Raw genomic sequence first — 57671 nt, forward strand, 5'->3', positions numbered from 1 at the left:
AATGACATATGAGTAGGCTCCTTGCAATGACAAATGGGTGTCATCGCGAGCGAAGCGTGGCGATCTCGGTGTTGTCATTGGGAACGCAGTGAAGCAATCTCGAGGTTACCTGCCATCGCAGATCGAGATTGCCGCGTCGCTGCGCTCCTCGCAATGACATATGAGTAGGCTCCTTGCAATGACAAATGGGTGTCATCGCGAGCGAAGCGTGGCGATCTCGGTGTTGTCATTGGGAACGCAGTGAAGCAATCTCGAGGTTACCTGCCATCGCAGATCGAGATTGCCGCGTCGCTGCGCTCCTCGCAATGACATATGAGTAGGCTCCTTGCAATGACAAATGGGTGTCATCGCGAGCGAAGCGTGGCGATCTCGGTGTTGTCATTGGGAACGCAGTGAAGCAATCTCGGGGTTACCTGCCATCGCAGATCGAGATTGCCGCGTCGCTGCGCTCCTCGCAATGACATATGAGTAGGCTCCTTGCAATGACATATGAATAGGCGCTAAACCTTACCTTGGTTATCCAGCTCTACCGCTTCGTGCATACGCGTGAGCAGATCTGGCACCGCGGCCTGAACACGGTTCCAGCTGGGGATAAAGGGTCGCTCACGTGGGTTATCCATAAAAAGATTGCCCGCTTCGAGCAGGTTACTGGCAAACAGCTCCACGGCCTGCTCTTCGCTGTGGCGATCAAGGCTTAGGCCGTTCATCGTCGCATCGTGGTCGTAGGCTTCGATCAAATCCAGCGCAAAGCGGTAGTAGGTAGCTTTAAGCGTGCGGAAGTCTTCGCTGCTAAAGGTAACCCCCTGGGTGGCTAGTTTGCGATAGAGCGCTTTTGAAATATCCAGGCTCATGCGGTTTAAGCCGCTATCAGGATCATCTTCGCTAACCGGCTGATGCTTGTGGTCGTAGGCATCGGCAATATCTACCTGGCAGAGCTGGCGCAGGGAGTAGTTGCGTTGTAACTCCGACAAAACGCCAATTTCCAGCCCCCAATCCGCAGGCATACGAATCCCCTCTAGCACTTCGCTGCGCATCGCAAACTCACCTGACAGTGGGTAGCGAAAGCTATCCAGGTAATCAAGGTAGGGCATCGGCCCACAGACAGTTTTAAGCGCCCGCAGCAGCGGTGTGACTAACAGCCGTGAGACGCGCCCATTCAGTTTGCCCTCGGCAATACGGGGGTAATAACCTTTGCAGAAGCTGTAATTGAAATTGGGGTGCGCCACCGGATACATCAAGCGCGCAAGCAGCCCACGCTCATAGGTCAAAATATCGCAGTCGTGAAGCCCTACCACCGTCGAGCGCCCTGACGACAGCATATAGCCTGCGCAATACCATACATTGCGCCCTTTCCCAGGCTCTAAAGCGCCTAAACCGTGCTCTTCCAGCTCCGCATCCAGGGCGCGCAGCCGTGGGCCATCGTTCCATAAGATGCGCGTGTGTTGCGGCAGGCGTGAGAAAAACTCCCGAGCATATAAAAATTGCTCGCGATCGGCTCTATCCAGGCCAATGACAATCTCGTTGAGATAAGGGACTTTAACCAGCTCATCGACGATCGCCGACAGCGCTGGCCCTTCCAGCTCCGAAAACAGCGACGGTAGAATCAGCCCCATTGGACGTCGTCGAGCAAACTGGCACAGCTCTTGTTCAAGCGCCTCCACCGAGCGCCGGGTAAGGTTGTGAAAGTCGGTAATAATTCCGTTTTGATGAAAGTCACTCATTCACTTACCTCCCTGGATTCATAGAACTGGGGTCAAAGTACTGGACTCAAATAACTGTACTCAAAGAACTGTACTCAAAGGACAGCGGCATCGCCCTTTTCCGCCGTCGCTAAACGGCGGTCATCTCGCCCCCACCAGTAGGCCACTCCCTCAGCCCAGCCGGTTGGCCCTGTGGCATCCGTGCGATAGAGCGAAGCGTTGCGGGGTTCTACGGCTAAGTCGTGACAACCTCGTATCACGACCGCTTGATCCACTGCTTCGAGCATTGTGATATCGTTTGGCCCATCTCCCAAACCCAATGAAAGAGGCATTCGCCCTCTTAATGCCGTGAAGCGTTTAACCAGCCACTCGACGGCATTGCCCTTATCGGCGGAGCGCCCCATTACATGCCAAAAGCGCCCACCTTGAGTAAGCTGTAAGCCATCCCCCTCTAAAGCGGCGCGAAACGTCTCAAGGGCCGCGGCCGAGTCTTCCCACAACAACGGTTCGCTACCTTCCCGCTGCCGAGCATCCCGGGCGCGAACTGCGTCGAGCCCGGTAAGCTCCATCACCTCAGCTACGCTCATCTCTCCCATGCGGGTAAAGCGAATATCCAAGCGTTCACGCCACACCTTTAATCGGGCACGTATAAAGCCAATATCCACACCAGGATGTTTGATAACGACACCATCACGGCCACTGCCTGGACGGTCTAAGCGTGCATGACACCAGCCAGGGGGGAGACCAATAACCGCACCATTTTCAGCAATAAATGGGGTTGCCGTGAGGCCCAGCGCTTCGCGCAGCGGTATCAGTTCGGCACGGGTTTTACTGGTCACCGGAACCACCGGCACCCCCATTTGCTTTAAGCGGGCAAGCCAGGGAGCAGCAGGGCTGAAGTCATAACTGTGATGGTCGAGCAGTGAGCCATCTAAATCGGTCAAGACAAGCCGCGGCTGCAGAGCCGGATCAACCGAAGGGGTTGACGCTGAAAGACGAGCGGGTTCAGGCATAGCACTACCTCTCTTCGGCCTTAACGCTTCGTTAAGACGTCATGTCTAGAACGCCTAAATAGCTATGGCCAGCTATTAACTACTATGACCAGCTATTAATTGCTACGTAAAGCATAGCAATTAATAAGCCAAAACAGAGAAGTGTCTATTCAACAGAGGGTTACGTGGCATTTGACGGGATAAATAAATCAGAGTACTTGCAAGCACCAAAAAGAGGCAGTTAAAACGCACCACAAAAGTGCATGAAGCAGATCGGTGCGCTTTGTACAGCCCCTTTCAGAATAAGCATTAGCGATAACTAAGATGATAAAAAGTAAAAAAAGCTTTACCGCACTTGGCAACGCTTAATAAATAGCTATACTGATATTGTACCCACTGGCAATCCTGTACACCCCCTCACCTGATGCCAGTGGACTGCAGTGAGCCAAGCCCTTTAATGCCCGCCTCCCCCGGCGGGCTTTTTTCTATGTCATTACCCCTCTTATGTCATCGCGAGCGAAGCGTGGCGATCATGTTGCCGTCATTGCAAACATAGAGAAGCAATCTCGGGGTTAGCTATCACTGACAAATCAGATTGCCGCGTCGCTGCGCTTCTCGCAATGACATTTTCCTTATAGCTGAGCAGCTATTTACTCCTCTATTAACTGCCCCTTACTCCACATGAATCACCACCTCAACCCGCCGATTACGTGCACGCCCTTCCGCGGTGGCGTTGCTCTCTAGCGGTTTTGTTGCTGCCAAGCCGACTGCGCGAAGGCGTTCAGCATCCACGCCCGCCGCTTCCAGCGCTTCCACAATGGCAATGGCACGAGCACTCGACAGCGCCCAGTTAGATGAGAACTCCTCGGTGCTAATGGTCTGGCTGTCCGAATGGCCCTCCACCCACACTTCGCCATCGTAGCGCTGAATAGTCTCGAGCAAACTGCTCACTAGTGACGACCCATCGTTGGTTAGCTCAGCCGTGGCAGAGGGAAACAGCAGTTGATCCTGTACACGCAGGCTAATCCCCTCAGCCACCCGCGATACTTCAACACCCTCCAGGTCGGGCAAATAGGTAGACTCTTCAACGCGTTCCGAAAGCGCCTGATTTAGCGCAGTCGCCCCCGCTACTGACTCATCGCTCACCGCTTGTACATTTGCCGGGGGGTGGTCGGTTAACACCACCATGTAGTCAGCTAAGGGCGATGTAAAATCATCGCTGCCCGCGGGCATCAGTAGTTTTGGTAAAGAAATAACCGGCTCAGCAGGCGGCAATGGTGCTGCCAAAAGCGGTGGAACACCGAAGCTGACTCGTCGAGGAAGATCGGCCAGCTTGGGCAGCCCTGCCACGCCAAGTGCCGCACTAATCGCCATGGGGTTCAATCCTGCACTGCTCCACCGGGCGACACTCTCACGCTCATGGCTTACCTGGGCCAATGCTTCAGGCAGGGGGACTCCCAAAGTAGGCGAGGATGTGCCCGCGTCCTCGCTCACACTATCCTTCTGGTTCAATTGAGGAATAACCGGCCCTGCAGCGGCGATAATGACCACGAACAGAGCCACCAACAAGGTCATGATATCGAGATAACTGATCATCCAACCGCTACCGCTATCACTTTCATGATAGGCCGACATCAGCGAATCATGGCGCGGACCGCCGCGGTGATCTTCAAGCATTGGCATTATCGCTCATTCAAGTTTTTAACCTCGTGGCCGATCTTGCTAGGTATGATGAATTAGATACGTCGAATTAGGCATGGCAAACTAAGCAAAGCACATAGTCTATCAAAAGCCGTTTTGTAGCGAAAAAGGAACCAGCAGGTGCGCACCCGTCCCCGATTATTTCCATTACCCTATTTCATACGTCCTGTTAGTTTGGGGCTGGCAAGCTTAATGCTTAGCGGCTGCTTTTATGCCAATACATCTCAAGCGCCGATCGCCACTACCTACCCCTATACCGAACAGCAACGTATGCAGGCAGCTCACCACTGGGATGTGCTGGCCCGCCATGAAGCTACCAGCATTTTACAACGCGAGCGCGTCCGCAATCGCGATTTACACATCAGCGAGTCAGATAGCGAAGCACTGCACGCCTACAGTGGCGGTGAATTTGGGCGTGGCTTTCGCGCACTGCTGACCAGCGAACTGGTGTCACGGGGCGCTAACCTTACCACCGCCCCCACTGCAAACAGCGCCAATATCACTATCGACGTCGAAGTTGTCGAGCACCGTGACCGCGGCTTTATACGCCCACCGGTTGGCGCTTTTACCGCACTCACCGCGGGCATTGCGGTAGCCACGATTCCGTTTAATCAGTGGAGCGAACCTGCGCTGGGATTAATCCCCGCCGGCATGCTTGCCGATACCACCAGCGGTAGTTGGACATACACCGGTGACGAAGAGATCATCGTGACCACGCAAATTATCGATGGCGAACGAATTCTCTACTCTTCGTCCAACATTTACTACATCAATGCCGGTGACCGTCGTCAATATGCCCCCCATCGCGTGCCTCAGGCACCTACCACACCCTCCGTTTCCCTTACTGATACGTGGTAATTTCATGCTGATGACACTTTTCACTACTTGGCGCGCTCGCTCTATCGGCCATGCTACCCGTGGGATGACCATGGGCATAACACTACTGTTACTGGCTGGTTGCAGCGCGCTGGGCAATGCTAACAATACGCCCGCCGAACCGGAACCCGATCTTTCTGAATTGGTTCATGCCGCTGCCGAGCAGATGGTTGCCAGCAATCCAGAGCTCACGCGCTATAGCCCCATGATTGCCGCCACTTTTGTGAGCATCGACAATCTAAGCCAGTCGTCCACACTGGGACGTATTAGCTCTGAAATTATGGCCTCCGCACTGGCCCGCCAGGGCATGCAGGTACGCGAAGTCAAAATGCGCGACAGCATGTTTATCGAAGAGAGCGTGGGGGAATTGATTCTATCACGGCAAGTTCAGCGCCTAACCGCTCAGCACAACGCCCGTTCAATTTTAATGGGCACCTATGCACAGGGCCAGGACTACGTCTATGTAAGTGCTCGGGTCGTGCGAGCAGGTGATGCCATGGTACTCGGCAGCGCCGATTTCCGCTTACCGCTCAATAACAACACCCGAAGCTTGTTAGAGGGCCAAGGGGGTTGGTGAGCACTCACGATTTTTGGCAAGCTCACGTTTATCTTGTAGTGGTGGGCGATTCAATCAACTTATACCCTTGGACAATGGCAAACGAATGGCAGGTATTGGCGGGCACTTAAACGATGGGTTGCAACTTCGACCCTCTAGAGATTCAGATCATCTTTTTCTTGAAGCGCTTTATCGAGATATCCGGCAAGACCTGCAACTAGCGCTGGCTGATCAAGACATGATTGAGGCGCTGCTTGAGATGCAGGTTAAGGCCCAAGCAATCGGTTATGGAACCGCCTACCCCAATGCCTTGTATTATATTGTCGAGAAACAGGGTGAGCGGATCGGCCGTGTCACCGTGGATTTCGGTGCCAACGAAGTGCATATTCTCGACCTCGCGCTGATCAAGGGGGCACGTAACAAGGGCTATGGGGCTGTTGTTCTTAGGGCAGTCCAGTCAGCAGGGGCTCAAGTTATGAGCCCCGTTTCCCTTTCCGTCGAACCATTTAATGTTTATGCCAAACAGCTTTACCAGCAGCTAGGGTTCCGCTTTGAAAGATTAATGGGGGCAGTAGAACGCTGGGTCTGGTATCCGCAAACGCCCTAGTCAACTATTAGTTAGTAAAAATATTAGTTAAAAACCAGTTGATACCAGGGCCGTGGGTCGCCCCCCATTGGGGGTAACACACGGTTAATGTAAACTCCTTCCAGCGTTGCTCCGTCGCCTAAGCGCAAGACCCCGGTGGCGCTGGTAAAATCAACCTCGTCTTGCTGCCCAGACAGAAGAACACCGAAAGGCTCCCGCGCTTCGCCTGCCCCCGGCACTTGGCAGTCGGGGCGGCTTGTGACTTGCTCGACCGTTAACTTCACCGAAAGCGCAGAGGTCGCCTCAAAGGTACACTCTTTTCCCTGTAGCGGCTGAAAATCCGCCGCCGTAATGGTGCCTAACATCGTGACTCCTACGATAAGAGGCCGAACCTCCAAACGTTCGGCCACCATCACTTGTTGCCCTACCTATTGGCGGGATGGATAGATACCCTGCAATGCAATACTGAAGTTCAGGGCGAGATAAGGGTTCATAACGTTAAACGGTTGGCTCCCTCCGCTAATGCCCGTTTGGCCATTGCCTAACTCAACCGTGCCAGAGGGGGTGCCACTATAGTAATTACGTACAGAGTCACTTAGGCCCACTTTACCGCTGGCTAGATAATCCCCTGTGGCAGGCGTAGCTTGATTGGCGTCATCCGGCGTAGTCATTGCCCCTGCGGCATGCGTATGTTGAGGCATTTCATTGATAGTCAGTGTGCGGTTTTCCGCTCCAGCCAGCTCGCCGATATCGACATTTCCCATACCCGCTCCCTGACCTTGCCCCCTGGGCATTCGCCCTCTCAGATCTGGCAGGCTAAAGGTGGTTTGACCGTTGCCGCCATAAACAACGCCAAGCAAAGAGAAGAGAGCCTGATTCTGCGCAATTGACAATTGGGCACCATTACATAATCCCCAGCCCACAGGTGCCCATGCAAAGCCTAACATTTTGATTTCCCCAAGAAACGGATCCATAAAGCACTCCTTTGTTACTGTTGTAATGAAGATGACTTTAATAAAGACATCGCTTAATGCTTACGGCAACTACTTGTCCACTAGCTATTAGGCCACTAACCGCTGACAAGCCTGCTACACGCTCTAGTACCATAGCCTCATTAAACCTAGCAGTAAAATCTTGCATACACTTAGGCCAGCGACCATAATCTTAGGGAAGGTCTGAATAACTGCCGATATTCATCAACGCTTACTTGAGCCTACAAAAAATCGAAAATTTAGACACTCTTCTCCCTTTCTTTGTGTATTTTTGCTCCTTTCCCGCTCATTGAGCGGGAAAGGAGCGCAATCGCCCTATTCCCATAGGTATTTCTCACTGATCAGCAGGTTGCTGAACGCCGCCAGCAAGTGCAGGCGCTGAGTGTTTTTGGCCAGTCCACGATAGCGAGCCTTGCCATAACCAAAAACTTGTTTGATGTACCGAAAGGGGTGCTCCACCTTGGCACGGATACTGGCTTTGATGTTTTCGACTTTCTGTCGCCTGGCATCTAGCTTCTTGCGGGTGCCAGGCCGTTTGGCAATATACCAAGAGATATCGTTGCGGTGCTTGTGCTCGTCGCGTTTTTGAATACCCAGGTAACCGGCATCACCGAAGACGCGTTGCTCTTCACCGTGAAGGAGCTTATCGGCAGGCACAATGTCATGGACATTGGCAGCCGTGGTCTCGATGCTGTGAATCAACCCAAGCTTATCGTCGACACCTATATGCATTTTCATGCCAAAGTGCCAAGAGCTACCTTTTTTAGTCTGGTGCATTTCCGGATCGCGCTCGCCTTTTTTGTTTTTGGTGGAACTAGGCGCAGAGATGATAGTGGCATCGACAATGCTCCCTTCGCGCAGCATCAGGCCATTTTTCTCTAGGTGGTTGTTCACTTCCTGGAACAGCACCTTGCCAAGGCCGTGGTGTTCCAGAAAATGGCGAAACTTGAGAATCGTGGTTTCGTCCGGCAATCGGTCTAGTTTCAAACCGGCGAATTGGCGCATGGACTCGATCTCGTAGAGGGCGTCTTCCATGGCCGGATCGCTCAAGTTGTAAAACAACTGCATGCAATGGACGCGGAGCATGGCAGACAACGGATACGGAGGCCGCCCGCTCTCGCCCTTGGGGTAATAACGGACTACCTTCTTCTCCAGCTGCGTCCAGGGGATCAGCTTGTCCATCCGCTCCAGAAAGAGTTCGCGGCGGGTCTTTCTCTTCTTGTTCTGGTACTCGGCTTCGGAGAAGGTGATTTGATCCATGGCAGCACTGAATCCTATGCAGTTGACGATAGCCGTATTATCACTGATGGCAGTGACTTTTTCAGAGCTTCCTTAGTACTTATTTGGTAATTTTCTCAATAAACTTCAATTTACTGCTTAAACTGTTTTTCCGTAGTAAGAAACCTAAAAACTGTATAAGTAGTAAGGTAAGTTAAATAAGCAAAAACTAAAAAAGAAAAATTGAATGACAGCCTAGGACACTCCACACAGCAGCAGGGTTGTTCTTTGGTGTAGCGAAGAGCGCGATCCCGTGTTTCTGAACGTGGGAAGATAGGGCCTAATCGGGCGACCAGATCATCCAACAGTGTTGAAATAGGGAAATTCAATGCCTGCATCTTTCACCCTGTGAGCGTCTTTACATCAATCGCAGGCAGTGTCGCTTACTCAGTGACGGCTGTCATACTCAGCATTTCAGCTTAGATGCCGCAGAATCACAGTATCAGTTGGGTATCACCGAAATCACTAGAGCGGCCACCCATAGCACAACGGATCACTTCAGTATCAGCTGCTCGCAACCCCTTGTCAGCGACGTGCTCTCGAAAGATCCTAGAGCAAAGGGCTTCACGAGGAGCATTAAGATGGGCATTACAGCGCTTCGGGTCACTATCATTGGCGGCGGCGTCTCTGGCCTGCCACCCGCCTACTACCGGGTCGACGCCGTATAAGAAAAGCCGTCTAGAAAAGCGATATAAAAAAGACGTAGAAAAAACCTAGACAACCATATAACCAAATCTCTACACAACTTAAAGAGTGTACTCTTTATGAATACTCCCTCCCGCCAAACGCCCCCAAGCCAATCGACTGGTCGTAACGAAGTTATCTTCGTCGACCCCCGAGTTGACGATTACCAAACACTGCTTAACGGCGCGGCCGACGATACTGAGGTCATACTGTTAGACCCCAGCGCTAACGGCGTTGAACAAATCGCACAGGCGTTAGCACAGCGCGGTGAATTTGACGCCATCCACCTGGTTTCCCACGGCAGTGAGGGGCGTATAGCGCTTGGTAACAGCACACTTGATAGCGAGACTCTGCCGAGTTATGCCCGCTTCCTGGAACAATGGGGCGAAGCATTGGGGCCAAACGGCGACATCCTTATTTACGGCTGTGATGTTGGCGCGGGCGAGCAGGGGCGGCGGTTTGTGGAAGCGCTGGCTTTGTCAACGGGGGCGAACGTGGCGGCATCGGATGACCCGACCGGTGCCAGCAACCTTGGCGGCAACTGGGTGCTAGAGCAGCAGTATGGCCAAGTGGAAACCAATAGCTTTATGGCTATTGATCAACTGAGCACTTGGCAAGGGTTGCTTGCGGCAGAGTCTGTATTTGATTGGGATTCAGGCGACACCAGCCAAGTTGGAACTGGCAGTGACCGGGCAGTAAGAGAAACTGTTGATGGCGTTACAATGACGATCTCGGCGTCTGGCGTTGCCTACATGGAGTTTGATGATATTGATGACTTCAACCTAAGCGGTCAAGTTGTATATTCGTTAGAATACGGTACTGTAAATAACATCATTTATACGTTCACTTTCGATCAAGCCATCAATATGGGGGAGATTGAGCTTGTAACGACTACTACATCAGGAAGCGCTTATCCCCCTCCCACAGTAGTAACTTTTACTGCAAATGGTCAAGATATTAATGCCGATATCCCCAGCGCCATTGCTGGCGATGATGCTATAAAGGTCGGGCTTGATAGCTTTACCGACATAACCTCTTTTACTATGACCTCAGCTGATCCGGTGCAGTTTTACTTCGACGAGATTAGCTTTACTACCGCGGTGGCAGACAATCCGCCAGTATTCACCACTGTTAATGGAGGCAATATCGATGAAACCGCCATCAGTGGCTCAGTGGTTCTGGCGGATAGCGATGTAGAGGCGAACGATGGCGACGGCGGAGGAATTGATTCGGTCACTTATTCGATTGTAGGCGGTACAGGAGAGAACTACTTTGTCATTAATACCGCCAATGGTGAAGTCTCGTTAAATGCAGCGGGCGAAGCAGCGCTAGACTTTGAAAACACCCAGAGTTACACCCTCACTCTACGTGCCAATGATGGTAATAGTTCTACCGATGAAACCGTCACCATTTCGGTCAACGATATTGCCCCGGCCATTACCGCTGGCCAATCCTTTAGCATTAACGAGAGCGATACCAACAGCACTTCCCTAGGCACTGTCGCCACTACCGGTGACGATAACTCGGTGAGCTACTCCATCGAGTCCGGCAACACTGGCAACGCCTTCACTATCGATAGCTCCACGGGCGAGATCACCCTGAGCGATACCAGCCAGCTCGACGCCAGTGCTACCGGTAGCTATACGCTCAGCGTACAAGCCGCCGATGGCAATACCGCATCAACGCAAGATGTCACCATCAACGTCACCGACGATGTGGCTCCCAGCGTTACCAGTATTGCCCCAAGCGGTTCACCCGATGCCAATGCTGCATCAGTCGATTACACCGTTACCTTTAGCGAAAGCGTCAACAATGTCTCTGCCGACGATTTCACCCTCACCGGCACCGCCTCTGGCACTATTAGTGCGGTTGCTGGCGGCGGTGACAGCTATACGATCAGCGTTACCGATATTAGCGGTGAAGGCGACCTGCGCCTTGATCTTAACAGTGGCACCGATATCGACGATGGGGCCACCAATGCCCCGGCAGGCTACACCAGCGGTACGGCCCACAATGTTGACCTGATTAAACCGAGTGTCACTAACGTGGCCTCGTCGACGGCCAACGGGACTTATAAAGCGGGTGACACTGTTGATATTACGCTGACCTTTAGTGAAGTCGTTACGGTGGCCACGGGCGCCGGTACGCCGCAGCTAACGCTGGAAACCGGGGCAACAGACAGAATCATTGATTACACGGCAGGCTCTGGTACAAACACGCTGACGTTTGCATATACCGTTCAGGCGGGTGATGAGTCCACTGATCTGGCGCTGGCGGGTAGTGAGATCATGCTCAATGGCGGCTCTATAAAGGACTCGGCAGGTAACGACACGGTGTTGGCCCTGCCCGCCTCAGGCGATGCTAACTCTTTGAGTAGCAATAAAGATATTGTGATCGATGCCATCGCCCCTAGCGTTACGAGTATTGCGCCCAGTGGTTCGCCTGCAGCCAATGCTGCCTCAGTGGATTACACCGTTACCTTTAGCGAAGACGTCGACGATGTTTCTATCGATGACTTCCTACTCAACACCACCGGCAGCGCTTCAGGTAATATCGCCTCCATTTCAGGCTCCGGCAGTAGCTACACCGTCACCGTGGATGCCATTACCGGCGAAGGCGACTTGCGCCTTGATCTGAACGACGGCACCGACATCAATGATGGTGCAGGTAATGCCTCTGAGGGCTTCTCCAGCGGTACTGCACATACCGTTGACGTGGTGAACCCGAGTGTGACCAATGTCACCTCGACGAATCCCGACGGTACTTATAAAGCGGGCGACACCGTTAACATCACCCTAGCGTTCAACGAAGCCGTGACGGTCAGCGGTACACCGCAGTTGACGCTGGAAACCGGGGCAACGGATCGCACCATAGATTATGTGGCTGGCTCAGGTACCGACGAGCTGACGTTTGCGTATACCGTCCAGGCGGGGGATGAGTCCAGTGATCTGGCGCTGACCAACGCTGGAATCATCCTCAATGGCGGCTCAATTCGCGATGCAGCAGGCAACGACAGCGAACTCACCCTGCCCACACCGGGGACTGCCAACTCGCTGAGCGCCAACAAAGACATCGTCATTGATGCCGTAGCGCCCGTCATCACCAGCGTTTCTATACCGGATAGCAGTCATAAAATCGGCGATACCATGACCGTCGCTATTACCGCGGGAGAGCCAGGCTTGTCGCTGGACGCCGGTACGGTGAATGGGGTAGCGGTCAGCGATTTTACCGATCAGGGCGGCGGCAGCTATACCGCCACTTACACGGTACAGGAGGGGGATACATCCCGCGCCCCCGGCGACGACATTCCCGTTAACTTTGTGCTGTCCGATGCGGCAGGCAATAATTCCACTGCTTACACCACCGCTATCAGCCAGAGTGCTGATGTCATCGACGCGGCTCGCCCCACTCTGGATGGCGCTATTGTACCGTCGCTCACCACCATTACTGATGATCAAATAGGCAGTGGTCGTTTTACCCTGACGCTGAACTTCAACGAAGCGATGGATACGGGCGTTGATCCCACGATCGACTTCCCAACGACAGATCTCAGCAACACCCTGACGTTTAACTCAGGCAACTGGGAGAATGCCACCACCTATATTGCCACCTTTGACACTGCCGATGCCGATGAAGTGATCAATGACATAGACGTGGAAGTCAGCAATGCTCAGGATGCGGCGGGTAATACGCTTGCACCCGTAACGCAAAACGATCTCTTCAGCGTGGTGACCGCCACCGGCCCCACTATTCAGGCGATTACCTCGCCCACTGCCGATGGCACTTTTGCGGTCGGCAGCAGCATTGATATCACCGTGGCGTTCGATAAAGCGGTCGACTTTACTGCCAACGGCGGCGCGCTAACGGCTACGCTTAACACCGGCGCAACGATCCTTCTCACCAATAGCGACGCCGCTAACCAAACGCAGTTTAGTGGCCGTTATACGGTGCAAGAGGGTGAGACGGACACCGCTGGGCTTAACGTCACCTCGCTAACCCTGACCGACGGTGCCACGCTGGTCGCCCACGATAACGGCATAGCGGCGAACCTTGCTACGCTGCCCAGCGGTCAAAACCTTGCCGACAGTGCTGAGTTGGCGGTTGATGCCAACTCGCCCGCGGCTACTCCAGCACCCACATTAGCGGCTGATTCCGATAGCGGTGTGAGCGATAACGACAATATCACCAATAACAATACACCCACCCTCACCGGCATCGGGGCCGAGGCAGGCGCTACCGTGACGGTACGTGTCGACGGCATCAGCGTGGGTAGCGCTACCGCCAATGGCAGCGGTGACTGGGCCTTCACCTTGGCCGAAGGCGATCTGAGCGAAGGCCTCAACACGATCGATACGCTGGTTGGCGATAGCGCAGGTAATACCAGCAGCGCGTCCACAGACCTGACGCTGACTCTGGATACCACCGCTCCCACCGCCAGTGACGACACGACAGCCACGGTCCGCGAAGACGCGGGGGAGACCCTGCTAACCAACGTTAACGGAGCCGGCGACAAGCTCACCGATAACGACACAGGCGCAGACGACACGGCCCCTATCACCGCTGTGAATGACCGTGCCGATGCCCTGGGCAGCGCGGTGACGGGCAGCAACGGCGGGCGCTTTGTTATCGAAGCCGATGGCACGGCTAGCTTCGACCCCAATGGCGAGTTTGAAGCCCTTGCCCACGGCGACACGCTTACCACCGATGTCACCGTCGACATTCAAGACACCGCAGGCAATACCAGCACGTCCACCCTTAGCGTGACAGTGGAAGGCGTCAATAATGCACCTACCATCGCCACCAACGCAGGCCCCAGCGTAAAAGCCGGCCGTAGCGTCACATTAACGACGGCCAACCTGAATGAAGGCGATCCGGATGATGCTGGCGATGAGCTCACTTATACACTGAACACCCTGCCAACGTCCGGTACGTTATTGCTCGATGGTACCGCCTTAGCCGCAGGCGAGACGTTTACCCAACAAGACATCGACAATGGCTTGGTGACATTTACCGCGGGCAGCAGTGCGGGCAATGCCAGCTTTGATTTTACCCTGGCTGATGGCGGCGAGGATGGTGTGGAAAAGGTCTCCGGAACTGTGACCTTTACGGTGGAAGCAGCACCGGTGCCGGAGCCAGAACCCGAGCCAGAACCAGAACCAGAGCCTGAACCCGAGCCAGAACCAGAACCCGAGCCAATTGAGCTCGCCAACTTTGTTGATATATTCACTGAAAAGGGATGGGAATTGCCATCTGAGCTCTTGGAACAGCTGCGTAATACCGCCACCTTTGTGCGTTACCCTGAGTTCGATACGGTGCTGACACCCATTATCCGTTTATACAACGGCATTCTTGATCGCGTTGCTGAACGGGAAGGCTTGGAGTACTGGGTGGCGCAGCAAAATGCAGAAGGCAGCTTCAACGATATTGTTCAGGACTTTATGTTAGCAGAAGAGGTGAGCGCCGCGTTGCAAGCCATGGGCAGCGATAATGCCACCTTTGTGGATACGCTTTATCAAGCCGCACTAGGCCGTGCCGCGGATGAGAGCGGCCGCGATTACTGGGTAGACATCCTTGAGAGCAACAACGGGGATCGTAGTGAGGTCGCCCGTTGGTTTGTCCAATCACAGGAGTATATCAACGCCAACCCTCCCCTAGTGAACGGCAATAAGCTGCTGGCCTGGGGCGTGAACCTAGAACAAATGGAAATGCGCTCGCTGGGTTTTGATACCGGCGTAACGGCCGATCAAGACGACTTAGCGGAGACGTTAGTCCGGCTTTATACCGGCTTAGCCGGAGAGTCACCTAATGAGGCGACGTTTAATGAATGGCTGGAGAGTGGCCAAACGCCAGAAGCACTAGCGGCAAGCCTGCTGGAAAGCGAAGACTTGCTAACCACCGGAGAACCGATAGATTTTGAGACATTAATCGATACGCTTTATGAGCGGGTGCTAAATCGCTCACCGGACACCGCAGGTGAGCAGTATTGGCAAGAGGTGCTGCAAAACGGAGATGCCAGCCTGATTGAAATGGTGATGGCGTTTACTGACTCAAACGAGCACCAGCAGCTCAGTCGTTCAGAAGTGGATAATTATCTTGATGCTGCAAACCTGGTAGGCGTCGAAACTGACCTTGAGTCCTACCTGTTCGGCTAAGGCCATGGACTAACCCAACGGCACCGCAACTAAGTGGCGGTGCCGATTTCCTCCTGTCGCTCAATTCTAATGGGCTACAAGTCTATCCTTAAGCCACTAGCAATTCTTGGTGAAGAGGCTCAGAGGTGCCAATAATGGGCGTACTTTCCATCAGCGTATCCAGCCCTGCGACTATCTCGCCTTGATGAGACTCTTCACCCTCGCCTGCCCATTCGATCTCTTCAGCGTAAATCTCGTCAAATTCAATTCGCTCACCGCGCTCAGGTATCAGTGTTGCCAAAGCAGGATCAATGCTATCAAAACTGTTTTGCCCCATAGCCTCTACAACGCCTAGCATACTCAGTACACCCTCAAGCACTATGGCACTAGAAACCGCATCAAAATCTAGCTCTAGCCCTTCCAGCGCTTTTAAGCTCAGCTCTTCCAGGCCCCGTTGCTCAATGAGGAGCGCAGGCACACCATCAATAGCAATTCCATTGCGTGCTATTTGTGGCGTGTCGCCACCGGGAAACAGTGACAAGTAGCCATAATCAAAATCATCGAGCCCTTGTGATATAGCTACCGCCGCTTGCTGTGCTGTTGCGGTAATGGTGGGATCGACATCATCATTGGTTGGCCACAAGATTGACATCGTGTCGAGCTTGCCTGACTCGTTGATGTAGTTATTTTGGTTATGGTAATCAAGAATTAATTCAGGTTGAATCGCTTCGACCACCTGCCTAACAGCGGTGGTTTCTGGGATTAATGATGCATCAATCACTTCACTAGAATCCCAGGTACGGTTGAGGTCAATGTCCTCGGAGTTACGACGGGGATCGATGGTTGTTTCAGGGTCTAATTCACCTGCAACGAGCCCCTCCCAGCGCTCAAAACCGTCAGGGTTTACTCGTGGCATCACGGTTAACGTCACTTGCTCACGCAATGCTTGAGCAGCTTCACTGTCACCGCTCAGCCACTCTAGAAAATGCATGGCCGCCTCTGTCCCGGTGGGCTCATCACCATGCTGTTGGGTCACGATCATTAATTGGCGCGCCCCTTCGCCTACCGTGGCACTATATAAGGGCCTGCCTTCCAGCGACTCACCCGCCTGCTCTAAGCTCAACGTATCATAGGTGGCATCTAGCGCTTCCAGGTCTTGATAAAGCTGTTCATTGCTGCGAAAGCCATCCTGCACAAGAGAGCGTTCTGCATCGTAACTATCAGCATCAACACTGGACGAATAAAAATTAGCAATAGAGGCATAGGCCTCGAGCGCCTCTGCATCTGTCGGGCTAGCACCCCCAATTAGAGCCTGTAACAGCGCTTGGGGAGAGAGCCCGGCACTAGCCTGCTCCGACCAATATTCAATACCCTCTGCCTCGGCCTCACGAGCAAACAGGCTTTGATAAACTTCGTTTATCCACTCATTATCTTCCAGCTCTGACAGTTCAATGCGCCTTGCCTGGAACTCTTCAGACTGCAGCATAAACGCCGACACACCATCCATATCCACTGAGCCGCTTTCTATCTGCTCCAGCCAATAATTAAACCCGCCTGGATCAGCCGCACGCCCTAGGATACCCAAATAAAGAGTTTGTAGATTTTTTTCAATGGAAAGAGTTGTCATAATTAATGCCTCCAGGCATCACTACATATCGTTCCCTGTATCGCCGGTGGAGCGTCATTAGCGAGGCCGAAAATGGGCTGCTACCGCTAATCACAGCACTTTTCTAAGCACCTTTATATTTTTCACGCAGAAGGCTCAGAGTTACAGCCATCCTTTTCACACCCCTTTAAGGAATAGAGACAAGCACCCTATTTGTCAATATTCACCCTGGGCTCATGTGCTGGCTAAGTCATCGTCAGAGATCTCTATGCTCCAGCACGAGTATTTCTATCCTCTTTTTCATTACAGTATGGCTGGCTTCCACCTACCCAGAAGCACAATAAAAAAGCCAGTCAACATTAGCTGACTGGCTTGTAGATCAAGATGGCCGTACCTGACCAATGTCTTCTTTTAGTGTGTCTTTTCAGGGAGCTCATCTTTTAGCGCACGCGCGTAGGCTGTACGAGCCGTTTGGGCGATAGCTAACTGCTGATTCAAACGTTGAATTTCTTGATCAGTCACGCGCAGGTTGAGTAGCTGATTACGTGCATTTTCAGATAGATCTGACACATTGAATTCACTACCGTCGATAGTAACGGTTTGTGCTTTATCCTTCGCCATACAAAGCTCCTTAGGGGTAATACAAATTAGCGGTGAATTATTGCAGCTACACGCATAAATGTCGAAGCGGTGTGCACCTAACAAACCTTCTACTACGCTGCTTTGGTATCAAGCGCTGCCAACAGCCCATCAATATCGGCCGTAGGTGGCAACGCCTGAGATGGGCGACTAGGGTGGCGTAGCGAGAATTCTTTTAGCGTTTTAGCAGGCAGTGCGGCATCCAGCGTTGGCACGCCGACTTGCCAGACCAAATGCCTTTTGGTTGAGTGAGTGTCCACCTCAACCACTCCCCAACCCACCACCCCATGGCCTTTCACGTAACACAGTACTCGATCACCTTGCCTGTACAGGTTAGTCGATTCAAAGGCGTTCAGGCCTAACGTAGCCGTACTAAGGGGCCAATGCTTTTGAGCCCATGCTTTTGAAACGCTTTGCCAAAAGTATCTAGTATTTTCCGATGCAATAGGCTGGCGATGAGGATCTGGCAATGCGCTTGCCAACAGCAATTGATAATGTTTCCGAGCGATATAGTGATTTTCCAGTCGTTGCTGAAGCTCTGCAATATGCGCATCTACATGGCCTAAATTTATCAGCTGTTTACGCGCTTTCTCACTTAATGCCCACGTAGGGTAGCGACGCCCTTCAATAACGATGCTTTTCGGTAATTTCACCATCACTTCCCAATCTCGTCGCTTAAAATCAACGCGGCATTGTACTCAATTCAATCAGCACGGTAAAAAGATTCGTCCTGCGCCTCTGGCGTTAGTCCGTCGGATTCATTCAGTCGCTGTGTTTTCTAGCCCAGTAGGTATGTCTCGATATCTTCCGGCACCCCAATAAGACCCTGCTCGTAATGCTGTTGAACGTATGCATCAACATTAGCTTGATTTGCATTGATGTATTCATCAGAATTCGTAAACGCTAACACCAAATCCCCCCCATCAAATGCCTCTTTTTGTAGTTGCGTCTGCCAATAGACGGTTCCCTCTGCATCTGGGGCACGTCCTAAAACCTGCTCATAGAGGGAGTCGATCAGCACCTCTGCCGTAGCCTCAGTTTGGCTATCCAAAAACTCACTGCTTGCAAAGAAGTCGGCAGCGGTAGACGTAAGTGATTTGCCACCTGCTAACGCTTCAAGCCAATAGTCGAAGCCTTCCTCATCAGGTTCTCTCCCTAGCACACCGGTATACAAACGTACCAATGCAGTAGCCAATTCCTCTTCAGCTGCCGTCGGCCAACTGTCAAACCCAAGCGCTTCTGGGTCTAAAGCCTGCAAATCAACGCCCCACATTAACAGCTTTGCCCCCTGAACCAGAGAGTAGCTACTGGCTACATACTCTGCCGAGTTGGTAAACGCTAACGCAATGTCTGCCAGCTCTACTTGCCCCCCTGCGAGCTGTTCTAACCAGTATGCCTGCCCCGCTGAATCCGAACCGCGGCCAAGGACACTGTTATAAAGCGCCTCAATACGCCCCTGCGTTCCACCGCCTAGCTGGTCTGCCAAGTAGGTAAACTCTTCCGACACCACAAAGCTATCCGCCAAAACGCGTAAGCTACTCCCCGCATTGAATTGTGATACCCAATACTCAACACCTTCTTTATCCGGCTCTCGTCCTAGCATACCTGTATAGAGTCGTAGCACTGGATCGATAGTGCTTTCTAAACCAGGGTAGCGAAGTAGCTCATCTCGACTTTGCAGCGCTTGATCAAGCGTCTCAGACCACTCCCAACCCGCTGCAGCTAGCAGGGATTCAAACGTCCCCACATAAGACGCGCTATTCTCAGCGTATTGACTTGGCAATGGAGAAATCAAGCCGTCATTACCTTTAATCCATTGATCAAGTGTTGTTAAGTGAGCACTCACGTCAGCCGCCCATTCATCAGTCGAAACAGCGCCAACTACCACTGGGCCGTCACTTGATGCGTACCATACTGGCCCACCGCTATTACCTGGATTAATTTCAAAGTTCTTGAGGTCTACTAAGTCATAACCAGGCATAAGTGTTGTGAAGCTATTGTCTTCCATGAGCCTTGGGCCACTGGCATCACGATATACACCGGGATAACCTGTCACACGATAGGTTTCTCCAGAGGCATAATCACCCAATGCAAACCAACCAATATCATCACCAATGGCATCACCTAACGAGACTAAAGCAACGTCATACTCGCTTTCGGACGGTGACAGAAACCCAGGCTCTTCAACATCTAACTCATAATAATTAAGCCCAGCTGCCTGAAAAGTGCCATAAGGACGTGACCCACCATCGCGGCCAAACTCCACCTCTACATCAGTAGCAGCCCCCAGTATGGGATCATAAAGCACATGGGCAGCCGTCAGCACATCGTTACGGCCGACCAATGCACCCGAGCCGGAGACCCGTGTACCATCATGAAAGGTAGCTTCTATATAAGCCAAAGAAGAATAAGGAAAGGTGCTGCTATTAGCTCCAACGAAACGGGTCATGGAGTACCTCTTTAATGAGCCAGTAAATAGCTAACCTAATAAAGTACCATTCTTTTGCTAGGCTTTTTTAATCTTTGCTCCACCGCCTCTCCTTTAGCTAGCACGGTTTAAGGCTACCGGCTGCATTGTTAAAAAGACAAAGGTAATGATCGAAGGAGGATATAAAATCCCTTCTCACATCACCTCAAATGCATTATATCCTTCTTTACATTAGCTATCGAAATCAAAACTTATGCTATCGTCACCACTATCAAACAGCGACTCCAAATCAACACTCGCTGGCTCCTGGCCTGCCCATTTACTATGTAAACCATAAAGACGGACTAACACATCAAGACGATGCTGAGAAAAAAGCTGGGCATAAACAATTGGCAGAGCATTAACCTGTCGTAACGCGTTTAGTTCACTTGCCGGCAAGGCATTAAGCGCTTTTTCATCAACACGGTAAAAACCCGTTAACGTCCGAGTCGTCTCCCCTTCCTCGGTTTGAAAATTAATATTCCAAGGTACTAGTAGTTTCAGGCTAGCCATCATATCGACCGCCTTCTGCGTTACAAAACGCTGCCGCTCCCATTTAGTAAGAAACTCTAATATCTGGTTTAATAGCTCTGCGGGCTCCCCCGTCTCATTAAAAAACGGTTCACCTTGGCTATCGTGATTGTCTACGAGCAGGCCACTACTTTCATCTACGCAAAGCACATACTGCTTTTTTGCTAAGTCATGGCGCAACAAAAATGGATAAGAACGCGCTAGCGCCGGTTTATAGCTGGCCAACCACCGTCCATCAGGGTGGACAAAAAGGTTCTTCTCGTCTCCAAGCGAGCAGATGGCAATCAACTCAAAATTGCCATCCTGTCGCTGACGAAAACCAACTGGCATAGTAACCATTGCATGAGGGAGCTCTTCCGCCACAAGCGCAATCGCAGTCTGGTCAGACATAAATAGGTAATCAGCAGTTTTAAGCCACCCCTTAGCTTGGTGAGCGCTTGCCGACAGTGGTATAAAGCGAGACATAAAGACCCTTTTTGAAAAACAATAACAAAGTGCCGAATAATGGCACTCGGTTCAAATCAGCTACCAAACAACTGATATCCTATAGACACACCTAACTACACATGAGTTCTTTGATAGCGGGTTTAAAATAAAAAACCCCCAGCCGAAGCCGGGGGTTCATTCGAGTAGCTATCAGCTATGCATTAAGCAAAGTTGGCAGCATCGAAGGTCTGAGTTTCACCGAAATCCAGGATGCCCAGCAGATTGACGTTGAAGTCGTCGCTGTTAGCAGCAGAAGAGAGGTGGAACGCTTTATACTGGCCAGTGCCGCCGCCATCTTGTACCAACAGGACGCCGTCAGTATCTACAGTAGCGCTAGAGGCACCCTCAAAGCTTGCAGCAATGTCAGCAGCATTCAGGTTGGCCCAGGTAACACCATCACGCGCGTAGTCACCGGCAGTGTAGGTGATTACATCAACGGCCTGATCGGTGTCAGCGATGCTTGCATCGAAGTCAGCCGCACCACCAAGGATGCTGGTGAAATCAAGGATGTCATAACCGGCATCTGCGCTGTCAGACTCAAAGTTTACAATGCTGTTGCGATCGAATACACCATCGATTTTAACAGTATCGTTGCTCTCTGCGCCTGTACCCAGAACGATGACATCTTTACCAGTACCAGCGTTGATAACGTTGTCGCTTTCAACTTGGCTAGCTTGCCCAACAACTTCACCAACCGCGCTATCAGCAGTGCCTACATCGTCAGTGGTGTAAATTTCTTCAATAGCACCAAGCTGAGCTGTCGCGTTGCTTTCGTCAGTAGTCAGTTGCGGACGACCGGTCGGGTTCGCTGCACCAGCTGCCAGAGGACCGCGGAAATCAATGCTCAGGTCTTCCAGGTTGCCCAGATCTTGATTTTCGTCAATCAGGGAAACGATGTCCAGAATGTTGCCATTGCCGTCATTGGCTTCAATCAGGTGCTGCAGAACCGCGTCGTTGTTGACCGCGTCCTTGATAGCCTGATTGATTTGCAGCGAAGTAGTCTGGGTAGCAGAGTGCGGAACATTAACCCATACTGATTCAAAGCCTTTAAAGCTTACTTGAACCTGAAGCTTGAAAGCATTGAAGGTTTGAACTACGCCGTTAGCACCATTAGACAAACCAGCATTGCTGTTGGATTCTCCAGTCGGCGCAACGCCAGCTGCTGTGGAGTTGAACTCCCAGCGAGTGGCATCGATAGAGTCGCCAGTGGCCAGATCAATAAGGCCAGAGTTATCCGCATAGATAGCATCGTTGCCAGCGCCAGTGCTGATGGTGGCATCGCCCGCACCCCAGGTACGTACAACGTCATCGCCATTGCCAGTAACGACAGTTACTTGCTCAGCACCGAAATCCTGGTTGAGCTGCTGGTTAACAACAGACGTCGGCAAACCGTTTGCATCAACGATTACAGTCTCAACAACGTTGTCACCGTTACCTGCATTGATGTTCAGCAGAGCGTCTTCACGCTGCAAAACGGTTTCCTGGATAGCCAGAGAGATCTGGTCATCACCACCAGCGGTCTGGTAAGTGTAGTTGACGTTATCAGCGGCAGGAGCATCTTGATCGTCTTGAGCATTCAGGTCACGCTCAATAACGTCTTCAGTGATATAAGCATTCAGCTTAATTTCACCGTCAAAGTCTTGACCGTTAAATTTCTCAACGTCGACCAAACCAGTGATGGACTCAGGCGTATTCTCAGTACCTACTTCCCAAGTGTTCAGCAGCTCAGCCACACCCAGAACGTTCTGGTCAGACTGCTGGCCTACACGGAAGTAGCCGCTACCCGTCAGATTGATCTCTTTCAGAGCCTGCTTGCCAGAAGGCGACTCAGACTCAAGACGAGACAACCACACACCATTTTCAGCGTTGACGTTGAACTCTTCAACACCTTTATCGGTGTTAGATTCACCGGCCAGGTTGATAGAACCGCCCTGAGAACCGTAACCAACGTTATCAAGTTCCAGGTTAGTAGAGATCAATTCACGAACGGATTCAGGCGCTTCAGTGGACAGATCACCATAAAGGGTGAAACCGCCAGTTTCCTGGTCGCTATAAGTGAAAGAACCGTTTGAGATTTCACGGCCTTGCGCATCAGTCAGGATAATCGTGCTACCCACTGCGCCCGGGATCGGCTGACCACCGTCGGTAGCGGTAAAGCTAGAACCAATCTGTGCGGTAAAACCAGCCAAATCGCTATCATTAGCAATTGCTTCACGGATGGCTGACAGCAGTTCTGGGTAGGTTTTGGCTTCAAAGATAGCGTCAGAACGCAGTACGGTGGCTTCACCGTCCACCTGGAAGCGAATACCATCGATAGGCAGGTTGCCTAGAGGCTCTTCAGTACCTGCAGCACGGATGTCCAGCAGTTCGATAAACAGCTGTGAGTTAGTGCTGCGCGACTCAGAAGTCAACAGCGGGCTCAGGAACAGGCCGGAATACTCTTTCTCAGCGCCCAACTGGTTGGACATATTGAAAGTGTAATCAGCTGAGGTGGTAACTACCTGGCCAGCAGCATCCCACTCAGCTTTACCGATAGAGGTCACGGTCTGCTGACTGTTGCGAACAGCGCCTTCAGGAAGAGCGATCTGGTTCAGCTCGCCATCTGCCGTTGTTTCAAAAGTACCAAAGATATCTTCAGAGTTACCAACGGTACTGGTATTGAAGGTAACGTCAATAGTGTCAGAAGGTACTTCCGGATCAGTCGGCTCTTGCGGCTGGGGAATATTGGCTACTACATCTGCGAAGTCAATTGCAGATACGTCAGTGCCAGCATCAACGTCTGACAGGAAATCAGCGGCATACTCGTCCGCTTCAGTACCAGAATGCAAAGCACCCGCTTCAGCTGTATACAGATCAGCTGCAGCCACTTTGTTGCTCAGTGCATCAGCATCGGGAGCATCTGCATTTGTTGCGTTCTGAACGATAGTCAGTGCAATGCTAGCAAGATTGAGTTCGCCGCTTTCCAGCTTATCTACGTAGAAGGCAAGGCCTTCCGCATCAGCGCTACGACCGAAAGCTTGCTGGTAGATACCGTTAACCAGCGCTTCGTTTTCAAGTCCACCAAAACGAGCGGTGTACTCTTCAGAAGTACCGAAGTCGCTAACGACGGCTTGGGCTCCACGGGCTTCGATTTGCTCAGCCCAAAACTCAAGGCCCTCTGCGTCAGCAGGGCGACCGTAATAGGCTACGTATAATTGCTGAGCCAGATTCAAATTCTCTTGTGTTGCCATGGGACTATAGTCTCCTTGCTTAAGAAAGATACCACCTACAAAGGCGGTTCTTATCACCTTGAGCGCTCAAGGTATTTTTAGGTTCCTTAAATAGCATAGTTTTCAGCGTACTGACTAAGCAGATTAGCTGATCCTCCTACACTACTAACATCAACTGGAACACGCCTAATGTAATGTCACACATCAAGATAAGTCAATTGCTATGACCGTGACAAGGTTGCAAAAGCAATACAGGCTACTGCTACCTGTGTGAGCACCTACTACAATAAGCACTCAACGTCAAAACCTACTACAGGGAACCCGTTTTAGGTTTTCGCGCTAACGTCGAGCCAGCTGTGTCAGAACCCTCTCGTGGAGTTTTTTGCTGAACTCCACGTTTTCGAACACTGATCGCTAATAATCAGTATAAAGCGATGCGAGCAATTCTTGCAATACTTAGATTGAGAAGGCGCCCTCTTTAACTTGGCGCATAAACTCGTATCAAAATAGCTACTTGAGCCTTTAGGTCAAATTCCGCTGGGCGTCTTATTGCTTTTTTTTGACAAATAACTGACCCAACGCAACCACTGCTGCGGTATCGAGCTACCAACCCAGTTCACGTTTTGAGCTCAGTGCCCAACCGCTTGTTCGCCCCATTTATTCACTGTATACCAGCTTTGTGACAACTTGATGCCAAGAAATTTTCTCCGCGTAATAGGCCTCACGGCCTTGCTTACCCATTTGCTTAGCCTGAGCGCGGTGTGCATAAGCATCATCCAACGCCGCAGCGAGTGCCTGAGGGCATGGTTCGCATTTCCAGCCAGTCACGCCATGCTCAACAAATGCTGTGGGGCCACCACTATCAGTGCAGGTAATGACGGGCTTGGAGGCTAGCATTGCTTCTAATGTGACATAACCATAATCTTCATCAAAGGGAGGAAACGCTACTGCTAACGCATGGGCGTATAGTGTGCGCTTCTCCTGCTCGGAAATATGCCCCAATAGCCGCACTCGGTTGCCCAAGCCTAAGCGCTCAATCTGTTCTTCAAGCTGGCGACGCTGACTGCCTTCACCGGTGAGCAATAACTTTATGGGCGTCCGGGTGTTCGCCATGGCCTCTATCAATAGCATCTGACGTTTCAGCGGTTCCAGTCGGCTAGGGTAAAACGCATAGCCCCAGTCATCACCGCAGGTAAAGTGTTCAGCTTGGTGTGGAGGATGGTACAACGGTTCCGCCATCAAGCCGTTATAATAGTGCAGGCGTTCGGCCACACGGGGGGAATTGGCAAACAGGCGCTTGACCCCACTAAGGTGGTGCCGGTCAAACGCTTCTACCTGGGGTTTTAATGCGGCCAGTGCGGGACTTGCCTGTTTGGGGTCGTAAAGCTCATAGCAAACGCGGTGCTGATGCATTAACCAAACCACATGTGCGGGGTGGTGTAAGCCATAGGTAGGAAATTGCAGGCTGATAACACGATCAACCAACACGTCGTTCGGAGCGGTAAGGTCGAGTTGCTCAGCAAACATCATTTGGCGTTCAATTTGTGTTTCGCCATAGTGAAACGGTAAGCGTAGGCATTCCACTTGGTGCCCATAACGCCTTAGCGCCGCCACTAATCCTTCCACATGATAGTTGGCGCCGCCGGCGATAAAAGGCGTATGGTTAGCTGTCACGAGTAGCTTCACGGTGCTTCCTTGTGGTTGGCATTTAACCCTCGTAGAGCATCGCGCAACAGTTTAATCATGGCAGCAGCTTGTTCGTCGCTTAGCCATTTAATCGGTGGCTTTGCTTGCGATGTTGCCGCTTGTGATAATGATGCTCCCGGTCGTGAAATATCTGGCAGTGCAATGCCTAGAGTCATCATTTTTTGTTGTATATCAGCCATTTCAGTGAGCGTCATAGCTAGCGCTTGATACTCCTCACGGCGCTGCCCTTGATGAACTAAAATATCATAAAATTCGCCCTCTTCTTTCCAGCGTTGTTGATAACGGCGCCACAGTAAGTTGACAATCACTTTCCACCCCCACACCCCCCTACGGCAAACGCCAGACAGCGCCGTTAACCGCCGATACCAGCGGTTGAGCCGAAGCAGTCCACGGGGCAACTCCAGCCGCTCTTGCTTTATGTAGTCTTGGGTTTCAGTCGCTTGCAGCAGAATCATTAACGTGGCAACTCGACCTTCACGGGCTGCAAGTTCGCTATGATAACGAGCCCCTTGCTGGTCGGGCATACGCCCCATTAGGAAGCTATAGGCGCGTTCGACAAATGCCTGGTCATCTAGGTGGGCACTCAATAGCTCGGCTAGGCGCGGCGCACGAGGATCGTAAAGTCGATGTTGTTGTGTTTGCAAAATAGGCACAAGGCGCTGCTGCCATAACCAGAGCCAGCTTTCAATTGCCAGCGAATCTTGTGTATCCGCCAACATCGCTTGATCTTTGAGACGCTTAACCAGCGTGTCTATATCCTGCTCAACATTTGTCATGCTGGCGGCCTATTTCAAAAGCGCAGTCTAGGCGACACATACCTGAAAACTTGCTGAACCGGTAGCCCGCAACTTCAAAGGTATCGAGACTGTCATGCCACCAGTAGCAGTTTTCCAGGTGGTGGTCACTTGAATGAAGTGCGGCAGAGAGGGTGTACTTGCCGGGTGCGATGTTGGCCTTAATACGCACTACTACATCGAGCTCCTCACCTTCACTCATGACCAGCGTTTGCTTGTGCTGATGGGTATTTTGGCCGAACACATCCTGCCCGTACCGATCGCGCAACAGTACTCCAAGGGCGATGTCATCAAGTGCAACGCTGGCCTTTAAGCGCAAATGAATTTCCAGTGTTTCGCCACTAGCAAGCATTGAGCTTTGGCTATCTTGCCCCTGTACATGGCAGTGGGTTACCACGACTTCTTGGGTACCGAAGGCACCGGATTCACCTTCTCGCAGGTCATCGCCTTCTGCCTGCTCGGCCATAATTCGGTTGTAATGATTAACGGCGCCTTCCGGGTCGCCGTTATGAATCAAACGCCCTCCTTCTAATACAATCGCACGGTCGCAAAGTACTTTGACGGCATTGAGGTCGTGGGACACAAACATTATAGCGCCGCCCTCCTGCTTAAATTGGCGGATACGCTGAATGCACTTTTGTTGAAAGTAGCCATCTCCAACCGAAAGCGCTTCATCGACTAAAAAGCAGGCGGGATCGGCGTGAATGGCAATGGCAAAGCCTAGCCGCATGACCATGCCGGAGGAGTATGTGCGCAGTGGTTCATGGATATACTCGCCTAGCTCACAGAACTCGATGATGGCGTCTCTGTGGCGCTCGATGTCCCCATGCGTCATACCCAGCATCAGTGCATTGATAGTGATATTGTCGATGCCGCTGAGCTCTGAATTAAAGCCAGTACCAAGCTCTAGAAGCCCGGTTACTCGGCCATCGATCTGTAAGCTGCCTGCGTCAGGCATCAATACGCCAGTGAGCAGTTTTAGCAGCGTCGACTTGCCCGCGCCGTTGCGTCCTAATACACCAAGCACTTCACCCTCTGCCACCTCGAAGCTAACGCCGTCCAAGGCGGTATGCTGGGTATGGTGACTCTTGCCAGTAAGGGCTTCTTTCAGGCGTTCGCGCGGTGAGGCAAACAATTTGAAGGATTTATGCAGGTCTTTAACAACAATCACTGTTATCTCCAGAAGCGCTGCACGCGGCTAGCACACATGGCTAACACACGTCGCTAACTCAAGTACTTGTACACGTGCTATGGGCGTCGTCGTCAAAGCGAGTCGCGCAGGTCGCGCTCGGTGCGTTTTAGCAACCAAAATCCGACGTACAGTAACACAAGTGTTACCGCTAGCATGGCCAGCAGCCCGGTAGCCCCAGGAAGACGCTGGTATAAAATCAGCTCTCGATAGGCATCAATGAACTGAAACATGGGATTCAGGCTGATCAGCCCCAGCGCCCAGTCAGGTATAATGTCGTCAACGTAAACAATCGGTGTCAGCCAGAACCATACCGGCAGTAACACTGCGACGCCTTCGCGAATATCTTTTAAATATACGGCGAGAATTGCCAGCGAAAAGCCGAGCGCATAGGTAAATCCCAGTTGTAGGGTGAGTACCACGGGTATTGCCAGCCAGTGCCAATCGATGGGAAAACCGATCATTAGCAGGAATATCGCGAAGAATCCCATGCTGATCAGGTAAACAACAATTTCAGCCAATAGTACCGAGAGCGGCAGCGCGGCTAGCGATGTATTCACTTTGGTGATCATGCCCGCGCGTTCGATAAATAGGTTGGTTATGGTGCTTAGGCTTTTGGCGAAGACGGTCCAGGCGAGAATACCGCTGATCAGATAGATACTGTAGGTAAAGCGCTCCACCTCGGCACCAAAGCCTTCAAGCCGTGCGCCCATAATGGCAGAAAAAATCAGCACAAAGACCAAAATATTTATTAGCGGTGAGAGCAGAGTCCAGATTCGTCCCAGCACCGAGCCTTTGTGGCGATCCACCAGCTCTTGGCGGGTTAGCAGAATAATCAGTGGTAAATGCTGCCGCCACCAGCTCAGGGTTTGACGTACTCGTTTTTTCAATAACGGACGCATCTCGCGGTTACCTGGCAATGCCATGGGCATGGCTCCTTGGATAGGTCGCTGTGTTTTCTGACGAACATTGTTCGGTTAATAATTGGTCTCCAAGCACCGCAGCTAACCACTGCTCGCTGCTTTGCTGCCAGCCGAGATAAGGCATGCCATCAGAAGCAATCGTATGACCTTCCCGCCAGTCACTAGCCCAATCTTGCAACGCCTGCGCTAGCGCTTGAGGTGTATCGGAGTCGAAGTAAGTCGCATAGTCACCCGCGACCTCGCGGAAAACCGGAATATCTCGGGCGAAAATAGCAATACCCTGGCGAGCGGCCTCAATCAGTGGCAGCCCAAACCCTTCACCGTAAGAGGCTGCCACAAGCACATCGCTTCGCCGGTAGAGCTCTTCCAGCAGCGTATCGCTGGCACCTTCCGCCCAAAACAGCTGCTGACCACGCCTCGGATGCCGTTTGATGCGGCGAATCAGGCCTTCTACCTGCCAGCCTTGCTTGCCCACCACCACCAGATTAATATCAGTGCATTCCGCCCAGCATTGCTCCATCGCGTCTAGCACTTGTTGATGCCCCTTGCGCGGCTCAATAGTGCCCACCATTAATAGGATCGGCCCACGACACCTAGCCAGCGGTTGCAACCATTGTTGCTCTGCTGTGCTTAATACCGCGCTCGTAGGTGGTTGAAAATCGGCTCCAAGGTGGAAGTGCTTGACCCAGGGCCGCTGCCCTTCCTGAAAGCCCTGCCGATCGAGCGCGGCATCAACTTCCTCGGCTACTTGGCGAGAGACACAAGTAATGCCGTCTGCCAGCTCACTGACCGATGTAAACCATTCCTTCATCGTCGCTGGAATATGTTCAGGGAAACATGCAGGCAGTGATAAAGGCAGTAAATCATGCACAGTAAAATAAAACCTAACGCCGCTGGCACGCATTCGGCGCATAATGTGACCTGCCTGCTTGAGTAGCGGCGGCGCCCACTCCAAGGACACATAGCGATCGCCGGGGCGTGCTTCTACTGGCACATCGGGGCCCGGTGGCGCTAGTCCTAAGTGTTGGCTGGCAAAGCCGCGGGCAAGATAGAAATCATCCCCCCCCCAGCGAATCAGCTCTATCCGCCAACCGGCAGGTGGGTAACGAAGAAGATAGTCGGCTACTCGGCGGGTAACGCGCTCAATCCCGGTTTTAAGGTCTTCCCAGGCAATAGTGCTAACATCAAACAGTAGCCGCGGTGCGTTTTCATCGAGTGTGGTATCCACCTCGCTTAGCACTTTTGTTAGTCGCTTGGCAGACTCAGCCTCTTGCAACTTGTCACTTAGCGGCTCGTGCGCTGCCAGTTGGTCAAGAAATCGTTCGTACTGGTAACGGGGCGCGATCAGTGGTGCCTCCAAAATCGCATGCCGATACTGCTCGGCCACCCGCTCTGGTGCCAGCATGGTGGTCACGTAAGCCCGCCCTGCCTGTCCCAGCCGTTCACGCTCATCATCATCAGCAATTAGCTGACAAAGAGCTTGACGCAGCGGTGCTAACAGTTGCTGCTCGGGGTCGTCGGCCAGCTGCCAATGACTTTGCGAGGGCAGTTCCGCACTGCTGCCATGGGCGTTGGCAATCACTGCTAGTCCATGGGCCATCGCATCAATAATAGCGCCTGATGTCTCACCACGAGACTGGGTGCGTAGCTGTACGGCGATATCGGCGGCTTGCAGCCAACGCTGGTATTCCTGGCGAGAAGCATAGCCAGTGACAGTCACTTGGCAACCAAAGGGATGGCGCTTAATCCGACGCGCTAGCGTATGGCCGTACTCACCGCTGTGCTGCGCACCTACCAAGACCAGTCGCACCGGCTGACTCGTGGCATTGACTAACGGCGGCTCGCTCTCTTCGAGATCGCCTAAAAAAGCGTCCAGTAAAAGATGAGACAGTTTTTTGGGGTTAATGCCGCCGAAACTGGCAATGACTCGCTCATTGCTGTCGATTCCCAGTACCTTGCGAGCAGCCTGCTTGTCAAAGGGGGCTGGGAGTTGGCGTAAATGCGGAATTAAATACGTTGGCGCGGCTTGCCCTTGCTGCCACCGTTCGGCCAATGAGCGGGCAAAGGCGGAGTGGTAAATCAAACCACCTGCTGGGCGAGTTACCATGCCATTCACTGGGTATTGCTCCGCTCCACGCGCGTTTTTTTCCGCCTCGGCATGTGCCAGCAGTGCCGGGTAGCCGTGATCAATATAAAGCTGCTGTACTAGCGCGTCAGGCTTCAAACCGCTTTCGTTAAGCCACCAAACAGCATCAAACAGGAAGTAATCGTGCAAGACCACAATCCCAGGATGCCGCTGTAGCAAACCGAATTGGTAGGCATGGTAAAGTGAATTCCCCACTTGATAAAGGGTGTAATCGAAGGATTCAGCTCGCTGCAGAAAAGTGTCAGCATTGATACATTCAAAAACACTGCTTAGCTCGCGATCTACTTCGGGCTGATCAACTACCAGCGTAATAGTAAAATGCGTGGCTAGATAAGGTAGTAATTCTGCACTGTAGTTGGCGATGCCCGTTGTTTGAGGCGGCAGTGGCGAAATAAAGGCCAGCGTCGGTCTGTCAGCATCAATACTTGAAGGTGTAGACGTCAGTTCGAGCGTCAGTCGCCTTTCACCCGTGGCAATATCGATTACCGCTGAGGGCATCAACGCATTAATCATATGCTGTACAACGATATCAGGCAAAGCCGCACTCACCGATGCCAGCGTTTCTTCCTGGTCGGGCAACAGCGTGTGACAGCTTCTAGGCGCCACGCCGAGGCGAAACAGATGGCGGTGGCAGGCAACCAGACTAACTTCATCAAAACCAAGCAGCAAAACGTGAGCGCTGCCAGCAGAATTATCTGGCGTGAAAACCTCTGACAATGCCGCCAGCCAATCCTCTAGCTGGTTGAACTGTGATTTCTTACGGGCATCAACTATATAAAGGGTATCGTTATTCATGCAGATGCGGCTTCCTACGCTGTTCCACCCCGTCCATTAAACGCTGTTGACGTTCTCCATAGCCTTCGGTGCGATTTGGCGTTACTCCACCTCCGAATGTACCTGCCTGGACTAGACGAATCACCCAGCCTTTTAGCTTTGGAAAGGGCTGAAGTATGCGCTGCCCCAAGCGCCTAATTAGTGGATAGCTGATCAGTTTTTTCACTACGGGGCGCAGCACTCGTTTGACGGCAATCTGAATCACACGTCACTCCTTGGTAATAAGGTACGTTTCAGCGGTACTTCTTGGACGTTTAGTTGAGCTTTTCACTCACGAGTGTTTCCAGGCGCTGGGTAAACACGGTATTGCTGAATGCCTCAGCTTGGAGGCGGCAAGCCTGCGGAGAGAATTCGTGCGCCTCAAATGCCTCGATAGCCGCGCTTAGGCTCGCTACAGTTTGCTCAGTAAAGTAAACACCGGTGGCTTGCTGGTGATGCTCCAAACCTTTGACAGTTTCAAGAGCGCCTCCATGCCCATAAGCAATGACCGGTGTACCGCAGGCTTGAGCTTCCAGTGGCACAATACCAAAGTCTTCATCAGCAGCGAATACAAAGGCCTGGGCGCGTTGCATAAGCTGATGCAGTTTTTCTCCCTGCAGGTAGCCTATAAGCTCAATGTGCGGGCTTCCTTCTGCCAGCCGTTTTAAGCGCTGAAACTCAGGTCCGTCACCGACCACTTTCAGTTGGCGTTTTAATGGATCCTGGGCAAAGGCTTGTATGATCAAATCCATGCGTTTATAAGGCACAAGCCGTGATGCCGCCAGGTAGTAGGGCTCCCTCTGGCCGATATGTAATGTAAAGCTGTCGGTGTCTACCGGTGGGTAGAGCACATCTGCGTCGCGGCGGTAATACTTGGCAATACGCTGTGCGACGTTGTGGGAGTTAGCTAGAAAGAAATCCACCTGGGTGGCCGTAAAGTAATCCCATTGGCGCAGGCGCTTGAGCGTTTTACGCACATACGCAGTCATGCCTGGCAACCGAAAGTGGCTATTTTCCAGGTAAGCTTCTTTCATATCCCAGGCGTAACGCATCGGCGTATGGCAATAGCAGATATGGGTTTGACCAGGATGTGTGATCACCCCTTTTGCCACTGCGTGGCTAGAGGAGATGACCAGATCAAAGCCGCGCAGGTCGAACTGCTCAATGGCATAGGGCATCAGTGGTAAACAATGGCGGTAAAAACGACTAATGAAGGGTAGACGTTGGAGACCGCTAGTATGAATACGGTGCTGGGTTAACCATGGGATGCTAGCGCGCTCAAGCGTATGCACTAAGGTGAATATTTCAGCTTGTGGGAAGACTTCTGCCAACCCTTTGAGCACTTTTTCAGCCCCACCATTAACCACCAACCAGTCATGTACAATGGCAACGCGAAGGTGCTGAAAACGTGTAGGGGCTACTTGCATGATGGACAGCTTTCCATGTCGAACGGAATAAAGCGCCATAGCTTAAAGTAAGCATGGCACTAGCTCCAGTGAATACGGCAAACAACCAGAGCTAGTGCCGTTGGTGATTTGCACATCGCTGTGTTGAGGACAGAGATCCTTGAGGGCGTTGTTAACGCGTTCTTGAGCGCTATTTTCACCGCCCTTGGGCGAAAAGACCTTCGCTTCAACCTGCCCTAGCGCTCATTATCGAATACTGCAGGAGAAGTCATTTCCAACTGCGATAGTTCTGGCAAACACACCGACGGATTGTGTAAAGAACATGCTTTCGTCCGTCTTCTATTCTCGCCCATACTTGTCGTTGTAACGCACAATGTCGTCTTCCCCAAGGTAGGATCCCGTTTGCACTTCAATAAGTTTGAGAGGAATCACGCCAGGGTTTTCCAGGCGATGTACAGTTCCCAATGGTATATAGGTGGATTCATCTTCGGAAAGCAGGAAACTATGTAAATTAGAGACATCCCCATGACCTTCGCCTTGGGTTACCTGGGCAGTGCCTTGAACCACAACCCAATGCTCGGCACGGTGATGGTGCATTTGCAACGAAAGTTGGCCACCTGGTTTAACGACAATTTCTTTGACCTGAAAGCTATCCGTTAACACCATGGTGCGGTAATGCCCCCAGGGGCGATAAACCTGCTGATGCGACTGACACTCTTTTCGTCCCGCTGCCTTAAGGGCATTAACAATTAATTTGGTATTTTGCGCCTGACGACGATCGGCTACCAGCACGGCATCGTCGGTTTCGACAATGATCAGGTTATTAACCCCCACCGCTGCCACTAAGCGAGACTCGCTATATACCAAGCTGTCGTTGGTTTCATGGAGCATTACATCACCATGTATTGCGTTGCCGTTCTCTTTATCCTCGCTGGAACGCAGCTCGTGGAGCGCGTCCCAGGCGCCTATGTCACTCCACCCTGGAGACATGGGCACAACGGCCGCCTGGTTAGTATGCTCCATTACAGCGTAGTCAATGGATTCGCTGCGACACTGTGCAAAGGCTTCTTCGGCAACACGCAGAAAGTCCATGTCTTCTGAGCGCTGCTCATAAGCGGCCTGGCAGTTGGTCAAAATGTCGGGGGCATAAGCTTTGAGAGCAGCTAAATAATTGCTGGCCTTGAACAAGAAGATGCCACTGTTCCATAGATAGTCGCCGCTGGCTAAGTAGCTTTCTGCTACCCCTAGATCAGGTTTTTCGACAAAGACCTCAACGCTAAAACCTCCCTCCAGCGCCTGCCCACGTTTTATATAGCCATAGCCTGTGTGCGGCGAGGTTGGCGCAATACCGAAGGTTACCAACTTATCTTGTTGGCTCAGTAAGCGGCCTTTTTCTACGGCGTCAGCAAATGCCTTTACGTCTTTAATGACATGGTCAGCAGGCATTATCAGTAACTCGGCTTCCGGGTCGGTTTTGGCTACTGCTAATGCGGCAAGCGCTAATGCGGGAGCTGTGTTTCTACCGCAGGGCTCCAGAATGATTTGGCTCTTCTTAAAGCCGAGTTGATGCATTTGCTCAGCAACTAAAAAACGGTGCTCCTCGTTACATACGATGATGGGGTCACCTGCGTTGGTGACACCTTTTAGACGTAGCGCCGCCTCCTGAAGCAAACTGACGTTGTCTTTATGCAAATTCAGAAACTGCTTTGGATAATGCTCACGCGATACAGGCCAAAGGCGCGAACCAGAGCCGCCAGATAAAATCACCGGTATAACCATATTTTCCTCGAAAACGTATTTTACAAACATCAAAAAAGGGGCTGGTATTACTGGGTGAATACCCAACACCGTGCTAGCACGTAACTTGCCACAGCGGCGACTACCACCGCCGTGGCGATGGCCCAAAGCCCGGTTACCCCCACCCCTAAGGCACCCGCTAGCACTAGGTTGTTAATACTAAATCCAGCGAGAGACATGACGGTAAAGCGCCATAGACTTGCACTGCGACGAAAAGTAACCCGCTGATGGCCTGCTAATGAGATGCCAAAGGCGACGCTATAGGCCAGCGCATTGACGATAAACTCATGAAGCGCTGGGAATACCATTATCATCAACGCTGCCGCCAGGATATGGGTCATTGATGCCGCTAGCCCAATAAGGCCGAAGCGCAGCATCTGCCATAGTTCAGCGAGTGGAGGTGTATTCGTCACTGGTGTCCGCCACGATGTATAAGGGCCGCTGTTTACTTTCAATAAAAAGACGGCCGATGTATTCACCTAAAATACCGATAGATAGCAGCTGCATACCGCCAAAAAATAAAACAGCTGTCATCAATGATGCATAGCCTGGCGCATCGCGCCCGAGAAACAACACTTGGCTAATGATGATGATAATATAGATAAACGCCAAGCAGGCGATGAGCCCGCCAATATACGACCATATGCGCAGCGGCAGTGTACTAAAACTAAACATGCCATCTAAGGCAAAGTTCCATAATCTCCAATAATTAAATTTAGATTCTCCCTTCAGCCGTGCGGGACGCCGATAGGGAACGCCAACACTTCGATAACCGACCCAGGCATAGAGCCCTTTCATGAAGCGGTTACGCTCCGGCATTGAGCGCAGGGCTTCGATCATGCGACGATCAATCAAACGAAAATCACCAGCGTTTTCAGGGATCGGCGTTTCAGTAATACGGTTAAAAAGCCGATAGAAACCACTGGCCGAATGGCGCTTAGCGGCCGTATCATCAGGGCGCTCGCTGCGAATACCGTAAACCATATCGACACGCTGCTGCTGCCAAATCGTGACAAATTCCAGAATGAGTTCGGGCGGGTCCTGGAGATCCACATCAATGGGCACCGCCGCATCGCCATGTGCGTTGAGCAAGCCAGCCGAGAGCGCTGCCTCTTTACCGAAATTGCGGCTTAGCGCAATAAACCCAACGCTTTCGTAGCATTCAGATAGCCGTTTTATCTCGCGCTGGGTTCCATCTGTTGAACCGTCATCAACCATCAAAATACGCCACTGCCACGGTGCATCGGCCAGCACGCTGTGCACTCGTTGAACAAAGGTCGTTACGGTATCGACCTCGTTAAACACTGGAACGACAAGCGTAATTAGAGGGGGAGTATTAACGTCCATGCGAACCTTTATTGGGTGGCTTGTGGTGACAACGGTGAGTAACGACCTGACGAAACCGCAACGGGTTGCCATAGAATGGTGACGTTTTCATGCGTCACACAGGCCCAGCTGGCTACTCGACACGCTTGTTGCGAGAGCTCGTGGTCGGTTATCAAATACACATGCCCTTCGGGCAATTCACCTTGTGCCAAATGGCGGCGATAAGTTTGTGTTGCTGTGTCGATGATTTGTTGATTTGCCCTGGCAAGGTAGGCAATGTTGATCGAGAGATGGTGTTCTGCTGCCAACCACAAGTAGGGTTTAATGGCATCAAGGTCATGTGCTGGAAAGGCGATCAAGCTGTCGTGTGATGCCCATACCTGACTTAACTCGTCATCCTTCAATACGTCGTAAGCACGGGGGTCGACACGACTGGCTTCGACTTGATTTTTAACCTTGTTGCGCATGAAGCTGTAAAGCTCGCGCAAATCTTCTCTTTGCACCACCATGGCTAGAACCAGCAACGGTAACAGCCAGCGTGCTCTCATATTTTGGGCAAGCTGGATAAACGTAATAACCAATAGTAAGTAAAGTAGCGGCCATACCATTCTACCGCTTGACCGTAGATAATCTTTGAACGGCTCAAACAACATGTCGTAGTAGAGCGGAATACTGCCTTGGCCTATCGATACTTCTCCAGCCATAGCGAATGCAAACAGGCCAACGGAGGCTATCCAAGCTGGTAGCCAGCGGTGATCAACTAACGCTTCTTGAGGGTAGCCATCATTATTTACTGCATTAACGCTTGCTAGATTTACCCCGCGATTAAACCAGGTGCTGACTATCAGCGCTAACCACAGCAGCAAAACACCTGCGCCAACATAGGCCATACCTTCGTATTGACCTTCTTTAGCGGGCTGCCAGCCGGGAAAAAGCACTGATAGTGACGTAAAATTGTCGTTAAAAAACCATGCCGATGAACGCGGATTGAAAAACGTCAGTAATTCAGCGGAATAAAAGCCGTAGCCACCCGACGCGGCGCTTTGGCTATCTAAATGAAAGTAGCCTGCCCCCCACATCACAACGAGGATAGTGCAGGGTGTCGCCACCCCCATCAGCCACCACGCTTGATAGCTGTAGAGCACGCTCATCATATGCTGTCGTACTGGCTTGCCTCTTGCGTCAATCGTCCCTTTCACCACCCTATAGCTAATCGATAACCACCAAACCGCCCAAAACACGCCTGCCATAAAAAAAAGATAGAAATGCATTAAAACAGCCACTGTGAGCAGTAACAGCCAACAAACGGCCCCCTTGAGGCGTTGTTTTTCGGTCGTCAGCGTAAGCTCAATGGCGATTAGAATTATCCAATGCGCAGTTAAGGCTTCGTGGCCTTGAATGCCGATACCGCGCAAAATAACGATGGGCAAGCTGCTGATGAGCAATGCGCCAGCTAGCGCTGCATAGGCGGGAACACCGACGCTCAGTAGTAACCGACAAGCTACTAAACCGTTCAAACAATAGTTAATGACCATGGCTAGCCCTAAATATTGAAAAGTGTCGGGCAGCCAGTGGTGAAACAGTTTTAGAGGAATAGCGTAAAGCGGTATTGAGTCAGTATAGACAATACTTGTGGATAGTTCAGTGGCTAGCGTTTTCACGGCCCCTAGGGGCCAGCCCCACGGCTCCTGACGGAAAAACTGCCAACCAATGTAATGTTGAAAAGAGTCACCTTCATGTAAAAGCCAATCAGCATCTCGAGGGTCCAGCATGCCACGGTAAAAATAAACAGCTAACAGTGCTGATAGAATGCCAGCACCAACTGCCGTGATCGCCCCGTGCTTTTCGTACCACCAGCGCCACGTCCCTGTCGTCTTCATTGGTCGCTTACTCTAAGGCTGTCGATTCACAAATCCATGCGTGATGGTCATGGCGAGTATTTTGAGATCAAACCCCAACGACCACCGTTCTATATAATAAATATCGTATTCTACCCGCTTTTCCATCAACTTGACGTCGTCCGTGATGCCCCGCAGGCCGTTTACCTGGGCCCAACCTGTCATACCCGGCTTGACGCGATGACGCTGCATGTAGATATCAATGTGGTCTTTATAGTGGTCGTTGTGATCCATGGCGTGGGGCCTTGGGCCAACAAGCGACATTCGACCTTGTAGTACGTTATAAAGCTGGGGAAACTCATCTAAGCTGGTACGTCGTAAAAAGCGCCCCAGTGGCGTTACACGGTCATCATCGTAGGCAGCCTGCTGCGTTGTATCGCTTTTATGCAGACGCATGGTTCTAAATTTATAAATTTTGAAGCGCTTACCGTCCAGGCCATGCCGCTCTTGCTTGAATAATACAGGCCCACCCATTTGCCAACGAATTGCCGCTGCAACCGCTAACATTATCGGGCTAAAAAGCACAAAGAGCACTAGACCTAGCACGCGGTCTTCCAGTGCTTTAATAAAACGCATGGAGCCACTAAGCGGGGTGTAATTAAGTTCTAATGAGTAAAGGCCCGCCACCTGCGTAATACGGTGGTTCAACAAGCGTATATCAGGTAAGTCGGGGAAAAAGCGAATACTAGAGGGAATACCGGCAAGCAGACGCATTAAGTGGCGCACGCGATTACCTTGAACCAGTGGGTAACCTATCCATATTTCGTCAAAATTGCGTTGAAAAATATTCTCTTGGGCGAAAGCAGCCATTTTGTGAAAAAAAGTCGTGTCGTCTTCATCAATATAATGACCTACAACTACATATCCAGCATGGGGTGTTTCAATGACTTTTTTTTCTAATAGGGCGATATTATCTTTTTTACCAATTAACAGCACTCGCTTTAAGTTATGCCCTTGTGCGCGCAGGCGCCTCAAATATCCGTACAGCAACGTACGCATTACACTGCCCACTGCTAGCACCGATAATGCAGAAACACCCATCCACAAACGAGAGAAACTCTGTGTGCCTTTAATGGCAACAAGCAATAGGCTGAGCAGGGCAATAGTCGCTACCCAGGTCACAAGGTAAATACCGAGCATGGTGTAAAGGCTGCGCCCACGCCAAGGCTGGTAGAGTCCAAATAACTCACCTACCGCGGGTAGCAATAGACTGCCAATAAGTATCAAGAAAAGGTAGTCATTGCCATCGTGGTCGATATCGGGCATCAGCCAAAGAGTAGCCAATGCTACTAACGTGGCTATACCCGCATCAAAGCAACGCATCGCACGACGCAACCACTCGCTACCTTGGCTTGTTTTTATAACGGCCATAGTATGATGGCTACCGAGCTACCTGCGCTGACGTGGACAACGAGGCCAGTAACGACATGATACTGTTTAGATCGTCGCTCTCTAAGCTACCCACTGCGGTATGGAGTGCCAGCATATCCAATGCGTAGTTACCGACTGTGTCGACATACTGAATACGCTGATCATAGAGGCTCGCTCGTGCATCAAGCACGTCCACCAGGTCTCGCAACCCCAACTGTTCGCCCTTCTCGGCAGCTTCTAAAAATAACTGGCTTGAGGAAATGGCTTGGTTAAGCGCTTCGAGGCGACGCTCACCACCATTGAGCGCTCTAATCCGCTGACGCACCTCTTGGATAGCAAGATTGCGTTCATTATCAACTGCTGCCAATCCTGCTTCTATGCGCTTTTCGCCTTGGCGGACGCTAGCATTGGTATAGCCCCCCCGATAAATGGGCACACTTACCTCGACCGTTGCCCGGTAGTCTTCGCTCTCGCGCAGTTCGTCGTCACTTACTCGGTCTGAATAGCTAAGGTTGAGGTTTAATTCAGGATAATAGCCTGAGCGCCTTACGCTTGTATTAGCTTGCGCGACCTGCTGCTCTTGTTGGGCTAATAAGACGTTTAGGTTTTGGTCAGTGCGCGGGATCCATTCATCAGGATTACCAATATCACCATTGAGCGTCACCGTGGTCAGTTCACCAGGAGCGGAGCCTTGAAACCTTGGTGTTACGCCGGTAAGACGCTCAAGTTCACTAAGCGAATTGTCCAATTCATTTTCAGCTTCAACGGCGTCGGATACGGCCTGATCGTATCTCGACTGAGCTTCTAGCAGGTCAACACGATTACCAATGCCTAAATCAAACGAACGGCTTGCTTGGCGCACTTGCAAGTCAAGGGAAGCTTGCTGAGACTCTAACAAACCTAATCGCTGCGACGCTAAATAAGCTTTTATATAGGCTTCACTGACTTGTAATGCCAGCTCTTGCTCAACAACAGCCAACTGTAGTTCAGCGGAACTTACCTGAGCATTGGCAACATCCATTTTTCGCCAACGCTCCAGGCTAAACAGTGGTTGCTGAAGCTGAACCTGATAGTAGGTTTCATCAATTTCACCTGGACGCTGTGCAGGCTGATCCAGGCCAAAGTCATCTGGAGACGTTTGGATATTTGTAGAGTCTTGCCATAAGTAACCACCGGAAGCGCTGATTTGCGGCAACAGTTGAGAGCGAGCCATAGGCACCTCTTCCCGGGTGGCATCCAGCTCATAACGCTGGCGCGAGAGATCCGCGTCATGGCGCAGTGCCCTGGAGAACAGATCAGGCAATGAAGGCAGCGCTTGGGGCGCTGATTCACTATTAGCAAGCGCTTCTAATTCAGTGAGCGCTTGCTGGTCAGCAGGCACATCACTCTGTGCTAGTGCGGACTGACTTAACAGCATGACAGTAAATGCAAGCGCACTTAGGGCAAAACGTGGCGTCCGTGTCATTAATCCTCCCGGATAGCGCGAGCGAGCATATCGGTAACAGGCTTGGCGATATAACTTGCAAAGGTGCGTTCACCGGTGCGAATCATGACCTCCGCTGGCATACCTGAAAGCAGGTGCATTTGCTCTGTCATGTCTTTTTTTCCTTCGTCGGTGACCCGAATCCGCGTTTTGTAATAACGCTGCCCTGTTGCCTCATCTTCAAAACTATCAGCGCTGATATGGATGATTTCACCATCGATTATATTTGTTAACCGCTGGTTGAAAGCAGAGAAACGAATTTCAGCAAGCTGCCCCATGAATAGACTGTCTATATCCTTTGTAGGTACGCGTGCCTCTACCACGAAACCGTCGCCCGAAGGCACGACTTCCATAATGGGATCACCAGGGCGAACAACCGCACCTACTGTATGCACTTGGCGACCAACAACAGTACCTGAAACAGGAGCCGAAATAACTGTTCGATTCACTTGGTCGGTCAACGAGGTTATACGCTCTTCTGCCTCTGCGATTTGTGTTTGGGCATCGCGCAATTGCTCGCCCACTTCGGCTTGAAACTCTTGCAGCGTTGTCTCTTTTTGCATGCGGTTTTCGCTAATTTGCGAACGCAATTGGGCAATATTAGATTGAAACTCTGCATTATCACCTTGGTATTGCAGTATTTGTCGCTCAAGTTCACGCAGACGCTGATTATCGCCCAGCCCTTCGCGATACAGTGAACGGAAGTCTTCCGCTTCTGAACGCAATGAACTAATACGCTGATTATTAACTCTTTCACGCGCTTCTAGACCTTCAATCTGCTCCTGCATTTGAATGATCTGCTGATCCATGGCGTCCAAGGTACCTTGCAACGACTGTCGACGTGCGTGGAACAGACTCTGCTGAACAGCCGTTACCTGTTGCGCTCTGTCGTCGTTAACTGACATTAGCTCTTCGGGCATCTCAAGCGTTTCGGCACCTTGCTGTTCTGCCAGCAAGCGTACTTCCATGGCACGATTTATATAGTATTGTGACTGAGCGATTTCCAACTGCGAGCGTACCTGAGTATCGCTCAATATAACCAACGGCTGCCCAGCTTCAACCTTATCACCATCTTGCACCAACAGCTCTCGAACAATACCGCCTTCAAGATGCTGAACCGTACGTTTAAAAGATTCCATAGAAACATTGCCAGGGGCGACCACAGCCACCGCTAGCGATGCGGTTACAGACCACAGTACGAACCCCCCAAGCGCTATGAATAAAATAGCGTAACCGAGCTTACGGTAGCCCTTATCACTGGTTGGCAATGTCTCTTGAGCTTCGCCCTCGATGGTAGCAGGGCCTTGTGGCGTTACATCTATTTCGCTTTTGACTGGGAGCTGATCTTTGCGGTTACTCATATTACGACTCCTCGCTACCACCGGTACCACGCCCACCTGTTATAGCAGAGAGGCGAGCAGCGCTTTGCTGGTTAACCTGGGGGCGAGATTTTTTAGCAAACTGAGCAAGCACCTGGTCTCTAGGGCCAAACATACTTACTTGGCCTTCTTTCATCACCAATAGCTTATCCATGCTTTTCAAAACACTAGTTCGGTGGCTTATCACAAATAGCGTTGTGCCTTCAGCTTTTAACTGAGAGATTGCTTGGCCTAGCGCACGCTCTCCAGCATCATCTAAATTGGCATTAGGTTCGTCTAGCACCACGAGAACAGGATTGCCGTATAAGGCACGTGCCAATCCTAAGCGCTGACGCTGCCCCCCAGAGAGCGCTCCACTGGTAGAACCAATAATGGTGTCATAACCATTAGAAAGTTCTAACACCATTTCATGAACACCCGCTTTTTTGGCCGCAGCGACCACTTTTTCAGAATTAATTTCACCAAAACGGGCAATATTTTCACTAATGGTGCCATCAAAGAGTTCGATATCTTGTGGCAAGTAGCCGATGTGTGGGCCCAGCTCATCACGGTTGTATTGATTAACCGCCCCGCCATCAAGTCGTACGTCGCCAACCTGCGTTGGCCATATCCCTAACAGTACGCGGGCAAGTGTTGATTTACCTGCCGCACTTGGGCCAATAATGCCAACATGCTCGCCCTTAGCGACGCTAAAGTTAATACCTCGGATGGTTGCCATACGTACGCCGGGGGGAGCAGCAGCTACGTTCTCTACATCGATAATGCCTTTTGGCGCAGGCAGAGACATATGCCGCTGCTCATCGGGTATTTGGGTTAGAAGCTCGTTTAACCGGCCATAGGCACCACGCGCCGATACAAAGCCTTTCCAGCCACCTATCATTTGATCGATAGGGGCCAGCGCACGTCCCATAAGGATAGAACCCGCAATCATCATACCGGGGGTCATTTCACCTTGGAGCACTAAGAGCGCACCCAGGCCAAGAATCAATGACTGGAACAGTAAGCGCATCACTTTAGATGTATTCGTTAACGCGCCTGCTCGGTCGCTTGCTTGCGACTGCTTAGCAAGAAACTCATGATGGCGCTTTGACCAGCGCCCCATAATGCCAGGCAGCATGCCCATTGCATGAAGCACTTCAGCGTTACGTAAGTTAGAGTTGGCTAGGTTTTGCGCTTGAATCTGTTCACTATTAGCTTCAGCAAGCAAGGTTTTTGTAGACTTCTCATTAGCCACCGCTAGCGCAAATAAAATAATCCCCGCACAGGTAGCAAACACCCCGAGCCAGGGGTGGAAAATAAACAGAATACCTAGGTAAACCGGCACCCAAGGGGCATCAAAAAAAGCAAACAGGCCATTTCCGGTAAGAAATTGTCGCAAGCTGGTCAGGTCATTAAGTGGCTGGGCACTTTGGCTGCCAGGGGACATTATGCTACGTCGAAACATGGCGCTGTAGAGGCGCTGATTGATAGTGGTATCTAAACGGTTCCCTATCCTCACCAACATCCTTGAACGTACCAGTTCCAGCCCGCCCATCACCATAAATAGAAATACGACGACGAGCGTCAACATGATCAGCGTATCGAGACTTTGCGTGGTGAGCACGCGGTCATACACTTGGAGCATGTACATGGGGGGAACTAGCATCAGCAAATTGACGAACATGCTAAAAAAGCCCACCGATACAAACGAACCCTTACAGGCGCTTAATGCACGCTGTAGATCCGTTGCTTCCTGTTGCTTTGCCATGGAGGGATCACCGTTGAATCAAAGAAGTCACGCGAAGATTTATCGCGGCAGCATAACAGAAACGCCCCTGCCTAGGGTAGGGGCGTTATGAGAGTAAAAACTGTCAGGAAGGGGATCGAGCTTATCTATACCCCAACCCAAGGTCTGCAAATAAACCGTTAACCAAACAGCATCATGCTCTCATCTGACTCGGTAAAACCAACCATAACGGCGCCTCGCTCGGCACCATTATCCAACTGATCCAACCAGAACTCTTTACCTGCCGAATCAGACGTTCTCTCGAGTACGTTTGAATACATCAGTTCAATAAAGGCGTCGTCTTCTAGATTCCCGTTTTGACTATTGAACTCAGCTGACGCAATAAAGCTGTTGGCAATATCACCTAAACCAGTAGTCTCCTTAATTTCCAGCCAGTACCCCAATCCTTTACCATCCGCATCGCGATCAAAGGCAGCATCGTAAAGGCGCAATAGTGGGTCAACAGGCGCGCTGAAGACTGCATCGCTACGCTCATCAAGGTTTTGGATGCGCAGGTCTTCGCTGGCAGGGGTTTCTTCTTCGCTAAATGGCGTTTCGCTGAACATGCTGGCCATGTATTCAGCAAAGGCATCCTGCTCAGTGCCCTTATCGGCGAAGGTAAACTGGCCGTCATCTACAAACGCGTCCATAAGATCCACGCGGTCTTGATAGCTGCCTTCATCTAACGGATAACCGTCGCCGCCGTCGGCCAAAAAGCCTAAGGTAACGACTTTGATGCTCTCTTCAGCATCACCTACCAAGCGACCATTCGCGACCAGTACATCGTTTGCACTGCCATCCTCATTAACGATTACCGCATTTTGGATGCGCTCGCCAGCGGGTTGACTTACATCAAAGCTGTATTGGATACCGCCCACCTGGGCAAACTGACCAGCAGTGACACCCGGCGCTGACGCTGCTACCGCATGCTCCAGGATATCCAATAGCGTGCTACGCGTGACGGTAATGATGGTCAGGTCGTTATTGAAGCGTAGCGATGACGCTGCATCCAGCTGGGATACCCCCCCTTCCGGCTTGCCGATAGCGGGGTTGGCGCCCGGCACCTGATAGCTGGGCTCGCTATCGCTTCCTTCCACCACGACATCACCAATCGGCTCACGAATACCACCGCCGTTCTTAAACGATACCAGTACCTCGGCGTCCAACTGCTTGGCGTACCAGAGGTTGGCGTCGGCAGTCAGGTTACCCAGGTTAGTCTCTTCGGTACGCACTGCGCCCCGCTCCCCCACCAGATAAACATCGGTTAAACCAAGGATATTGCCGTCTTGTTCAGCAACGAATTCCCCTACGGCGCCGATTAGGTCGTTGGCCACATCCCCTTTGGTGCCTTCAGCAAAGGCGCTTTCCAGGTCGCCCCACAGCGCTTCTACCTGTTCGTCAGTGGTGGCATAAACGCCTGAGGTGTTTTCATCGATTGAATCGGCAACAACCCGCCCCTGTTCGTCAAACTCCACCACTAGCTCGGCAACGTAGCGCCAGCCACCATCAGTATTCACTACCACGACATCATTACCTGAGGCGTCCTGGGTAACAATGGGGTATGAGTCATAGGGTTCGCCCGCTCCCGGAAACAAGCCGCGGTCTTGGTCTTCTTGATCCGCCAGCAGGCTATTGGAGCCGCCTGCGATCACGATATCGACCCCATCCAGCAGTGTCGCTAGCTCTTCTTCAAACTGAATTTGCTGAAGGTGCGAACTGAGGATGATCTTATTGATGCCCTGCGATTCTAGGTCATCAATGACTGGCTGAATCAGGTCGGCCAGGGCCTGCATGTCGTTACTACCCCCTGTCAGCACGTCTACATCACCTGGCGAAGAGATGCTTTCAAGGATTTGGGTAGTTACGCCAATAATGCCAATTTTTTCACCACCACGCTCGGCAATCACCGCCGGGGCTAGCTTAGGCTTATTAGCGCCAGCTAATAGCTCTTCCAAAGTAGCTTGGAAAGCGTCTTGGCTGAATAACTCATTGGTAGCCAGCTCGCTTAGGGCGGCATCAGCGGAGAAATCCAGGTTGGCTGAGAGGTAAGGGAACTGCGAGCCCAGCCATTCAATTTCAGCAGCCGTAGCGCCGTTAACCACAGGCGCGATCATTGCAGCAATTAGATCAGTGCCTAGGTCAAACTCGTGATTGCCCAATGTCACGGCCGCAGCGTCGACCAGATCCATCAACAGAGTCTCAACACGCCCAGAGGCCGCCGTGATTCCGCTCATGGAACCCGCTTCTAGCCCATAAATCTCTTCAACCGCGGCTTGGAAGGCCGTTTGTAAGCTTGAATCAGCGGCGGCGTTCAAATACGGCCCGGGCAGAACTAAATCACCCGAACCGACAAACAGCGAGTTGGCGTACTGATCTTCTAAGTGATCCACGATAGAAATGAAATTGGGTGCGTTAAGCAGATCTCCACCGCCCCCTTCCATATCGGCTGCGTGCAGGAGTTGAAGCTGGAAATTACTCATGGCGGTTCCCTTTTTTAATCCGTGGAAAAATAGGCAAACGTGAGATTACGCAATCAACCATTGCAAATACGTGACGCTTTAAAGAAAAAGTATTCTAGCGTCGCCAAAAAATCACTTCGTAATCCAAGCATCATCAAAATAAAACATTTAAGTCATTTAATTGCTATGACTTAGTAATAAATTCAACCTTTCCATTCATCCTGTGAGGGCTGGTTAAATGACCAACTTTGAGCTTGTTTCTACGTTATATCGCGATATTTTATTGCGTGAGCCGGATGAGGCTGGCGCTAATTATTGGACTACCGCCCTGGATAGCGGAACTGTCGATGTTGCAACCACTCTTGACTCAATGGTGACCAGCGATGAATTTCAGCTGCAAATCCAGCCTATTATTACGCTCTATAGTGTTCACCTATTACGTACGGCCGACCCTGCAGGCCTCGCGTACTGGGTCAATGAGTACCGTAACGGCTTAGCATTGGAAGAGATTTCCAATAGTTTTCAAGCGTCTAATGAGTTCGAAGCCACCGTTTCCAACTTGAACGATACCACTTGGCTAAATCAACTCTACAACAGTGTTTTGAACCGTGAGCCTGACCCAGAAGGCTTTGTGTACTGGTCAGCGCTGCTGGCGGACGGGCTGTCTCGTGAGGAGCTTGCCGCAGCATTTATGAACAGCAGCGAAAGCATTGAACAGCAACCTGCACGTGTATTAGCTCCTTTACTCGGCGATGGCTCCAGCGTGGATGATGTTGCATCGCTACTGAGTCGTTATATTGAGCAGCTTGAGAGTGAGCCAGAAGAACCTGAAGAACCAACAGAACCTGAAGAGCCAACGGAACCTGAAGAGCCAACAGAACCTGAAGAGCCAACAGAACCTGAAGAGCCAACAGAACCTGAAGAGCCCAACAACCCAACTGACCCCAATCAGCCTGAGCCAAGCAACCCAAACTTCAATCTGGGAGAGCGCTACCACACGGGCGCTTCTGACGCTTCAGCAGCGATTGCCGTGGGTGAGGGTTTCATGCTGGTGGCGGATGACGAAGACCAAGTGTTACGCCTCTATGAGCGCGATACTGACGGCGCCCCTCTGGCGGAAATTAACCTAAATACTGCTCTGGGTTTGAATGACACCCAAGAGGTGGACTTGGAAGCGGTGGCGACTTATCAAGGTACCCACTACTGGCTAGGCTCCCACGAGAGCAGCCAGCGCTCAATGATTTTCGCCACTGAAGTGACAGGTGATAACGCTGAGAGTTTGAGCATCGAGGTGACGGGCCAGTTTACCGATTTAGCCAGCCAGCTTAACGACTGGGATGCCCAAAATGGCCATGGGCTTGGTGAAAATGCGCTGAGCCTCTCATTAGGGGTCAATATTGAAGGCGCTGTGTTTATCGGTGATTCCCTTTATCTTGGCCTACGCTCGCCGTTGGATGATGGCTTCGCACAATTAGTGCCCGTTGAAAATGTGATTGACCTCGTCTCTGGTGAGGCTAACGAAGCTTCCTTTGGCGCCCCCCTGCGTTTAGACCTGGATGGTCGCGCTGTGCGCTCTATTGAACCTGCTGGCGATGAAGGTTATCTGATCCTGGCGGGCCCGGTTAACGATGACGACGACGTAGGTTTTGGTCTTTACCTATGGGATGGCGATTATGCCGTTCGTGAAATAGACGGCCCGGATCTCAATACCCTACCGGACGCACTGACGGCGAAGCCGGAATCACTTTTCGATGTTTCCATCACCGAGTCGGGCGTTACTGCGAGCGTGCTGTTTGATAGCGGCACGGTGGATTGGTTAGAGGATGGTCAAGAGTCTAAGGATCTACCCGCCGAACAGCAGCGCTTTGTGAGCACAGACATTGAATTCAACCTGCCTGATTTTGCACCTCAAGCCGGTGACATTGCGATTACTGCGGTCAGTGGCAGTGAAAAATCCTTCCAGTTCGTAGCATTGAAGGGTATCAGCGAAGGTGCGGAAATTACCTTTACTGACTCAGGCTGGGCAGGCGATGGCTTCCGTGCCAGCGAAGGCGCCGTTAAGTGGACTGCGCCTGAAGGCGGCGTACCTGCAGGCACGGTTGTTACTTACACTGCGGATTCTCCGCAATTCACTACTGCTAACAGCAGCGAGGTGGGTAATAACGGGTTTAATCTTTCGGTCAGCGGTGACCAAGTACTTGCTTTCATCGGCGAGGCTAGCGACCCAACATTTATCTACGCGGCTCAAACCAACAGCGATGCGTGGCAGGAAACTGCTGACTCCTCTAATAACTCTGCCCTGCCGCCTGGCCTTGAAGAGGGTGTCACGGCGGTTGCCGTTGGCAGCGCACGCAATGCCGCCTTTACCGGTAATGGCTTCGGCACGGCGGAGGAGCTATTAAGCGCAGTTGGCAACCCAGAGAATTGGTCATTTGAGTACGGTGAACTACCCACCAATCCCACTACTGACTTTCATGTGGGCACGATGGAAGCTCCTTATGTGCCGGGCGAGCGCGATATTGGTTTAGCCATCACTGAGATATGGTCGGGCCAAAGCGGTTCTGACGTCACCGCTGATTGGTTTGAAGTAACCAACCGTTCGTCTGAAGCGCTTGATTTCAGCAATATGCCGCTTTACTACGATGATGACAGTGCCGATCCCGTAGATGCTATAGAAATTAAGGGGCTAAGCTCGCTAGCGCCTGGTGAATCAGCGATTGTCATGGTCGATGGCGATGCCGAATCAGTTGCGGAATTCCGTTCAGCGTGGAGCAACCTGGATAATATCGATGCCTTGAAAATCGGTTATGCCGAGAATGCTTCTGGCCTGGGCGGTGGCGGCGATGCCGTAACGCTGTGGCAAGGCGACCCACGTGTTGATGGCAACCAGGTGGCAATGGAAGCCTACCCTGATACCGACGGGTTTGACGCCGCATCCTGGGATGTGGATTTAGGTAAATTCACCACCACTGATACTGAGGGGGTGGTTAGCTCTGATGCACTGGGCGGTGATGGTAGTGATGTACCCGCCGTGGCGTCGCCTGGGCTAGCTAATGAACCTCAGATAGATATTACGTTGATTTCTGCAGTACAGGGTGACTCGAGCAGCAGCACTTTAGAGGGTGAAAACGTTACACTTGAAGCCATCGTCACCATGGTAGCGCCTGGCTTGGATGGCTTCTTCCTGCAAGAGGAAGATAGCGATAACGACGATAATGCCGAGACGTCAGAAGGTATTTTTGTGTACGCGGGTAGCGGTAGTGGTGAGTGGCTGGAGCAGCTCACTGCCGGCGATCAAATTCGCATTGGCGGCGAGGTCTCAGAATATTTCGAGAAAACGCAGTTAACTGCCGAACGCGGCAGCCTGGAGGTGCTGGCTAACGATGTGCCCCTGCCTGAAAGCCAGCGAATCATCATGCCGTTTACCGACAAACAAGGCCTGGAAGCCTTTGAAGGTATGCGCGTAGCCATAGAAGCGATGGACGGTGAGCCATTGGTGGTCACCGAGCTTTACGAGCTGGGCCGTTACGGCGAAGTTACGCTTTCATCAGGAGGCCGTTTAGAGCAGTTCACAGAAGTCAACGAGCCTGACGTCGAAGGCTATAGCGCTTGGCTTGAAGACGCCGAAGCGCGCACCATCAAAATCGATGACGCAAACTCGACACAAAACGCTGATCCAATTATTTATGGTCGTAACGGTGAGGAGCTTTCTGGTACTAACCCGCTGCGCGGGGGCGATGAGCTTCAGACACTCGAAGGCGTGCTTGATTACAACTTCGAAGAGTGGAAAGTCCAAAACGTCGAAGGCCTGGACTTTACCGGCGCTGAGCGTCCGGCAACACCTGATACAGATGCTCTGGGTGATGCCGACATTACAGTGGCCTCTTTCAATGTATTGAACTACTTCACTACCCTGGATGAAAACGGCAACAAAACAGAGACCTTAAATGGCACTCTGCATGATCCACGCGGCGCCAATAATGCTGAAGAGTTTGCCCGTCAGGAAGCCAAAATCGTCGAGGCGATTAATACCAGCGGTGCTGATGTGGTGGGTCTCATGGAAATCGAGAACAACGGTTATGGTGACGATAGCGCCATTGCAACGTTGGTTGATGCGCTGAATGCAGATGTGCAGGATAAAAACATTCAGGATGTCACTTGGGCTTACAGCGTCCCCGAAGATGGGAATGGCAACACCACTAGCCCTGGGGATGATGCCATTGCGGTTGGGGTCATCTACAACAGTCAGGCGGTGACACCTACTGGCGCTGCAGCCACTAAAACCGATGGGGCTTTCGCTACTGCAAACCGCGCACCGGTGATGCAAACCTTTGAAGATAGTAACGGTGAAACCTTTTCGGTGGTGGTTAACCACTTTAAATCCAAAGGCAGTGTCGTCAATGGTGAAGACGCTATCGGCGACGGACAGGCCAACAACAACCCCACACGGGTCGAGGCCGCGGAGGAATTGCTTGAATGGCTATCCACCAACCCCACCGGTAGCAATGACAGCGACGTGCTGATTCTTGGTGACTTGAACTCTTATGCCATGGAAGACCCCATCATGACCCTGACCGATGCGGGCTATACCCTTCAGGACGATGATTACAGCTATGTCTTTGATGGATTCTGGGGTTCGTTAGATCATGCGTTTGCCAGTGAAACGCTCGCAACACAGGTCACGGGCACCACGACTTGGCATATCAATGCGGATGAAGCATCGGCATTGGATTACAACACCGACTTCACTAATGATCGTCAGGATGACAACCTATACTCCGATGATGCGTTCCGTAGTTCAGACCACGATCCTATCTTAGTAGGCCTGAACTTAGGCCTCGCTGAAGCTTAATTAAACGTACTACCTTTTGAGATGGCCTCCGCTTGCGGGGGCCATTTTTTGTCTTACTAGCCATTACCCCTGATCGCTTCAGCGCTCAAAGCGCCCCGTAGCGCTTCCCGCCTAGGGTGTTAAACTCACCGCAAGCACTTTTTTCAGGAGAAATACATTGAGTTCAGTACGTTCCACTACCGCTATTATTCATGACAGCGGCATTGCTTTTGGTACCAGCGGCGCACGAGGGCTGGTTGAACAGTTTACCGATGAAGTATGTGCAGCTTTCACCGTGGCATTTATTACCGCCATGCGGGACTCTTTTCCAGTAGAACGTATTGCGCTAGGTATGGATCGCCGCCCCAGCAGCCCGGCGATGGCAGCCGCCTGTACCAGTGCGGCCCATACGCTAGGAGTGAAGGTAAATGACTATGGCGTACTGCCTACGCCTGCCCTGGCGTTAAAGGCAATGGCGGATGGCATACCTTGCATCATGATTACCGGCAGCCATATACCGTTTAACCGTAACGGCATCAAGTTTTACCGCCCTGATGGCGAGATTACCAAAGCTGATGAAACCGCTATTCTTAATGCTGAGGCGGCTATGCCTACCCTCCCCGCGCCAGTGCGCGGAGAGATTTCTGAAGCCGCTAATCAGGCCTACTTAGAGCGCTTCACCACCTGGTTTCCAGGAGAGCCATTGAAAGGTTGGCGGGTAGGCTTGTACCAACATTCGGCCGCAGGGCGCGATTTGAATGCGCATATTTTGAGCGAGTTGGGTGCGGATGTAGTAGTGCTAGGCCGCAGCGAGGCCTTCGTGCCCGTAGATACCGAGGCCGTTAGCGACGAGGATCAGGCTCAAGGGCGTGTCTGGGCAAACCAGCATCAATTACAAGCCCTGTTTTCTACCGATGGCGATGGAGATCGACCGCTGCTTGGGGATGAAACGGGTACGTGGCAGCGTGGTGATATTGTCGGGTTACTCTGCGCCCGTGCATTGGGAATCGAAGCGCTGGCTGTGCCGGTAAGCTGCAATACAGCGATAGAAGCGTGTGGTGCCTTCCAGCTAGTTGAACGCACGCGCATTGGTTCACCGTATGTATTGGACAGTATGGCTAAGCTCAGTAAGCGGTTTACGCGAGTGGCTGGGTTTGAAGCCAACGGTGGTTTTCTATTGGGAAGCAGACTGGAGAGTGATGGCCGTCAATTAGCCGCCTTACCCACCCGCGATGCGCTGCTCCCCGGCCTTACTCTAATGGTGATGGCCGCCCAACGCGGGATTAACCTCTCGCAGCTAATCGCTGACTTACCTGCCCGTTATACGGCAAGCGACCGACTCAAGGATTTCGCCACTGAGAAAAGCCATGCGTTGCTGGTCAAATGGCAAACCTCACCTGAGCTGATGCAGCAAACATTAGGGTTACAGGCTGGCATTTCAGCAGTCAATAGCACTGATGGCTTGAGAGCCACACTTGAAAATGGAGATATCGTGCACCTTCGCCCCTCTGGCAATGCACCGGAGCTGCGCTGCTATAGCGAATCTGCTTCGCAAGCAGACGCATCGGCACTGGTAAAACAGAGCTTGGCCGCTCTCGAAAAACTGAACTAGGAACCCAACCCTTAACAAAGAACGGGCGACCCTAATGGGCCGCCCGTTCTTTGTGACTATCCTTCGCCAAGGAGAATAGTTACAGCTGCTTATTTATAAACCGGAAGCCGCGCACAAACCTCGGCTACTTTATCCAGCACCTGGGCTTCGATGGCGCTGGTGTCTTCGCCCTTGGCCAGTACGTCCAGAATGTCACAGATCCAACCTGCCAACGTACTACACTCTTGTTCACTGAAACCGCGCGTGGTCACCGCCGGGGTGCCAATACGCAGGCCAGAGGTGACAAACGGGCTTTGCGGGTCGTTAGGAACGGCGTTCTTGTTCACGGTGATATGGGCACGACCCAAAGCAGCATCGGCATCTTTGCCGGTTACACCCTGCTTGATCAGCGAAAGCAGGAAGAGGTGGTCTTCGGTGCCGCCGGAGACGATGTCGTAACCGCGATCGATAAACACCTTGGCCATTGCCTGAGCGTTCTTAACTACCTGCTGCTGGTAGGTTTTGAACTCGGGCTCCATAGCCTCTTTGAAGCAGATCGCTTTGGCGGCGATTACGTGCATCAAGGGGCCACCCTGGCCGCCGGGGAAAACCGCTGACTGTAGCTTCTTCTCGATATCAGCGTCGTTTTCCGCTGAGAGAATCACGCCACTGCGGGGGCCGCGTAGGGTTTTGTGGGTAGTGGAGGTGACCACATGGGCATGGGGCAAGGGGCTGGGGTATACGCCTGCCGCGACCAGACCAGAGACGTGGGCCATATCAACGAGTAAGTAAGCGCCTACTTCATCGGCGATTTCACGGAACTTGGCCCAATCAACAATTTGTGAATAGGCTGAGAAGCCGGCGATGATCATTTTGGGCTTGTGCTCGCGAGCAAGCTGGGCCACTTGAGCGTAATCAATTAACCCCTGCTCATCCAGACCGTACTGAATGGCGTTGTAGTGCTTGCCGGAAAAATTAGGCTTGGCACCGTGGGTCAGGTGGCCGCCCGCATCCAGGCTCATACCTAAAATGGTATCGCCTGGCTTAACCAGCGCTTGGAACACCGCGCTGTTGGCTTGCGAGCCGGAGTGGGGCTGAACGTTTACGTAGGTGGCGCCGAACAGCTCTTTAGCATAATCAATGGCCAGGTTTTCAGCGATATCGACGAACTCACAGCCGCCGTAGTAGCGCTTACCGGGGTAGCCCTCAGCGTATTTATTGGTCAGCTGGCTGCCCTGCGCTTCTAGTACGCGGGGGCTGGCGTAGTTTTCGGAAGCGATCAGTTCGATGTGGGCCTCTTGGCGCTCCACTTCTTTCTGCATGGCATCAAACAGCACATCATCAAATCCGGCAATTGTCATATCGCGGCTGAACATCGGCGGGAACCTCGTAACGAGAAAGGGTCATCATGGAAGAAGCGAGGGCGCTATCATAACTCAGCCTGACGCGACTTTCATCGCATCCTCGTCAGGTCTTGCATGAGCGTGATTCATGTAATGACAGAGGGAGAGTCATCGCGAACGCAGTGAAGCGATCTCAGGGGGCGTCAATTTGCATTTTCCTTCGCCATGCAAAATACTGTATATTTATACAATATTTTAAGCACCAGGATGCCGACGATGCCGGGCCAGTCTTCTCACTTTACCCCCGCCTTGCCGTTAACCTCTCAGCCGCAGCCTTGTGGCCACGCTGGTTTTAGTGGCTTTCCTTCACCAGCCCAGGATTACGAGCCATGCACGCTGGATCTCAACACACGGCTGGTTAAAAACCCTACTGAGACGTTTTATGTCACCGCCACCGGCGACAGCATGGAGGGTTGGGGAATTTTTGAGGGTGATTTGCTGGTGGTTGATCGCAGTATTGAACCGCAACTGGGACATATTCTGGTCGCTATGCTGGAGGGCGAGGCGCTAATTAAACGCTATGCGCTTTATCGGGGAACGCCGCACCTGTGCTCAACACATCCTAACTATCCGCCACTGCCACTTGAAGGCAGCGACTGCCAGCTATGGGGGGTGGTGCGCGCCGTCGTGCACGAGTACTTGCGATGATCGGTCTAGTCGATGCCAACAACTTCTACGTCAGCTGCGAGCGGGTTTTTCAGCCCAAGCTGGAAGGTAGGCCCGTGGGGGTAATGTCGAACAACGACGGCTGTGTCATCGCCCGCTCTGCCGAGTTAAAAGCGCTGGGTATCCCTATGGGTGCGCCAGCCTTCAAGCTTGAAGAAATGCGTCAGCGCGGCGAGATCCACCTGCTGTCGTCTAACTATGAACTCTACGGAGATATGTCGGCACGGCTGACCCAACTACTACGCGATGCCTGCCCTGCAATTGCGCCCTACTCAATAGATGAAATGTTCGTCTACCTGGAAGGATTAACCACAGAGCAGTGTGAGAGGCTGGGGCGAGAATTGCACCATCGTATTCGCCGCCATTTAGGGTTACCGGTGTGTGTTGGGCTGGCACCCACCCACACGCTCGCCAAATTAGCCAATCACCTTGCCAAGCAAGACCCACATTACCAAGGCGTTTGCCTGCTTAATGGACAAGATCACACGACGCAGGCGCTGCTCAAACGTACGCCGGTGGGCAGCGTGTGGGGCGTCGGCCATCGGCTTGCCGGGCGCTTAGCGATTGGCGGCGTGACCACCGCTTGGGACTTGCGTCAAAGCGACGACAAGCAGTTGCGCAAGCGCTTCTCGGTGGTGCTGGCGCGCACCGCGCTCGAGCTGCGTGGCACGCCTTGTATGGAGATGAACGCCCTGGATCAACCGCGCCAACGCATTATGACCTCGCGCTCTTTCGGCCAGCCCACCGGCGTTTTTGCAGAAGTACATAATGCACTACGGCGCCACGCCCAGCGCAGCGCTGAAAAACTTCGCGAGCAACGTAGCTTAGCTCGTGCGGTGATGGTATTTCTCAACACTAACCGTCATCGCCGCGATCAGTTGCAATACTTCCCGCAGGCGCTGATCGCCCTGCCCTCACCCAGCGACGATACCCGGGTGATCCTTGATGCCGTACGCCAAGGCCTTGAGCAGATTCATCGCCCCCGCTACCAGTTCATGAAAGCTGGCGTGATGCTGCTGGATTTAGTGGATGCAGAGCAGCACCAGCTTTCGCTGCTGCATCCGCCAGTCCGTGATCGCCATCCGTTTTTAATGGCAACCGTGGATCAGATCAACCAGCGCATGGGGCAAGGCACTATCAGCTTTGGTATGACGGATGCCCCTGCTGCTTGGCAACTGCGCTGCGCCCACCGCTCAGACCGCTATACCACGCGCTGGGACGAGTTGATGAAAGTGGGCACTCACCCCGGCGCAGTCGCCGCCGCCGAGGCAAAGCAGAAAGAGAAGCAGAAAAAACAGCAGGCGTTAACCAGCGCTAAGCGCAGTACGCAGCCGCGGGCTTAAGGTTTCTCCAAGCGCGACCATGGCAAACAGAATCCCCAGCAACCAGGGCCAGTGAGCCGCAAACGAGACCTGATAAACGCCCAGCGCGTCGACAAAAATCACCACAATGCCCAGCGGGCTAACGTAGCGCACCATGGTCAGCCACAGCGCATAAGGCAAGGGAGCAAGCCCCAGCTCGTCGCGGAAGGTCTCGCTTTTCAGCACAAACCCCGCTACCACTACCGTGCCCAGACCACCCAACGGCATCATCCAGCGCGAGGTTAAATAATCCAGCCAGTCAAAGAAGTTCTTACCGGCCAGTGTCCAATCCGCGCCCAGGTTAAACGACAGCATCGCCAGTGTGCTAATCAACCACAGCACAATACCGGTGCCCCAGGCGGCTGCCGAACGCGAGATACCTTTGTTGTCGCACAGCCAGGAAACCGTGGCTTCGACCATAGAGATCGAAGAGGTCAGCGCTGCCATAGAGAGCATCAGGAAGAAGAGAATGCCAAACAGGGTGCCCAGCGGCATCGCCTGGAAAGCCAGCGGCAGGCTCATAAAAATTAGCCCAGGGCCTTCGCCGGGGTTCATGCCATTGGCGAAAATAACCGGGAAGATCGCAAGCCCCGCCATCAAGGCAACAACGGTATCCGCCACCGCCACACTCACCGTGGTGCGGCCAATAGAGGCGTCTTTAGGCAAGTAGCTGCCGTAGGTCAGAATCGCTCCAGAGGCCAGCGAGAGGGTGAAAAACGCATGACCCAGCGCTGCCAGCAGGCCTTCGCTAGAGAGGCTGCCCGCATTGAAGGAGAACAGAAAGTTAACCGCAGCGCCAAAGCCACCGGAAAACATACCAAAGCCAATCAACACCACCAGCATGATCACCAGCCCCGGCATCATCCAGCTAACGCTCTTCTCGATTCCCTGCTGCACGCCTTTACCCACGATCAACATGGTGGCCAGCG

38 protein-coding genes (1 of these 38 only partly in view) are annotated in these 57671 nt (G+C 52.1%); 8 read left to right on the top strand and 30 right to left on the bottom strand.

The window, feature by feature from the left end; genetic code table 11:
- Positions 1-500: 500 nt before the first annotated feature.
- From AC4EYZ_RS03620 to AC4EYZ_RS03630, 3 genes are all read right to left on the bottom strand, one after another.
- Positions 501-1721, bottom strand: a complete 1221-nt coding sequence (locus AC4EYZ_RS03620) for a glycosyltransferase family protein (protein ID WP_009288458.1) — start codon at positions 1719-1721, stop codon at positions 501-503.
- 74 nt (positions 1722-1795) lie between these two features.
- The gene (locus AC4EYZ_RS03625) at positions 1796-2713 is read right to left on the bottom strand and encodes an HAD-IIB family hydrolase (RefSeq protein WP_027959601.1); all 918 of its coding nucleotides are present in this window, start codon (positions 2711-2713) and stop codon (positions 1796-1798) included.
- Positions 2714-3364: 651 nt separating this feature from the next.
- A complete protein-coding gene (locus AC4EYZ_RS03630; protein ID WP_309599313.1) occupies positions 3365-4375 on the bottom strand; it encodes an OmpA family protein in 1011 nt (336 codons plus the stop codon).
- A gap of 210 nt (positions 4376-4585) precedes the next feature.
- On the opposite strand from AC4EYZ_RS03630, the gene AC4EYZ_RS03635 reads away from it, so the two are divergent.
- The 3 genes from AC4EYZ_RS03635 (at position 4586) to AC4EYZ_RS03645 (ending at position 6432) form a co-directional block, all read left to right on the top strand.
- Complete coding sequence (locus AC4EYZ_RS03635; protein ID WP_411906215.1) at positions 4586-5251, top strand: hypothetical protein; 666 nt, start codon at positions 4586-4588, stop codon at positions 5249-5251.
- A 64-nt stretch (positions 5252-5315) separates the two neighbouring features.
- Complete coding sequence (locus AC4EYZ_RS03640; protein ID WP_035538611.1) at positions 5316-5846, top strand: FlgO family outer membrane protein; 531 nt, start codon at positions 5316-5318, stop codon at positions 5844-5846.
- Positions 5847-5931: 85 nt separating this feature from the next.
- Positions 5932-6432, top strand: a complete 501-nt coding sequence (locus AC4EYZ_RS03645; protein WP_342584789.1) for a GNAT family N-acetyltransferase — start codon at positions 5932-5934, stop codon at positions 6430-6432.
- A 23-nt stretch (positions 6433-6455) separates the two neighbouring features.
- Here the strand turns inward: AC4EYZ_RS03645 and AC4EYZ_RS03650 are convergent, their stop codons facing one another.
- The 3 genes from AC4EYZ_RS03650 to AC4EYZ_RS03660 all read right to left on the bottom strand — a co-directional run bounded on the left by AC4EYZ_RS03650 (position 6456) and on the right by AC4EYZ_RS03660 (position 8663).
- Positions 6456-6776 (bottom strand): DUF6916 family protein, encoded by a 321-nt coding sequence (locus tag AC4EYZ_RS03650; protein WP_039857260.1) that lies wholly within the window; start codon positions 6774-6776, stop codon positions 6456-6458.
- 63 nt (positions 6777-6839) lie between these two features.
- Positions 6840-7385: a phage tail protein gene (locus AC4EYZ_RS03655; RefSeq protein ID WP_342584790.1), complete on the bottom strand. Its 546-nt coding sequence runs from the start codon at positions 7383-7385 to the stop codon at positions 6840-6842.
- Positions 7386-7718: 333 nt separating this feature from the next.
- On the bottom strand, positions 7719-8663 hold the full coding sequence (locus AC4EYZ_RS03660) for an IS5 family transposase (protein WP_022519777.1): 945 nt from the start codon (positions 8661-8663) through the stop codon (positions 7719-7721).
- A 782-nt stretch (positions 8664-9445) separates the two neighbouring features.
- Here AC4EYZ_RS03660 and AC4EYZ_RS03665 point away from each other — a divergent pair.
- Positions 9446-15517, top strand: a complete 6072-nt coding sequence (locus tag AC4EYZ_RS03665) for a DUF4347 domain-containing protein (RefSeq protein WP_342584791.1) — start codon at positions 9446-9448, stop codon at positions 15515-15517.
- An 88-nt stretch (positions 15518-15605) separates the two neighbouring features.
- On the opposite strand, the gene AC4EYZ_RS03670 is transcribed toward AC4EYZ_RS03665, so the two are convergent.
- The 22 genes from AC4EYZ_RS03670 to AC4EYZ_RS03775 all read right to left on the bottom strand — a co-directional run bounded on the left by AC4EYZ_RS03670 (position 15606) and on the right by AC4EYZ_RS03775 (position 46911).
- Complete coding sequence (locus tag AC4EYZ_RS03670) at positions 15606-17123, bottom strand: M14 family zinc carboxypeptidase (protein ID WP_474191072.1); 1518 nt, start codon at positions 17121-17123, stop codon at positions 15606-15608.
- A gap of 390 nt (positions 17124-17513) precedes the next feature.
- Positions 17514-17723, bottom strand: a complete 210-nt coding sequence (locus AC4EYZ_RS03675) for a hypothetical protein (RefSeq protein WP_342584793.1) — start codon at positions 17721-17723, stop codon at positions 17514-17516.
- 92 nt (positions 17724-17815) lie between these two features.
- Complete coding sequence (locus AC4EYZ_RS03680; RefSeq protein ID WP_490204131.1) at positions 17816-18394, bottom strand: hypothetical protein; 579 nt, start codon at positions 18392-18394, stop codon at positions 17816-17818.
- Between the two features lie 125 nt (positions 18395-18519).
- Complete coding sequence (locus tag AC4EYZ_RS03685) at positions 18520-20190, bottom strand: DUF4214 domain-containing protein (RefSeq protein WP_342584795.1); 1671 nt, start codon at positions 20188-20190, stop codon at positions 18520-18522.
- A gap of 210 nt (positions 20191-20400) precedes the next feature.
- Positions 20401-21204 carry a SapC family protein gene (locus AC4EYZ_RS03690; protein ID WP_342584796.1) on the bottom strand — a complete coding sequence of 268 codons (804 nt, stop codon included), beginning with the start codon at positions 21202-21204 and terminating at the stop codon, positions 20401-20403.
- Between the two features lie 182 nt (positions 21205-21386).
- The gene (locus AC4EYZ_RS03695) at positions 21387-24455 is read right to left on the bottom strand and encodes a DUF4214 domain-containing protein (RefSeq protein WP_342584797.1); all 3069 of its coding nucleotides are present in this window, start codon (positions 24453-24455) and stop codon (positions 21387-21389) included.
- 636 nt (positions 24456-25091) lie between these two features.
- On the bottom strand, positions 25092-26120 hold the full coding sequence (locus AC4EYZ_RS03700) for a glycosyltransferase family 4 protein (protein ID WP_342584798.1): 1029 nt from the start codon (positions 26118-26120) through the stop codon (positions 25092-25094).
- A complete protein-coding gene (locus tag AC4EYZ_RS03705; protein ID WP_342584799.1) occupies positions 26117-26917 on the bottom strand; it encodes a hypothetical protein in 801 nt (266 codons plus the stop codon). Before AC4EYZ_RS03705 ends, AC4EYZ_RS03700 begins: the two co-directional genes overlap by 4 nt.
- Complete coding sequence (locus AC4EYZ_RS03710; RefSeq protein ID WP_342584800.1) at positions 26904-28106, bottom strand: ABC transporter ATP-binding protein; 1203 nt, start codon at positions 28104-28106, stop codon at positions 26904-26906. Before AC4EYZ_RS03710 ends, AC4EYZ_RS03705 begins: the two co-directional genes overlap by 14 nt.
- A gap of 92 nt (positions 28107-28198) precedes the next feature.
- On the bottom strand, positions 28199-29050 hold the full coding sequence (locus tag AC4EYZ_RS03715; RefSeq protein WP_342584801.1) for an ABC transporter permease: 852 nt from the start codon (positions 29048-29050) through the stop codon (positions 28199-28201).
- Positions 29034-31988 (bottom strand): glycosyltransferase, encoded by a 2955-nt coding sequence (locus AC4EYZ_RS03720; RefSeq protein ID WP_342584802.1) that lies wholly within the window; start codon positions 31986-31988, stop codon positions 29034-29036. Before AC4EYZ_RS03720 ends, AC4EYZ_RS03715 begins: the two co-directional genes overlap by 17 nt.
- Positions 31981-32232 (bottom strand): hypothetical protein, encoded by a 252-nt coding sequence (locus AC4EYZ_RS03725; protein ID WP_342584803.1) that lies wholly within the window; start codon positions 32230-32232, stop codon positions 31981-31983. The genes AC4EYZ_RS03720 and AC4EYZ_RS03725 overlap by 8 nt, the downstream gene beginning before the upstream one ends.
- A 49-nt stretch (positions 32233-32281) precedes the next feature.
- Positions 32282-33433 carry a glycosyltransferase gene (locus AC4EYZ_RS03730; RefSeq protein ID WP_342584804.1) on the bottom strand — a complete coding sequence of 384 codons (1152 nt, stop codon included), beginning with the start codon at positions 33431-33433 and terminating at the stop codon, positions 32282-32284.
- Between the two features lie 318 nt (positions 33434-33751).
- A complete protein-coding gene (locus AC4EYZ_RS03735) occupies positions 33752-35221 on the bottom strand; it encodes a mannose-1-phosphate guanylyltransferase/mannose-6-phosphate isomerase (RefSeq protein WP_474191077.1) in 1470 nt (489 codons plus the stop codon).
- A 17-nt stretch (positions 35222-35238) separates the two neighbouring features.
- Positions 35239-35622: a GtrA family protein gene (locus tag AC4EYZ_RS03740; protein ID WP_022519996.1), complete on the bottom strand. Its 384-nt coding sequence runs from the start codon at positions 35620-35622 to the stop codon at positions 35239-35241.
- Positions 35597-36556 carry a glycosyltransferase family 2 protein gene (locus AC4EYZ_RS03745; protein WP_342584806.1) on the bottom strand — a complete coding sequence of 320 codons (960 nt, stop codon included), beginning with the start codon at positions 36554-36556 and terminating at the stop codon, positions 35597-35599. Before AC4EYZ_RS03745 ends, AC4EYZ_RS03740 begins: the two co-directional genes overlap by 26 nt.
- Positions 36557-36564: 8 nt before the next feature.
- Positions 36565-38415 carry a DUF6311 domain-containing protein gene (locus AC4EYZ_RS03750; RefSeq protein ID WP_342584807.1) on the bottom strand — a complete coding sequence of 617 codons (1851 nt, stop codon included), beginning with the start codon at positions 38413-38415 and terminating at the stop codon, positions 36565-36567.
- A gap of 12 nt (positions 38416-38427) precedes the next feature.
- Positions 38428-39699, bottom strand: coding sequence for an undecaprenyl-phosphate glucose phosphotransferase (locus AC4EYZ_RS03755; RefSeq protein ID WP_230804607.1), 1272 nt, complete (start codon positions 39697-39699; stop codon positions 38428-38430).
- A gap of 115 nt (positions 39700-39814) precedes the next feature.
- Positions 39815-41269 carry a TolC family outer membrane protein gene (locus AC4EYZ_RS03760; protein WP_342584808.1) on the bottom strand — a complete coding sequence of 485 codons (1455 nt, stop codon included), beginning with the start codon at positions 41267-41269 and terminating at the stop codon, positions 39815-39817.
- Positions 41269-42648: an HlyD family type I secretion periplasmic adaptor subunit gene (locus AC4EYZ_RS03765; RefSeq protein ID WP_342584809.1), complete on the bottom strand. Its 1380-nt coding sequence runs from the start codon at positions 42646-42648 to the stop codon at positions 41269-41271. Before AC4EYZ_RS03765 ends, AC4EYZ_RS03760 begins: the two co-directional genes overlap by 1 nt.
- Before the next feature lies 1 nt (position 42649).
- On the bottom strand, positions 42650-44413 hold the full coding sequence (locus AC4EYZ_RS03770) for a type I secretion system permease/ATPase (protein ID WP_342584810.1): 1764 nt from the start codon (positions 44411-44413) through the stop codon (positions 42650-42652).
- Between the two features lie 158 nt (positions 44414-44571).
- Positions 44572-46911, bottom strand: coding sequence for a DUF4214 domain-containing protein (locus tag AC4EYZ_RS03775; protein WP_342584811.1), 2340 nt, complete (start codon positions 46909-46911; stop codon positions 44572-44574).
- A gap of 217 nt (positions 46912-47128) precedes the next feature.
- On the opposite strand from AC4EYZ_RS03775, the gene AC4EYZ_RS03780 reads away from it, so the two are divergent.
- Both AC4EYZ_RS03780 and AC4EYZ_RS03785 read left to right on the top strand, forming a co-directional pair.
- The gene (locus AC4EYZ_RS03780) at positions 47129-51742 is read left to right on the top strand and encodes an ExeM/NucH family extracellular endonuclease (RefSeq protein ID WP_342584812.1); all 4614 of its coding nucleotides are present in this window, start codon (positions 47129-47131) and stop codon (positions 51740-51742) included.
- Between the two features lie 157 nt (positions 51743-51899).
- On the top strand, positions 51900-53333 hold the full coding sequence (locus tag AC4EYZ_RS03785) for a phosphomannomutase (RefSeq protein WP_342584813.1): 1434 nt from the start codon (positions 51900-51902) through the stop codon (positions 53331-53333).
- An 89-nt stretch (positions 53334-53422) separates the two neighbouring features.
- Here the strand turns inward: AC4EYZ_RS03785 and glyA are convergent, their stop codons facing one another.
- Positions 53423-54688: a serine hydroxymethyltransferase gene (glyA, locus tag AC4EYZ_RS03790; RefSeq protein WP_223289059.1), complete on the bottom strand. Its 1266-nt coding sequence runs from the start codon at positions 54686-54688 to the stop codon at positions 53423-53425.
- 243 nt (positions 54689-54931) lie between these two features.
- On the opposite strand from glyA, the gene AC4EYZ_RS03795 reads away from it, so the two are divergent.
- Both AC4EYZ_RS03795 and AC4EYZ_RS03800 read left to right on the top strand, forming a co-directional pair.
- Positions 54932-55363, top strand: coding sequence for a LexA family protein (locus AC4EYZ_RS03795; RefSeq protein ID WP_342584814.1), 432 nt, complete (start codon positions 54932-54934; stop codon positions 55361-55363).
- Complete coding sequence (locus tag AC4EYZ_RS03800) at positions 55360-56724, top strand: Y-family DNA polymerase (RefSeq protein WP_035538499.1); 1365 nt, start codon at positions 55360-55362, stop codon at positions 56722-56724. Before AC4EYZ_RS03795 ends, AC4EYZ_RS03800 begins: the two co-directional genes overlap by 4 nt.
- Here AC4EYZ_RS03800 and AC4EYZ_RS03805 read toward each other — a convergent pair.
- A protein-coding gene (locus AC4EYZ_RS03805; RefSeq protein WP_041157895.1) for a sodium-dependent transporter crosses the window boundary here: on the bottom strand, positions 56686-57671 show its 3' portion. 478 nt of this gene lie beyond the right edge of the window; only the last 986 of its 1464 coding nucleotides appear in the window; the start codon falls outside the window, past its right edge — the gene reads right to left on this strand; the stop codon is at positions 56686-56688. The genes AC4EYZ_RS03800 and AC4EYZ_RS03805 overlap by 39 nt on opposite strands.

Source organism: Vreelandella sp. 162(4c), from assembly GCF_058152265.1.

What these genes read in the sequence shown, in the direction of transcription:
- AC4EYZ_RS03660 (WP_022519777.1), bottom strand. Translation starts at nt 8,663, where the DNA reads ATGGATCAAATCACCTTCTCCGAAGCCGAGTACCAGAACAAGAAGAGA.
- AC4EYZ_RS03775 (WP_342584811.1), bottom strand. Translation starts at nt 46,911, where the DNA reads ATGAGTAATTTCCAGCTTCAACTCCTGCACGCAGCCGATATGGAAGGG.
- AC4EYZ_RS03635 (WP_411906215.1), top strand. Translation starts at nt 4,586, where the DNA reads ATGCTTAGCGGCTGCTTTTATGCCAATACATCTCAAGCGCCGATCGCC.
- AC4EYZ_RS03650 (WP_039857260.1), bottom strand. Translation starts at nt 6,776, where the DNA reads ATGTTAGGCACCATTACGGCGGCGGATTTTCAGCCGCTACAGGGAAAA.
- AC4EYZ_RS03755 (WP_230804607.1), bottom strand. Translation starts at nt 39,699, where the DNA reads ATGCCCGATATCGACCACGATGGCAATGACTACCTTTTCTTGATACTT.
- AC4EYZ_RS03665 (WP_342584791.1), top strand. Translation starts at nt 9,446, where the DNA reads ATGAATACTCCCTCCCGCCAAACGCCCCCAAGCCAATCGACTGGTCGT.
- AC4EYZ_RS03735 (WP_474191077.1), bottom strand. Translation starts at nt 35,221, where the DNA reads ATGTTTGTAAAATACGTTTTCGAGGAAAATATGGTTATACCGGTGATT.
- glyA (WP_223289059.1), bottom strand. Translation starts at nt 54,688, where the DNA reads ATGTTCAGCCGCGATATGACAATTGCCGGATTTGATGATGTGCTGTTT.
- AC4EYZ_RS03800 (WP_035538499.1), top strand. Translation starts at nt 55,360, where the DNA reads ATGATCGGTCTAGTCGATGCCAACAACTTCTACGTCAGCTGCGAGCGG.
- AC4EYZ_RS03695 (WP_342584797.1), bottom strand. Translation starts at nt 24,455, where the DNA reads ATGGCAACACAAGAGAATTTGAATCTGGCTCAGCAATTATACGTAGCC.
- AC4EYZ_RS03685 (WP_342584795.1), bottom strand. Translation starts at nt 20,190, where the DNA reads ATGACCCGTTTCGTTGGAGCTAATAGCAGCACCTTTCCTTATTCTTCT.
- AC4EYZ_RS03715 (WP_342584801.1), bottom strand. Translation starts at nt 29,050, where the DNA reads ATGGCATTGCCAGGTAACCGCGAGATGCGTCCGTTATTGAAAAAACGA.
- AC4EYZ_RS03765 (WP_342584809.1), bottom strand. Translation starts at nt 42,648, where the DNA reads ATGAGTAACCGCAAAGATCAGCTCCCAGTCAAAAGCGAAATAGATGTA.
- AC4EYZ_RS03745 (WP_342584806.1), bottom strand. Translation starts at nt 36,556, where the DNA reads ATGGACGTTAATACTCCCCCTCTAATTACGCTTGTCGTTCCAGTGTTT.
- AC4EYZ_RS03640 (WP_035538611.1), top strand. Translation starts at nt 5,316, where the DNA reads ATGACCATGGGCATAACACTACTGTTACTGGCTGGTTGCAGCGCGCTG.
- AC4EYZ_RS03760 (WP_342584808.1), bottom strand. Translation starts at nt 41,269, where the DNA reads ATGACACGGACGCCACGTTTTGCCCTAAGTGCGCTTGCATTTACTGTC.
- AC4EYZ_RS03620 (WP_009288458.1), bottom strand. Translation starts at nt 1,721, where the DNA reads ATGAGTGACTTTCATCAAAACGGAATTATTACCGACTTTCACAACCTT.
- AC4EYZ_RS03675 (WP_342584793.1), bottom strand. Translation starts at nt 17,723, where the DNA reads ATGGCGAAGGATAAAGCACAAACCGTTACTATCGACGGTAGTGAATTC.
- AC4EYZ_RS03770 (WP_342584810.1), bottom strand. Translation starts at nt 44,413, where the DNA reads ATGGCAAAGCAACAGGAAGCAACGGATCTACAGCGTGCATTAAGCGCC.
- AC4EYZ_RS03655 (WP_342584790.1), bottom strand. Translation starts at nt 7,385, where the DNA reads ATGGATCCGTTTCTTGGGGAAATCAAAATGTTAGGCTTTGCATGGGCA.
- AC4EYZ_RS03730 (WP_342584804.1), bottom strand. Translation starts at nt 33,433, where the DNA reads ATGCAAGTAGCCCCTACACGTTTTCAGCACCTTCGCGTTGCCATTGTA.
- AC4EYZ_RS03780 (WP_342584812.1), top strand. Translation starts at nt 47,129, where the DNA reads ATGACCAACTTTGAGCTTGTTTCTACGTTATATCGCGATATTTTATTG.
- AC4EYZ_RS03705 (WP_342584799.1), bottom strand. Translation starts at nt 26,917, where the DNA reads ATGACAAATGTTGAGCAGGATATAGACACGCTGGTTAAGCGTCTCAAA.
- AC4EYZ_RS03630 (WP_309599313.1), bottom strand. Translation starts at nt 4,375, where the DNA reads ATGCCAATGCTTGAAGATCACCGCGGCGGTCCGCGCCATGATTCGCTG.
- AC4EYZ_RS03690 (WP_342584796.1), bottom strand. Translation starts at nt 21,204, where the DNA reads ATGTCTCGCTTTATACCACTGTCGGCAAGCGCTCACCAAGCTAAGGGG.
- AC4EYZ_RS03670 (WP_474191072.1), bottom strand. Translation starts at nt 17,123, where the DNA reads ATGACAACTCTTTCCATTGAAAAAAATCTACAAACTCTTTATTTGGGT.
- AC4EYZ_RS03750 (WP_342584807.1), bottom strand. Translation starts at nt 38,415, where the DNA reads ATGAAGACGACAGGGACGTGGCGCTGGTGGTACGAAAAGCACGGGGCG.
- AC4EYZ_RS03795 (WP_342584814.1), top strand. Translation starts at nt 54,932, where the DNA reads ATGCCGGGCCAGTCTTCTCACTTTACCCCCGCCTTGCCGTTAACCTCT.
- AC4EYZ_RS03625 (WP_027959601.1), bottom strand. Translation starts at nt 2,713, where the DNA reads ATGCCTGAACCCGCTCGTCTTTCAGCGTCAACCCCTTCGGTTGATCCG.
- AC4EYZ_RS03720 (WP_342584802.1), bottom strand. Translation starts at nt 31,988, where the DNA reads ATGAATAACGATACCCTTTATATAGTTGATGCCCGTAAGAAATCACAG.
- AC4EYZ_RS03645 (WP_342584789.1), top strand. Translation starts at nt 5,932, where the DNA reads ATGGCAGGTATTGGCGGGCACTTAAACGATGGGTTGCAACTTCGACCC.